Raw genomic sequence first — 56,062 nt, 5'->3', positions numbered from 1 at the left:
TGCAGCCCTTTCACGCCCCTTGGCAGCCTTCTTCGGCTGCGCGGTAACGCCTGGGGCAGGGCCGGGCATTACTTTCTCCTCCGCAGATGCCTTGCGTCCCTTTTTGACTGTGAATGAGGGCATGTGGCGCGTTTTCGAACCCGAGCTGCGTCGTCGCCTCAGTGAACTGGACGCCACGGCAACCACCGGAGAGCGCGTTTGTGCGGTGCTGCTGGAGTTGATTCCCAGCAATACCGCCGGCATCGACGCGGTGGCGGCAAGATTGGGCATGAGCCGCCGGACGCTGCAGCGGCGTCTGGAAGATGAGGGCGAGAGTTTTCGTTCGCTGAGCAACGGCACCCGGGAAAAATTGGCGCGCCACTATCTTAAGCATTCGACCCTTACCAGCGGAGAGATTGCCTTTTTGCTCGGTTTTGAAGAGCCGAACTCTTTCTTCCGCGCCTTTCACGAATGGACAGGGCAAACGCCGGAAGCGGCTCGCCAGGCGATGCGGCTGAATTAGCCGAGAGGCGCTGTTCACGTTGGCGCATTCTGCGAGTTGATTGGCGCGGTTCGACATGGTTGCGGCAGGGCCCGTCGCTTAAAGTGGACAACATACAGACTGCGCAGGCAGTCGCCAACGCAATCATCCTAATAAGGAGCAGTCAGTATGAAGTCCAAAGTGATCCTGGTGACCGGCGCCTCGTCCGGTATTGGCGAAGCCACCGCCGTCACGTTAAAGCAGCGCGGGCATACCGTTTATGCGGCCGCCCGCCGGGTTGAACGCATGCAGGCTCTGGCTGCCGCCGGCATTCACGTTTTGCCGTTGGACGTCACCGACGATGCTTCCATGGCGCAGGCGGTAAAGACCATCATCGCCGAAACGGGGCGTATCGATGTGTTGGTCAATAACGCCGGTTACGGCTCCTATGGCGCTATTGAAGACGTTTCTGCGGATGAGGCTCGCGCTCAATTTGATGTGAATGTGTTCGGTGCGGTTCGGCTGACGCAGCTGATTTTGCCGCACATGCGAGCGCAGCGCTCCGGCACCGTCATCAATATTACGTCGATGGGCGGGAAAATACATACGCCGCTGGGCGGATGGTATCACGGCACCAAATTCGCCTTGGAGGCCATCAGCGACTGTTTGCGCATGGAGGTGCAACCTTTCGGCATCGACGTCGTGGTGATCGAACCCGGCGGCATCCAGAGTGAATGGGCGGATATCGCCGCGGAAAAACTGATCGGCGTTTCCGGCCAGAGCGAGTACGCCGCTCAGGCTCACGCTGTCGCCCACGCCATGGTCAGCGACGCCAGCAAGAAACGGCAATCGCCGCCGAGCGTGATTGCCGATACGATCGCCAAAGCCGTCGTCGCCCATCGTCCGAAAACGCGCTATGCCGTGGGGTTTGGCGCGAAACCGCTGATTTTTCTGCGGCGCTTGTTGTCCGATCGCGCCTTCGATGGGCTGATGCGCCGGGCATTGGGGGTACCGCGCCAGGGGCAATAAGTCGTCGGGCAGCGGGGCTTTATGTCGGTGGCGGTGAAATGGTGCGTCTGAACGCTGTTCAGACGCATAATCATTAAAGACAATCGCTAATCTGGACGGTGGGAAGGTACGTAACTTAATGTCCGAATTCCGCACGTCAGCGCGCTAGCCGAGTCCCATAATGCAGAAAAAACCGAACCCGAGCGTTGCCATGAATACTCAACAGCAAGCGTTGTACGACGCGCTGCGCGCGCGTGACCGCAAATTCGACGGCCGTTTTTTCGTCGGCGTCTCTTCCACCGGCATCTATTGTCGCCCGGTGTGCAGCGCCCGCACGCCAAAGCTGGAAAACTGCACCTTTTATCCGAGCGCGGCGGCGGCTGAACTGGCGGGGTTTCGCCCCTGCCTCAAATGCCGACCGGAACTGGCGCCCGGCCTGGCGCTGATCGATCTGGGCAACCGCTATGCCCAGGTAGCGGTGCAGCTCATCGAGCAGGGGTATCTGTCCGAACACAGTTGCGAAGCGCTGGCGGCGCGGCTGGGCATTTCCGATCGCCATCTGCGGCGCATCTTCGCCGAACAGTTTGGCGCCTCGCCGATCGATTACGCGCAGTCGCACCGGTTGCTACAGGCCAAGCGCCTGCTGGCGGACACCGATCTGCCGCTCAGCGAGGTGGCGTTCGCCGCCGGTTTCGGCAGCCTGCGGCGTTTCAACGAGCTGTTCAAGGCGCGTTACCGCCTGATCCCGTCGGCGCTGCGCAGCGGCGGCGCGCGCGGTGAACGGGCCGCCGCCAGCGGGTTGGTGTTTCACCTGGGCTATCGGCCGCCCTATGACTGGGAGCGCATGCTGAATTTCTTGCAGGCGCGCGCCGTGCAGGGCGTGGAGCGGGTCGAGGGGCGCCGCTACCTGCGCTCGATCGCCGTCAGTCAGGGCGGCACGGAACACCGCGGCTGGCTCAGCGTGCAGCCGGAAGAGGCGCGCAATCGGGTTCGGGTCGAGATTGCGCCGACGCTCAGTCTGGTGACGACGGAGGTGTTGCGCCGGGTGCGCCTGCTGTTTGATCTGGACGCCGCGCCGGATCGCATCAATGCGGCGCTGGGCTCGCTGGCGGCCGATGCGCCGGGGCTGCGCCTGCCGGGCTGCGTGAACAGTTTCGAGCAGGCGGCGCGTGCGGTGCTGGGGCAGTTGGTCAGCGTGAAAATGGCGGCGACCTTCGCCGGGCGGATGGCCGAACGCTGGGGCGAAGCGCTGGCGACGCCGCATGAGGGCATCACCCACGTTTTCCCCACAGCAGAACGGGTGGCGCAGCTGCAGCCTGAAGAACTGCGCCCGCTCGGGGTGCAAGTGAAGCGCGCGGCGGCGCTGATCGAGATCGCCCGCGCGCTGGGGGAAGGACGGCTGCAGCTCGACAACGTGCTGGATATCGAACAGGGCATCAAGGCGCTGACCGCGCTGCCGGGTATCGGCAGCTGGACCGCCAGCTATATCGCGATGCGCGCCTGGTCGTGGCCGGACGTGTTCCTGGCCGGCGACTACCTGATCAAACAGCGTTTCCCCGGCATGACGCCGCGCCAGATTGAACGCTACGCCGAGCGCTGGCGCCCGTGGCGCTCTTACGCCACGCTGCATCTGTGGCACAACGGCGGCTGGGCGCCGGAAGCGGAGAGTTGAACGCGGCTAGCGGGGAGACTCGATCAGCTGCAGCAGGCGGCTCATGCCTTCACGCATCAGGAACGCCAGCAGCTTTTCCCGTTCGGCCGGCGTGAGGTGATAGTAATACTCGATCCAGACCCGTACCGGATCCTGACGTTTGACGTCGTAATCCGGATGGTCGGTTTCGCGCAACGCTGACAGGCTGCGCGCGCCGAACGGCAGACTGTCGATATGGTATTCCAGCGCTTTGCCCTGTACGCCGCTGCGGCGGCGACTGACCCAGCCTTCGCGCCGGGCCATCAAATTGACCCCTTGCGGGGTTGAGGGCAACCCCGCCTTACCCATCAGTTCCCTGGCGGAAAACCATTTCTTTTCCATAGTCCCTTGTCTCTGAGCCATCACCTGTCGAGGAAAATCAACGGATACGTCGATGTTCGCATGGGGATTTCATCTTACTTAATCGTTTAAGCTTCAGGTGTTATTTATATCACTAATCTTGTCTTGGTTAATATCATGTAACGAACGAGATGCGAGGCGCCGCCCGGGAGACGGCGCCTGAGTGGGGGGAGAGGGTTAACGGATGCCGAAATAGCCGTCGCTGAGCAACACCGCCAGCGGCTGCTCCAGCGCCACCTGGTCGCCGTCCGCCAGATCGACGCCAATGTCGCGCAGCGCCTGCAGCGTCACCGGCTGGTGAGCCGGTCCGGCGAAGGTCTGCGCTTTAATGCGATGCGCCGCGCCGTTGAGCATCGAGACCATCAGCTCGTCCATCTGGTTGCAGTGCACGTTGGTGATAAAGCGCTCATCGATGCGAATGATGTCGATCCTCTGATCGCTGAGCTCATCGAACGCATTGATGTTATGCCCGAAGCCGTTGACGATCAGCCGGCAGCCCTGCTGCTGCAGTTCGCGGAGAAATGCCCGACACTGCGCGGCGTGCTCCAGTATCGCGGCCTCATCGACGCTGAACAGCAGCGCCTGCGGCGGCAGCGAGGAAGCGCGCACCGTTTCAGTCAGGTAGCGCTGGAAGTCGGCGCTCAGCAGGCTGTCGATGGCCAGCGGCAGCGCGAGCGACAGCCCTTTGCGTTTGATGTCGTCGGCATATTTCACCAGCAGTTGCGCCGCCGTCCAGCGGTCGATGTCCGGCATCAGGCCGTACAGCTGCGCGGCGGCGATGAACGCCTCGTGCGACAGCGGGCGGTCGTCCGGCGCCATCACCTGCAGCTTCACCTGGTGAAACGCGGCCGACAGCGGCGTCGCCGGCGGCGCGACCGCGTGAGTCAGCAGCCGCAGTTGCCCCTCGCTGATGATCGTCTGCACTTCCTGCAGGCTCAGCACCTCGTGCTGCCGCTCCAGCAGCTGTTTCTGCCGCGTTTCGTACAGATAAACCTGGCCGCGCCCCTGGTGCTTGGCGGTGTAGCAGGCGATATCGGCCTGCGCCAGCAGTTCGCTGCTTTTGGCGTCGGCGCTGATGCGCGTGATGCCGGCGCTGGCGCCGACGCGGTAAATCTTCCCTTCCCAGTAGAACGGGTGCTGGCTGATTTGATTAACCACTTGCTGCACCAGCGATTTGGCCTGTTCCAGCCGGCAGTCGTACAGGATCAGACCGAACTCGTCGCCGCCCAGCCGGGCCAGGCAATCGCTATGGCGCAGCTGATGCCGCATCAGCTGGGCGATGTCCCGCAGCAGGGCATCGCCCGCCGCATGGCCGGCGGTGTCGTTCACCGCCTTGAACCGATCCAGATCGAGGAACACCAGTGAATGCGGCGATGACGGTTCCCCGCCGGCGACGATCGCCGCTTTCAGCTGTTTCTCGAAGCGGGTGCGGTTCGGCAATCCGGTCAGCGCATCGTGCGAGGCGCTGTAGCTGAGTTTTTTCATCAGTTCGCGCGAGGCGGTGACGTCCTGCAGCACCATCACCGCACCCATGGTTTCCCCGTCGAGGGTTTTCAGCGGTGAGACCGACTGCTGTACGTCGAAATAACGCCCGTCGCGGCTGTGCAGCACCAGCGCATAATCCGCCGGCCATTGCCGTGGGTATTGCGTGAGGTTTTCGATTTCCGGGCCGTCTTTGCCGTTGGTCAGGCGCACCACGCCGGCGACGGGCATACCGATCGCCAATTCGAGCGGCCAGCCGCACATCTGTTCCGCCACCGGATTCATAAAGGTGATGCGCAGGTGGCTGTCGGTGGAGATCACCCCTTCGCCGATGGCGTCGAGGGTGATGTGCAGGCGCTCTTTCTCTTCGTGCAGCGCCTCGGCGAGGCTCTTGAGCTCGGTCATGTCGATATTGGTGCCGATCAGGCGCAGCGGCCGGCCCCGATCGTCGAGGATCACGTTGCCCTGGCCGCGGATATGGCGCACTTTGCCGCTGCGCGTAGTGATGCGAAACTCCATGATGAATGGCCGCGGCTGCGCCAGGATCTCGGCCAGCTCGCGATCGGTGCGCTCGCGATCTTCCGGCACCAGCAGGGTGCGCCACAACGCCAGCGTCGGCGTTTGGTCGGGGGTGAGATCGTAGAGTTCGAACATGCGCTGATCCCAGGTGAAGTTTTCCTGGCTCATCACCCATTCCCAGATGCCGACGCCGCCCACCTGGTTGGCCAGCGTGATGCGCTCCACCAACCGGTTGTTCTCCGCCTCGCTGCGCTTAAGGTCGCTGATGTCCTCCACCTGAGAGATGAAGTACAACGGCCGGCCTTCGCCGTCGCGCACCAGCGAGACCGCCAGCAGCGCCCAAACCGTCTGGCCGTCGCTGCGGATATAGCGCTTCTCCATGGTGTAGCTGCTGATATGGCCGTCGAGCAGTTCGTGCAGTTGGGTCAGGTCGGCGTTCAGATCGTCCGGGTGGGTGATCTCTTGAAAGGTCAGGCGATAAAGTCTTTCGGGCGGATAGCCGAGCAGCTTGCACAGCGCCTGGTTAACCTGCAGCCATTTGCCCTCCGGCGACACCAGCGCCATGCCGATGGCGGAATACTCCAGCGCGCTGCGAAAGCGGCTTTCGCTCTCGACGATATGTTGCTTTTCCACCCGGAAGGTGTGCATCACCATCGCCATGGCGTGCGCCGGGATCAGGATCAGCAACATCGGCAGATAGAGGCCGAGTTCGCCCAGGAAAGTGTGCTGGGAAGACTGAAGGCGCAGCAGGCCCAGCGACAGCAGGACGGTGATCAGCAAGAGAGTGCAGAAACAGACGGTGAAGGTTTCGAAGCGCGACAGCGCGATAGCCGCCCACAGCAGCGGCAGGATGACGAAGGTAAAGGGGAAGGGCAGATGTGTCAGCGCCAGATAGCTGAAGGCCAGCGAGCCCATCAGGGTCAATAGCAGCGGATACGGATTCAGCCCGGCCAACAGGCGGCGGTGATAGGTGAGCCCGAGCGGCGCCAGCGACAGCACCCCTATCGCCTCAGAGATGAACCAGGTGCCGAACGATTGCCAAAACGTTTGGTCCGGCGTGGGCGTCAGTCCGGCGGCCAGCAGCGCGCTGAACAATGGGGTAAATATCACCGCGCAGACCACGAAGCGCAGCCAACAGCCCAGATCGCTCAGCGGATCGATCGCCGGCAGCGTGCGGCGCAGCAGCAGAGCGCAGACTGCCGCTTCCAGCAGGTTGATGGCGGCCAGCTTGACGGGAATGGCGCTGAGGCCGAACAGCAGAAAGCTGGCGAGCACGATGCCTGTGCCGCTGGCCAGCAGCGGTAAACCCCAATGACGCGGGGGATGGCGATACAGCACGGCGATCGCGGCGGCAGTCGGGAACCACAGCGGCGTGAAGTGATGAGCCTCACTGGATAACGACAGGCTCAGCAAGGCGAGCAAAAATGTCGCCAGCGCCACGAACAGAGAATGTGTCAGCATAACGCCTTTGTGTGTGCCGAACGCGTTCGGCGCGCTGATATCCATAGACATCCTTACCGATGACCTCTGCCTGTGATTGGATTCATGACGTGGATGAATCAAGATGATTTATTGAAAAAGGGTAGTACAGCGCGGGAGGAAAACCTACCGGGAGGGCCGACTTTACTGCGTTAGCGCAAACCCGGCGACAGAATGACGAAAAAGCCGGCGCGGGGCCGGCTTTGAGCGTCTTACAGCAGGAACAGGGTGGCGAGGCCGAGGAAGATGAAGAAGCCGCCGGTATCGGTCAGCGCGGTGATGAGCACGCTCGAGCCGACCGCCGGGTCGCGGCCCAGTTTGAGCATGGTCATCGGGATCACCACGCCCATCAGCGCCGCCAGCAGCAGGTTGAGCAGCATCGCCAACGTCATCACGCCGCCCATCGCCGCGTCGCCGTACAGCAGCCAGGTGATCACGCCCATGATGCCGCCCCACACCACGCCGTTGATGATGGCGACGCCCAGCTCTCTGAGCATCAGGCGCGAGATGTTGCCGACTTCAATCTGGTGCAGCGCCAGCGCGCGCACGATCATGGTGATGGTCTGGTTGCCGGTGTTGCCGCCGATGCCGGCGACGATCGGCATCAGCGCCGCCAGCGCTACCAGCTGGGAAATGGTGTGCTCGAACAGGCCGATCACTCGCGAGGCGACGAATGCGGTGCAGAGGTTGATCGCCAGCCAGGCCCAGCGGGTTTTGACCGCTTTGCTGACCGGGGCGAACACGTCTTCTTCCGGGCTTAAACCGCCCATGCGGCGCAGGTTGGTGTCGCTCTCTTCGTTGACGGCGTCGACGATCTCTTCGATGGTCAGGCGGCCCATCAGTTTGCCTTTGGCGTCAACCACCGGGGCGCTGATCAGGTCATAACGTTCGAACGCGCCGGCCGCTTCATCGGCCTTGTCCTCAGGCTGAAAGGTGGCGGGGTCGCTGTCCATCACTTCGCGTACCGGGATTTCCGGGTCGTTCAGCAGCACCGCGGTGAGCGGCAGTTCGCCCAGCAGGGTGTTTTTGCGATCGGTGACGAACAGTTTATCGGTGGCGTCGGGAATGGTTTTGCGCATGCGCAAAAAACGGTGCACCGCGCCGAGCGTGACGTCCGGCCGCACCGTCACCAGTTCGAAATCCATCATCCAGCCGACGCTGTCTTTGGCGTACTGGCTCATCTCGCGCACCTGAGCGCGCTGCTCCGGCTCCAGCGAGGTCAGCAACCGGCCCATCAGGTTACGCGGCAGGTATTGCGCCAGATAGGCCTGTTCGTCCACGTCCAGCGTTTTGATCGCTTTGAGCAGGTCTTTATCGCTCATTTCTTCGATCAGGCTGTCCCAGACCGGTTCGGCGACTTCCACCAGCGTCTGGCCGCGCTTGCTGTTGCCCACCAGCCGCCACAGCGCCATGCGCTCGTCCTGCGGCAGCGCTTCCAGCAGGTCCGCCAGGTCGGCGGCGTGCATGTCGTCAAGCAGGCCGGTAATTTCCGCCGTTTGGTTCAGCAGTTCGCTTTGGCTGAGGGCGTGTTCATCCCCTGGCCGGCCGAGAATGCCGTCGACCAATTCCTTATTGTTCAACAACAGAGTGAGAATGCGCTGGCGGTGTTCAGCGACTTTTTTGACGTTATGGGTTGCGGCTGACATGGTGTTCCTTAACGGGCGCTCGGCGTTCCTGACGCAGGCTCATTAAAAGATAGAGCATAGCGAGTGCCGGAGTCATTTTTATGAAACGGACGGGGCGCGGCGGTTATTCAGAGGAGGCGTCCTGTTGCGGCGCGCTGACTTCGGCGGCGTTTTGCGCAGCGGCCTGCTTTTTTTCCTGATGATGAGGCACCGCCACCACGGCGGCGTACAGCAGTCGGCCGACTAAAATGATAAAGCTGATAAACAACACTATCTTCGTCATCTGTCCGGTGGTTTTCTTGCGCATATATCACCCGGTATGCCGGTGTCCTGTGTTATTCGCTCGAGAATTTGTAACCGGATTTTAGGCGCTGATGACAAAAGTTGTCCATTTTTTTCCGGCGAGCGGCGCGCCGTATTAGGGTTTCGTTTAGGTTGGCGGAGCGGGGGCGGAAAGAAAAACCCCCTGGCTGGCAGGGGGCGGAGGATCAGGCGGAGCGCTGTTCGTCTTGCGAACCTTCTTCGTCGATCAGCAGCTTCCAGCCGACGACGTCGTTCCAGTAGGCCTGCTCGCGCTCGAAGTCCAACTGCACCAGGTTGTTTTGCGCCAGGTAGCCGGCCGGGAAGCGCAGCGTCCAGTGGTTGTCGTCGGTGGTCAGGCGCAGCGTTTCCGGTGTGGTGGTCGACTGGCGCTGGTTGTTGAGCAGTGTGCTCAGACGCAGCAGTTGGATCAGCGGCAGGTAGTGTTTCTTTTTGAACAGGTTGAGGCGCGGCAGCTCTTCCAGCTTGATCGCCTTGCGGTGGAAACGCACCAACGCCGCCAACAGCAGCTGCTGTTCCTGGTTAAAGCCAGGTAGATTGGAGTTTTGCAGAATGTAGGCCGAATGGCGATGCATGCCGCTGTGGTTGATGCTCAGGCCCACTTCGTGCAGCATGGCGGCCCATTTCAGCAGGGCTTCCAATTGCGGATGCACCAGCTTGGTGTTTTGTGCCATCCACTGCGAATAGAGCAGTTCGGTGGTTTCCAGCACTCGCTTGGCCTGTTCGCGGTCGATGTTGTAGTGATCGGCCAGGCTTTTGGCGGTGCGGCTGCGGATGTCCTGGTGGCGGAAGCGGCCTTCCATTTCATACAGCACGCCTTCGCGCAGCGCACCGTCAGACAGGCGCAGATCGCGGATCGCCAGCGCATCGAACACGCCGCACAGAATAGCCAGCCCCGGCACGAACACCGATTGGCGATCTTCCGACAGCCCCGGCAGGCTCAGTGAGCTGAAGCTTTTGAACTGCAGCACCTGTTCGGCGAGCATTTCCAGGCGTTCGAGGGTGATCAGACCGTCTTTTTCGCCCATCGCCACCAGCACTTCGTGGGCGGCCTTGATGGTGCCCGAGGCGCCCAGCGCGTACTGCCAGCCCTGAATGCGGTACTGCCAGGCCAGCGTTTCCAGCTTCTGCGCCGCCGCCAGCCGCGCGCGGCGGAAGTTGTTTTTGCTGATCTCGCCGCCGGGGAAGAACAGCTGGGCGAAGCTGACGCAGCCCATGCGGCGGCTTTCCGCCAGCAGCGGCTCGAAGTCTTCGCCGATCACCAGCTCGGTCGAGCCGCCGCCGATGTCGATCACCAGCTTGCGGCCTTTCTCCGGTTGAGTGTGCTCCACGCCCATGAAGATCAGGCGCGCTTCTTCCTGGCCGGCGATGATTTCGATCGGGTAGGGGATCACTTTGGCGGCGCGCTTGAGGAACACTTCGGCGTTCACCGCCTGGCGCAGGGTGTGGGTCCCGACGATGGTGACGTTATCCGCCGGGAAGCCCTGCAGCCGTTCGGCAAACAGCGCCAGGCAGGCCAGGCCGCGTTCTATCGCCTCTTCACTGAGTACGTTGTTGCTGTCCAATCCGTCGGCGAGGTGCACCCGCTGTTTTAAACGGCCCAATACCTGTAAGGCGCCGTTGACGACGCGGGCGATCACCATGTGGAAACTGTTCGACCCGAGGTCGATGGCGGCGATTTCCTGCGGTTTGTTCGTTGCAGTGTTTTTTAGCGGCATAGTTGCTGGCCTACTGTCCTGGTTGTTCCAGAGCTTTTAAATACTCGTAAATAGCCACCTGGGCGCGCACTTTGCGGCGGTTGCCGCGCGGCACGTACTGGTTGCTCAGTTCTTTATCCACATAACGGGCCTTGACCGTATCGCTGAACAGGATCTCCAGAATGTCCAGAACGCGCTGTTTCAGCGCCGGATCCAGCAGCGATACCGCCACTTCGATACGGTAATCTATGTTGCGGGTCATCCAGTCGGCGGAGGACAGATACACCCGTTTGTCACCTTTGTTGTCGAAAACGTAAACCCGATCGTGTTCCAAAAAGCGATCGACGATGCTGATCACCTGAATATTGTCGCTGATCCCCGGCAGGTTGGGAATCAGGGAACACATGCCCCGCACCAGCAGGCGGATCTTCACGCCGGCGCCGGACGCGGTATATAACCGATCTACCAGCCCTTTATCCACCAGATTATTTATTTTCAACATAATGCCGGCCTGTTCCCCGGCCTGGGCGTTGGCGATTTCGTTGTCGATCAGCTCATACAGCTTCAGGCGCGAGTTCTGCGGCGACACCATCAGGTTGTCGAAGGTGACCGGCCGGTAGGGGTTCTCGATAAAGTTGAACACCCGGCGCACTTCGTTGGTGATGCGCGAGTCGGCGGTCAGCAGCGAATAGTCGGTATAGATGCGCGCGGTTTTTTCGTTAAAGTTGCCGGTGCCGATATGAGCATAGCGCACAATTTCATCGCCTTCACGGCGCGAAATCAGGAACAGTTTGGCGTGGATTTTCAGCCCCGGCGCCGAGAAGATTACGTGTACGCCGGCTTCGGTCAGGCGCTTCGCCCAGTGAATGTTGGCCTCTTCGTCGAAGCGCGCCTGCAGCTCGACCACTACCGTGACCTTTTTGCCGTTGTGCGCGGCGTGGATCATCGATTCGATGATGCGCGAGTCTTTCGCCACGCGGTAGATGTTGATTTTGATCGCCAGCACGCTCGGATCGAACGACGCCTGGCGCAGCAGCTCCAGCACGTGCTCAAAGGTGTGGTACGGGTAGTAGAGCAGCACGTCTTTTTCGCGAATGGCGTCGAAGCCGTTGCGGAAACCGTCGAACCAGATGTGGCGCAGGCGCGGCAGCGGCTTGTTGACCAGATTGGCCTTGCCGACGTTCGGGAAGCTGATGAAGTCTTTAAAGTTGTGATAGCGGCCGCCGGCGATCACCGAATCGTAGTTGGAGATGCCCAGCTTGCCGCGCAGCAGTTCCACCATTTCGTTCGGCATGTCGCGCTGATAAACGAAGCGCACCGGTTCGGCGGTGAGGCGCTGTTTCAGGCTGGAGGACATCAGTTCCAGCAGGCTGGATTCCATTTCGGTCACCAGATCGTACTCGGCGTCGCGGGTCATCTTCATCGAATAGGCGTTGAGCGCGTCGTAGTCGAAGAAGCCTTTGAAAATCTCATCCAGGCAGTAACGCAGAATGTTGTCCAGCAGGATCATCGGCTTGCGGCGGCGCGGCGCTTCCGGCGGCAGATTGACGAAGCGCGGCACCTTGTCCGACGGGATTTCCAGCAACGCATAGTCGGTGCGCGCGCCGCGGATAATTTCCACCGCCAGATAGGTGTAATCGTCTTTCAGGAACTGCACCAGATTGGTGTCGTGGTTGATCAGGATCGGCGTGATGTGCTGGCGCAGATGCTGTTTGAAATACTGGCGCAGCCAGATTTGCTGGTTTTCGGACACCTGGCGTTCGTTGATCAGGAAGATCTGGTTGCGCGCCATTTCCAGCAGCAGATCGTTGTACAGGCCGTCGAATTCCTGATCGGTTTTCAGCACCTTGGCCTGGATCTTTTTCAGCAGGTGGCGCGAGGCGCCGGCGGAGCCCTGCTCTTCGCTGATCAGGATGCGGCGTTTGAGATCGGCGAAGCGGACTTTATAGAACTCGTCGAGGTTGTTGGAGTAAATGCCCAGAAAACGCATTCGTTCAATCAGGGGATTGCTCTTATCTGCGGCTTCCTGCAACACGCGCTCATTAAAGGATAACCAGCTTAGTTCTTTTTCGATGTAGAGCTTTTCCTGACCCATTGCCACTCCAGTTCAATTTTAGAATAGGATCCGGGACGCAGCGCCCGGATGCCGCTCTAGTGTCCTTCATCATTATTGCGAGAGATTGACAGGAAAGTCCAACATATCCATTGCGTTGGCGCGCGGCGTTTTTCGCCGACAATAAATTTTCCCCGCGGCGGGATGCCCGGCAGTGAAACGATCAGCATGAAATGACGGTTAGCAGGCTTATTCTTGGCGTTATAAAGCGTGTTTATGGTCATTTTTCAGCAATATATCAAATTCATATTGTCTTTTGGCAGTGTAAAAAACCTGGGTTGATTCGGGTAACTTTGTCATGCAAACGTCATAAAACTGACATAAGATGCCCGGTTATCTTACGGCGTAAGCCCGATTACATCAGCGACAGCGAGACACATGACACAGACGACGGCAAATCAACATCCCCGAGATCGCCTGCGCGGGCGCATCGACCGCGGCGTGCAGGCGGCAGTGACCGCCTGCGGGCTGATGGTGCTGATGACGTTGATGCTGATCTTCGTTTATCTGCTGTTTGCGGTGCTGCCGCTGTTCAAACCGGCCTCGCTTGGGCAGGCTCAGCCGCTGCCGATTGCGGCGTCTTCCCCGGCGCTGGCGCTGGGCATGGACGTGCAGCAGCGCGTCGGTTATCGCATCGATGCGCAGGGCTCGGGGCAATTTTATCGTCTGTCGCCGGCGCCGAGCGGCCAGGCCCAGACACCGCTGGCGCAGCAAACGCTGCTGGCCAAACCGGCGCTGCTCGCGCAGGCCGCCGGAGAGCGCGATCTGTTTGCACTGGCGCAGGCCGACGGCCGGTTGGTGGTGGCGCGCGCGGATTTCGCCACGGCGGAAAACGGCCGGCCACAGTGGCTGTTCCCGCTCGGGCAACCGCCGCTGGCGCTGGATCCGCAGCGCAAGCCGCTGAAGCTGTTGTCGCTGGCGGACGCGCATCGCGGGCAGTATCTGCTGGCCGGGGTGACCGACGATCGGCGGCTGGTGTTCGGCCGTTTCAGCCCGGATCGGCCGCCGCAGTTCAGCGAACGTCCGCTGGAACACGACGCAGAGCAGTTGGTGCTGACGCCGGATGGCCGCCAGCTTTACCTGCTGGCGGGCAACCGGCTGGCGCGTTACCAGATAGACGGCGCGCAGCTGCAGCTGCGTGAAACGCGCACCTTGGGCGAACACGCCCCGTACCAGATGACGGCGCTGCCCGGCGGCAGCGCGCTGCTGATCAAGGGCGCCGACGGCAACCTGCGCGAGTGGTTCGAGGTGGAAAAAGAGCAGCGCTGGCGACTGACGCCGGTGCAGCATTTCGACCACGGCGCCGACCGGCAGGAGCTGACGGTGGCTGAACCTTATCGCCGGGTGTTCGCCACCCTGCGGCCCGATGGCGGCTTCTCGTTATTCTCCACGATCCAATCCCAGCCGCTGCTGAATACCCGTTTGGGCGCCGAGGTGCGGCAAATGGCGTTCGCGCCGCGCGGCGATGGCCTGCTGCTGGAGAGCGCGCAGGGCTGGCAGCGCTATGCGCTCGACAACCCGTATCCGGACGTCACCTGGCGTTCGCTGTGGGGCAAGGTGTGGTACGAGAACTACCCGCAGCCGGCCTATGTCTGGCAGTCCACCTCTGGCGAAGACAGCTACCAACCTAAATTCAGCCTGATGCCGGTGATCTTCGGCACCTTCAAGGCGGCGGCTTACGCGATGCTGTTCGCCATCCCACTGGCGTTGGCCGGCGCCATCTATACCGCTTACTTTATGACGCCGGGGCTGCGGCGAGTGATCAAACCGGCTATCGAAGTGATGGGCGCGCTGCCGACGGTGGTGATCGGGCTAGTGGCCGGCATCTGGCTGGCGCCGATCATCGAGCAGTATCTGTTGGCGGTACTGGCGTTGCCGCTGCTGCTGGCGGCGGCGGTGCTGCTGTGCGGCGCGTTGACCCATCGCTTTATGCCGCGCTGCCGGCCGGGCGTCGATCTGCTGTTGCTGTTGCCGCTGCTGGCGTTGACGGTGTGGCTGGCGTTCAGCCTGGGGCCGTGGCTGGAGGTGGCGCTGTTCGGTGAGCCGCTGCATTTCTGGCTGGGGGATAATTATGACCAGCGCAATGCGCTGGTGGTGGGCGTGGCGATGGGGTTCGCGCTGGTGCCGATCATCTTCTCGCTGGCGGAGGACGCGCTGTTCAGCGTGCCGGCCACCCTGAGCCAGGGCTCTTTGGCGCTGGGCGCCACCCAATGGCAGACGGTGATCAAGGTGGTGCTGCCATCCGCCAGCGCCGGCATTTTCTCCGCGCTGATGATCGGCTTTGGCCGCGCGGTGGGAGAAACCATGATCGTGCTGATGGCCACCGGCAACACGCCGATTATCGACGGCAGCCTGTTCCAGGGGCTGCGAGCGCTGGCGGCCAATATCGCCATCGAAATGCCGGAGGCGGTTTCCGGCAGCAGCCATTACCGCGTGCTGTTCCTGACTGCGCTGGTGCTGTTTGTCTTCACCTTCGTGTTCAACACGCTGGCGGAGGCGGTGCGCCTGCGGCTGCGCAAGCGCTACACGCCGAATCAGGAGGCGCCATGAAAAACTGGGTGAAGAGCGGGTCACCGTGGGTGTGGCTGACCGCCGGTTCGGTCGCCGTCAGCCTGCTGGCGCTGATCGGCATTTTGTTGCTGCTGGCCGGGCAGGGGATGCGCTATTTCTGGCCGAGCCCGGTTTATCAGTTCGAACTGAATCAGAACGGCGCCGGGCCGGTGACGGTGATCGGCGAGTTGTACCAGCAACAAAGCATTTCCCGGCGCCAGCTGGCTGAGGCGGGCGTCACGCCGCCGGGCGAGGCGCAGAACGTCGAACGTTATCTGATTAAGGTCGGCAACCGCGAGCGCGAGGGGCAGGATTTCCGCACCTTGCTGGCCAGCGATATCCGCAGCCAAAGCACGCCGCGCAGCCTGCTGGTGCTGGAACGCGACAGCCACGGCACCGCTTACGGCTATCTGGCGGGGCTGCTGGAAGACGGGCAACCGCTGACCGGCCGCAATCTGGGGCAGGCGTTGCAGCAGCGCCTGCCGCAAATCGCCGCGCTCTCACGCCAGGCGCACGACATTCAATTCCGCGACATGGCGCGCATCAATCAGCAGTTTGACGCGCTGCGGCTGCGGGAAAAGCGCCTGCAGCGCGACGATAAGCTGGACGCCCGCGCGCAAGACGCCATCAAGGCCGAACGGCTGGAGCTGCAGCGGCAGTATCAGCTGTTGTCCGAACGTCTGGCGGGGCTGAACCGCGATCGCCAGCGCGACGCGTTGCTGCTGCGCGACATGCACGGGCAGACGTTGACCATTCCGCTCAGCCAGGTGCGCGATGCCTGGTACCCGAACGCCATGAGCACCTCCGAGAAGCTGGCGCACTGGGGCGAGCAGGTGAAGAAGTTTCTCATCGACAGCCCGCGTGAGGCGAATACCGAGGGCGGGGTGTTCCCAGCCATTTTCGGCACGGTGTTGATGGTGATCCTGATGTCGATCGTGGTGATGCCGTTTGGCGTGATCGCGGCGGTGTATCTGCACGAATATGCCGGCAACAATCTGCTGACGCGGGTGATCCGCATCGCGGTGGTCAATCTGGCCGGCGTGCCCTCGATCGTCTACGGCGTCTTCGGCCTTGGCTTTTTCGTTTATATGATAGGCGGCACGCTCGATCAGCTGTTCTACCCTGAATCTTTGCCCAACCCGACCTTCGGCACGCCCGGCGTGCTGTGGGCGGCGCTGACGCTGGCGCTGCTGACGCTGCCGGTGGTGATCGTCGCCACCGAGGAAGGGCTGTCGCGCATACCCACTTCGCTGCGGCAGGGCTCGATGGCGCTGGGCGCCAGCCGGGCCGAGACGCTGTGGCGCATCGTGCTGCCGATGGCTGCGCCGGCGATGATGACCGGCTTGATTCTGGCGGTGGCGCGCGCCGCCGGGGAGACCGCGCCGCTGATGCTGGTGGGGGTAGTGAAATCGGTGCCGGTGCTGCCGGTGGACGAGATTTTCCCGTATCTGCACCTGGAGCGGAAGTTTATGCATTTAAGCTTCCAGATCTACGATATGGCATTCCAGAGCCCGAGCGTAGAGGCGGCCCGGCCGCTAGTGTTCGCCACCGCCTTCCTGCTGGTGACGATCGTGGTGAGTTTGAATCTGGCGGCGATGGGCATCCGCCATTCGCTGAGGGAGCGGTACCGAGCATGGTCGCAGTAACAATGACGCTATTTTTGGGGAGTGCGTAATGGGTTTGATGACGCCAGGCAGTTTGCCCCGGCTGGATGTCCAGCATCTCGACGATGAACAGACCGCGCTGGCGGTCAACGGCCTGAACCTGTTTTATGGTGACAAACAGGTGCTGCACGATATCTCGCTGCGTATCCCGAAACACCGGGTGACGGCCCTGATAGGCCCTTCGGGCTGCGGCAAATCGACGCTGCTGCGCTGTTTCAACCGCATGAACGATCTGGTGGACAACTGCCGCATCGAGGGCGAACTGCAGCTGAACGGCGCGGCGATCTCCGGCGCGCAGATCGACGTGGCGGCGCTGCGGCGGCGGGTGGGCATGGTGTTCCAGCGGCCGAACCCGTTCCCGAAATCGATCTATGAAAACGTGGTGTACGGCCTGCGCCTGCAGGGCGTGCGCGACCGGCGCTTGCTGGATGAAGCGGTGGAGCGTTCGCTGCGCGCCGCCGCGCTGTGGCATGAGGTGAAGGACCGGCTGCGCGAAAACGCCTTCCGCTTGTCCAGCGGCCAACAGCAGCGCCTGGTGATCGCGCGTGCCATCGCCATCGAGCCGGAAGTGCTGTTGCTCGACGAGCCGACCTCGGCGTTGGATCCGATCTCCACGCTGACCATCGAAGAGTTGATTTCCGCGCTGAAGCAGCGCTATAGCGTGGTGCTGGTGACGCACAACATGCAGCAAGCGGCGCGCGTCTCCGACTACACCGCCTTTATTCATCAGGGGCGGCTGGTGGAATACAACGACACCGACGCCATTTTCACGTCGCCGCGCCAGCGCCGCACCGAGGATTATATTACCGGGCGGTATGGGTGAGGGGAGAGCGACGGAGGTTTTCGCTCCGTCGCTGGCGATGGCCGTTACAGTCGGCCTGCGTCTGCTGTTTTATTTTACCCGCGCATTAAGCCGGCATGAATTAAGGCATGGCATAAGTCTGATTGCCGGCGAGTTTGTTTTATTCATTTTTCATCATGTGGAATTCAATCCATTCTCTGCAATTTATTATCAACCACAATTATGTTGTCGGTGATGATCAATATCATTGCTCATGTCGATAATGGCTGTGGCGGGCTCGGCGGTGCTGAAATGGTAATCCTTAATGCGCGCGGCCTTTAGCCGTAACCCGCAATACCAACCCCACCAGCAACAACGCAGCGCCCGAGGCATAGAGCGGGAACCAGCGCGTCCACCAGAGCGGGGAAAACAGCGGGGTGCTGTTGGGATCTGCAGGCGCGTAGCCGCTATAGGTATTTAGACCGGCGGCGATGGCGAGCATCGCCAGGCCGATAAAAAGCAGCAGGTTTGAGACGGTCGTCATGGCATTTTTCCTTTGTAGAGGCAGAGGGTAACTCTTACTATCACTATTAATTATTTTTCGATTAATTATATTGGAGAATATTATTTATTTTCGTATTCATCAGGTTGTTTCCTGACGATAAAATAGCATGCCTTAATACTAGCCACTTATTTCCCAATAAAAAACCCGCCTGGGCGGGTTTTCTCTTTTTCTCGCTAGCAGTCACTTCACCAGCGGCTTATCGCCCGGCGTTTTGAACTTCGCCAGATATTGCGGCTGGAAGATGCACATGCGCAGCACGGTGCGGTATTCGCCGTTGACGAAGAACTCGTCGATCAGCTCGCCTTCCACGTTAAAGCCCAGCTTGCTGTAGATGTGGATCGCCTTCGGGTTCTCCTTGTCGACGATCAGGTACAGCTTGTACAGGTTCAGCACCGAGAAGCCGTAGTCCATCGCCAGGCGGGCGGCGGTGCTGGCGTAGCCTTTGCCCTGGTGGGCGGGATCGATGATGATCTGGAATTCTGCGCGGCGGTGGATGTGATCGATCTCCACCAGTTCCACCAGGCCGACCTTGGCGCCTTCGTGCTCGATGATAAAGCGGCGCTCGCTCTGATCGTGGATGTGTTTGTCGTAGAGATCGGAAAGCTCGACAAAGGCTTCGTAGGGTTCTTCAAACCAATAGCGCATAACGCTGGCGTTGTTGTCCATCTGGTGGACGAACGACAGATCGTCCCGTTCCAATGGGCGTAACCTGACGCTGGCAGTGCTGGACATGTGGGCTCCTCTGTGCCGTGAAATTGTGCAAAGTATAACTTCACAGAATGGATGAAGGCGAAAAAAAACGGCGCCGCGTGGGCGCCGTTTAGGCAAGGTTCAGGCTGCGCGCATCAGTCGGCGGCGTGGCCCTGCGCCGGCAGGCGTTCGCCGTCCAGCCAGGCGGCGCCGTCGCGCATCGCCAGGCGGCCGTCGACGAACCAGCTCACCACCAGTGGATAGATCGTGTGTTCCTGGGTTTGCACCCGTTCAACCACGTCATCCTCCTCGTCGTCAGCGAAAATCGGCACCTTGGCTTGTAAAATCACCGGGCCGCCGTCGAGCTGTTCGGTCACGAAGTGCACCGAGGTGCCGTGTTCGCTGTCGCCGTTGTCGATGGCCTGACGATGTGTATGCAGCCCCGGGTATTTCGGCAGCAGGGAAGGGTGGATGTTCAGCATGCGGCCGGCATAGCGCTGCACGAACTGCGGGCTGAGGATACGCATGTAGCCGGCCAGCACCACCAGATCGGGCTGGTACTGGTCGATGGCGTCCGCCAACGCGGCGTCGAACGCCGTGCGATCGGCGTAGGCCTTGGCATCCAGCGCCTGGGCGGCGATGCCCGCCGCTTCGGCGCGTTGCAGGCCATATGCCTGCGCCTTGTTGCTGAACACCGCCACGATTTCGGCGGCGATGCGGCCCTGCTGGCAGGCGTCAATCAGCGCCTGGAGATTGCTCCCCTGGCCGGAGACCAACACCACGATCTTTTTCATCAGTTGATGACCACTTGTTGTTCGTCGGAAGAGGCGGTCAGTTTACCGATTTTCCACGCTTTTTCACCTGCCGCGGTCAGCAGCGCGATGGCCGCTTCCACTTCGGCTTCCGGCAGGGCGATGACCATGCCTACGCCGCAGTTGAAGGTGCGATACATTTCATGACGGCTGACGTTACCGGCCTGCTGCAGCCAGGTGAACACCGCCGGCCACTGCCAGCTGGCTTCGTCGATCACCGCTTGCATGCCTTCCGGCAGCACGCGTGGAATGTTTTCCCAGAAGCCGCCGCCGGTGAGGTGAGCGATGGCGTGTACGTCAGCCTTCTCGATCAGCTCCAGCACGGACTTCACGTAAATCTTGGTCGGCGCCAGCAGGTGGTCGGCCAGCGGTTTGCCTTCCAGCTGAGTGGCGGTCGGATCGGTGTTGCTCACTTCCAGGATTTTGCGCACCAGCGAGTAGCCGTTGGAGTGCGGGCCGGAAGCGCCCAGGGCGATCAGCGCATCGCCGGACTGCACTTTGCTGCCGTCAATGATCTCGGATTTTTCGACCACGCCGACGCAGAAACCGGCCACGTCGTAGTCTTCGCCGTGGTACATGCCCGGCATTTCAGCGGTTTCGCCGCCCACCAGCGCACAGCCGGACTGTTTGCAGCCCTCGGCGATGCCGGTGATCACGCTGGCCGCGGTGTCCACATCCAGCTTGCCGGTCGCGTAGTAGTCGAGGAAGAACAGCGGCTCGGCGCCCTGAACCACCAGATCGTTGACGCACATCGCCACCAGATCGATGCCGATGGTGTCGTGGCGTTTCAGATCCATCGCCAGACGCAGCTTGGTGCCCACGCCGTCGGTACCGGAAACCAGCACCGGCTCGCGGTATTTCTGCGGCAACGCACACAGGGCGCCAAACCCGCCCAGACCGCCCATCACTTCCGGGCGACGGGTCTGTTTAACTACACCTTTGATGCGATCTACCAATGCGTTGCCTGCATCGATATCGACACCTGCGTCTTTATAGCTGAGAGAGGTTTTGTCGGTCACTGCGCGATTCCCCACGACGATTTGCGGTTTGAAAACTGTGCTTCCGATGTTGATTCCGGAATAAGGCGCGGCAATTCTAACAGCGCAGGCAAACGTTTGCGAGCGGCTTGTGAACCGGCTCCGCTTTTTCGTCATCTATACTGATATTCAAACTTTTGTTGATCCCGATCGGGCTATTGTGGGTGGCGCGGCGAAAAAAAGGAGGTATAATCCCGCGATTTTTTTGGCCGCAACCACCTTAATAGGAGAAAAATGATGAAGATCGTTGAGGTGAAACACCCGCTGGTAAAACACAAGCTTGGCCTGATGCGCGAAAATGACATCAGCACCAAACGCTTCCGTGAGCTGGCCTCAGAAGTGGGTAGTTTACTGACCTATGAAGCGACCGCCGATCTGGAGACGGAAAAAGTCACCATCGAAGGCTGGTGCGGGCCAGTTGAAGTGGATCAGATCAAAGGGAAAAAGATTACCGTAGTGCCAATCCTGCGCGCAGGCCTGGGCATGATGGAAGGGGTGCTGGAGCACGTGCCGAGCGCGCGCATCAGCGTGGTGGGCGTATACCGCGACGAAGAAACCCTGGAGCCGGTGCCGTACTTCCAGAAGCTGGTTTCCAACATCGAAGAGCGCATGGCGCTGGTCGTCGACCCGATGCTGGCCACCGGCGGTTCGATGATCGCCACTATCGATCTGCTGAAGAAAGCTGGCTGCCACAGTATCAAGGTGCTGGTTCTGGTCGCGGCGCCGGAAGGCATCGCCGCGCTGGAGAAAGCGCATCCGGACGTTGAGCTGTACACCGCCTCCATCGATCAGTGTCTGAACGACAAGGGCTATATCGTGCCTGGCCTGGGCGATGCGGGCGACAAGATATTTGGTACTAAGTAAACATTTGAGCCGACTTAACGAGTCGGCTTTTTTTTGACTAAAACCTATAAAACCAATAAACCGAGGAAAAGCACACATGACCCGTCGCGCCATCGGCGTCAGCGAGCGCCCGCCGCTGCTCCAGACCATTCCGCTCAGCTTCCAGCACCTGTTCGCCATGTTTGGCGCCACCGTGCTGGTGCCTATCCTGTTCAAGATCAACCCGGCGACCGTGCTGTTGTTCAACGGCATCGGCACGCTGCTGTATCTGTTCATCTGTAAAGGCAAGATCCCGGCCTACCTCGGTTCCAGCTTCGCGTTTATCTCGCCGGTGTTGCTGCTGTTGCCGCTCGGTTACGAAGTGGCGTTGGGCGGTTTCATCATGTGCGGCGTGCTGTTCTGCCTGGTGGCGCTGATCGTGAAAAAGGCCGGCACCGGCTGGCTGGACGTGATGTTCCCGCCGGCGGCGATGGGGGCGATCGTCGCCGTCATCGGCCTGGAGTTGGCGGGCGTGGCGGCCAATATGGCGGGGCTGCTGCCGGCGGAAGGCGCCAGCGCCGACTCGACCACCATCACCATTTCGCTGGTGACGCTGGCGGTCACGGTGCTCGGTTCAGTACTGTTCCGCGGCTTCCTGGCGATTATCCCGATCCTGATCGGCGTGCTGGTGGGCTATGCGCTGTCGTTCTTCATGGGCGTGGTGGATTTGACGCCGATCCGCGAGGCGCACTGGTTCGCGCTGCCGACCTTCTACACCCCGCGCTTTGAGTGGTTCGCCATCTTCACCATTCTGCCGGCGGCGCTGGTGGTGATCGCCGAGCACGTCGGCCACCTGGTGGTGACCGCCAACATCGTAAAAAAAGACCTGATCCGCGATCCGGGCCTGCACCGCTCGATGTTCGCCAACGGCATCTCGACGGTATTCTCCGGCTTCTTCGGCTCCACGCCGAACACCACCTACGGCGAGAACATCGGCGTGATGGCCATCACCAAGGTCTACAGCACCTGGGTGATCGGCGGCGCGGCGGTGCTGGCGATCCTGTTGTCCTGCATCGGTAAGCTGGCGGCGGCGATCCAGGCGGTGCCGGTGCCGGTGATGGGCGGCGTTTCGCTGCTGCTGTACGGTGTGATCGGCGCTTCGGGCATTCGCGTGCTGATCGAATCCAAAGTGGATTACAACAAAGCGCAGAACCTGATTTTGACCTCGGTGATCCTGATCATCGGCGTGAGCGGCGCCAAGGTGCACATCGGCGCGGCGGAGCTGAAAGGCATGGCGCTGGCGACCATCGTCGGCATTGGCCTGAGCCTGCTGTTCAAGGTCATCAGCCTGTTCCGCAAGGAAGAAGAGGTGCTTGACGCGCCGGACGAATCGGCGGAGCAGAAGTAACGAAAAGGGCAGCCCAGGGGCTGCCCTTTTGACTTATGGCATTCGCCTTAGCTGCGAATTTTGCGGTACACGAACAGCACCACGATGGCGCCGATAACCGCCACCACGAAGCTGCCGAAGTTGAAGCCGTCAACCTTGCCGTAGCCGAAGAAGGTGCTGATATAGCCGCCGACCACGGCGCCGATGATCCCCAGCACGACGGTCAGAATAAAGCCGCCGCCGTCTTTGCCGGGCATGATCCACTTAGCCAAAATACCGGCGATCAGGCCGAAGATAATCCAGGAAATAATCCCCATTTACTGCTCCTTTCTTTGGTGGCTGAGAATAGCTTACTGCTGGGTGGCCGGCTGAGTATTGCCGTTCACCGCCGCATCGGTCTCTTGTTTCAACTCTTGCGCTTTGTTTTCGGCGCTGTTCTTGATGGCTTCGGTCTTCGCCTTGGCCTGCTCGGTCAGATCGTTGGCGCCGTTGATGGCGTCGTTTTTGATGGCCTTGGCCTGATCCACCAACTGCTGGCTCTGTTTGCCTGCGTCGTCTTTGATCGCGGCGGCTTTGGCCTTGGCGTCGTTGGTGATGGCGTCCGCCTGCTTGGCGGCGTCTTCTTTAATCGCCGAAGCTTTGTCTTTCAGCTGATCCGCCTGAGTGGCGGCCTCTTTTTTGATTTCATCCGCCGTCGCTTTCGCTTTGTCCGTCAGATCGTCCGCTTTTTTCTGGGCGGCGTCTTTCATCTGCTCGGCGCTGTCTTTGGCTTTATCCAGGTTGGCGTCAACCTTGGAGGAGTCATCACAGCCGGCAACCAACAACCCGATAAAGGAGGCCAACAGCACTTTATTCCATACTTTCATCGTCTATATCCTTGCAGAAACCTTGTTGATGGTGATTGCATTTAGCCTACCTATACTAGGTCAGATTTTACTTAAATTACAAATTTAACCTGCGCAGGCATGGAGTTAGGGAATGATATCGGATAATTCTTGCCTCGGCGGGCGCCGCCGCCGATCAAGCGATGCTTAGGCATTGTTCACTATTGCGGCATAAGATCCTGCCGGTTCAACAGCGCCCGTTTTCTGTGTTAAACTGCCCACGTTTTTCTGCCAGTTTTGGTTGAGGTGCTTCTCTGAATACGCCGGCACAGCTTTCACTGCCACTTTATCTTCCCGATGATGAAACTTTCGCCAGTTTTTATCCGGGCGAGAACCCATCCCTATTAGCCGCGATCCAATCCGCCGTCCGTCAGGAACATGGCAGCTATATCTATTTCTGGTCGCGTGAAGGCGGCGGGCGCAGCCATCTGCTGCATGCGGCCTGCGCCGAGCTTTCGCAGAAAGGCGAAGCGGTGGGCTATGTGCCGCTCGACAAGCGCGCCTACTTCGTGCCTGAAGTGTTGGACGGCATGGAGCAGCTGGCGCTGGTCTGCATCGACAATATCGAATGCATCGCCGGCGACGAAGAGTGGGAGATGGCGATCTTCAACCTCTACAACCGCATCCTGGAAACCGGCCGCACCCGTTTGTTTATCACCGGGGATCGTCCGCCGCGTCAGCTGAACCTGCGTTTACCGGATCTGGCTTCGCGCCTGGACTGGGGGCAGATCTACAAGCTGCAGCCGCTGTCAGACGAAGAGAAACTGCTGGCGCTGCAGCTGCGCGGCAAACTGCGCGGCTTCGAGCTGCCGGAAGACGTGGGCCGCTTCCTGTTGAAACGGCTGGATCGCGAGATGCGCACGCTGTTTATGACCCTCGATCAACTCGATCGCGCCTCGATCACCGCCCAACGCAAGCTCACCATCCCGTTCGTTAAAGAGATCCTGGGGCTGTAACGGGCTAATCTGCCTATTTTTCCGCGTGTTCCAGCAGGGAGCAGTAGTGCTCAACCTGCTGGCGTTGCCGATCGTTTCGCAGTTGCAAAGCGAGATTGATATGTTCCAGACACTGCGCATTGTCTGCAAGCCGTGGGTCGATTTTCCCCTGCTGTGCCAACCAGGCCGCCACGTCAGCCCAGCGCCACAGCGGTGAGGCGCCGCCGAGCCGTTGAATGGGGGAAGGGAAGCCGCCGGGGCCGCGAGTCCCGTCTTTTAGCATGGCGATCGCCTGACGCGACAGTTCGGTGAGCTCGGCAATATCGCTTAATCCCACCAGACTGGAGTCCACCGATATCACCTTGGCGCCGATATTTGCGGATTCAATATCGCTGATGGCGCTGCAAATCGCGTGCGCAAAGTTATCGCTTTCTCGATCGAACTCCAGGTAAACGGCTTTACCGTAGAAACAGATCAGCGCGTCATCGCATCCCGCCGCATACAGCGCATCTTCCAGCCCGGCGGTATCGGCGGTGACCCCATCCAGCGTCAATGAGAAATGATAGAGCGTCATGGTGATTCTCCGGTTATTTTTTCTGCGACAGCGCCAGGCAGTGATCGACTTTGCGCCGAATCTGTTTGGCATGTACCTCTGGGTTTTTTGGCGTGCTCCAGATGCTCATCATATGTTCTTGATGCCCGGCAAAGGCGCAATGTAGTCGGCCAAATGCGTGCCCCTTGCTGGGCCGAAAATGCCAACCCTGAGAAAGGGCGTAAGCTAATGCCGCCTGAATGTGCTTGTCTGGGTGTTTTTTCATCGCTCGTCCAGTGATGCGATCAGGGTAGGCGGGGTGTTGACGATTGTCAACGGCTGTTTCACCGAGAGATTTGGCGTTTGCGCAGCATAGCAGCGAAAGAAGACTGTGATGATAAAAAGTATTTATATAACAATTAATTAAAAATAGCCCTGTTCAGGGCTATTGGTATTTTGCGGTTCAATAAGAGATTTGCCGGACGATTACAAAATCTCCAGCACCTGCTCCGGCGGCCGGCCGATGCGCGCCTTGCTGCCTTTCACCACGATCGGGCGTTCGATCAGTTTCGGGTTCGCCGTCATCGCCGCCAGCAGTTGCTCTTCGCTCAGGCTGTCGTCCGCCAGCTTCAATTCCTTGTACAGATCTTCTTTTTTGCGCATCAGCTCGCGCGCCGATGTGAAGCCCAGTTCCTTCAACAGCTTTTTCAGCTCATCGACCGTAGGGGGCGTTTCGAGGTACAGCACCACCTTGGGATCGACGCCGTGCTGTTCCAGCAGCGCCAGGGTTTCACGGCTCTTGGAGCAGCGCGGGTTGTGGTAAATCGTGACGTTTTTCATGGCGTTCATTCCTTGTTGAATCAGCTGCGCTGGTATTGGCGGAAGCGCTGTTGCAGTTGGCGCAGCTGGTCGATGCGCGCATCGTAGCGCGCCTGTTTCAGGCTGCCGAGTTTTTGCAGCGAGCTGGCATTGCTGAGCAGGCCGATAGCCTGATCGAGCCGGCCGTTCAGCGCCAGGCTTTCGGCGCGGGCCGACAGCTCTTCATCGCGCAGCCGCTGAGCGGCGCTGGCCTGCGCCAGCAGATCCCAGCCGTTCGGATCGTCCGGATGGGCAAAGGTATAGCGGTTCAGGATCTTCGACGCCTGCGCCGGCTGGTTGCCTTCGACATAGGCGTTGGCCAGGTTGAGTTGCAGCACCGGGTTGTTGTTCTGGGCGGCGTTGGCCGCCTGCAGGCGGGCGATGGCCTGCGGCGCGCGTTTCTGGCCGAGATCGATATCGGTCATCAGGTCAATCAGCCAGACGTTTTTCGCATCCTGCGCCAGCATCGGTTGAATGATGTTGCGCGCGTCGTCGTATTTTTTCGCTTCATAGAACAGGATGGCGCGGCCGTATTTGGCGGCCGCCTGTTCGCGCACGTTCCCCTTGCTGAGCGAGCCGAGCAGCTCTTCGTTCAGGCCATAGCCTTCCGAGCTGTACATGCCCAGTGCGCGCACCTTGGCCATCAGGTAATCCTGCGAAGACTGCACGATGTGTTTCTGCATCTGGTTGGCGCGGTTGCGCGCGTCGGAGAGACGGCTGTCCGGCAGCGGGTGCGTCAGCAGCATTTCCGGCGGCTTGGAGGCGTAACGCGACTGATCCGAGAGTTTCTGCAGGAAGTCGGGCATCGCTTCCGGATCGAAACCGGCGCGCTGCAGCACCTGAATGCCGATGCGATCGGCTTCCTGTTCGTTCGATTGGGTAAAGCTGATCATGCCCTGCTGGGTGCCGGCCATGGTGCCGCTCAGCGCCGCCATGCCCATGGTCGGGTTGGCCATCGCCAGCAGGATGGAACCAAGCGCGCCCACCCAGGTCAACGGGGCGTTGCGTTGCTGATCTTCCATTGCGCGCGCCAGGTGGCGCTGGGTGACGTGCGAGATTTCGTGCGCCAGCACCGAGGCCAGCTGGCTTTCGTTGTCGCTGACGCGGAACAGGGCGGAATGCAGCACCACGTTGCCGCCGAAGAAGGCGAAGGCGTTGATTTCGTCGTTGCGCACCAGATAGAAATGGAACGGCGTGCGCACCGAATAGGCGCTGGCCACCAGCCGGTTGCCCAGTTGGTTGATGTATTGACTCAGCAGCGGATCGTTGATCAGCGGGGCGCTGGCGCGCAGTTGACGCACGTAGAAGTCGCCCATCGCCAGCTCTTGTCCGATGCTCAGGGTGCCGCCGGCGGAGGTGCCCATATCCGGCAACTGGTCCTGGCTTTCCGCCTGTGCTGGCGCCAGGGCGGTGGCGTTCAACGTGCCGAGCAACAGCACCGCTAACGCGGTTTTGGTCAACCGGTTGGTCATAGTCAGGCGTTTCCCTTAAATAATCATTTCTAAGACGTCAGCAGCAGACAAGAGTTCTTTATTCCCACGGCGCGATCCGCGTGAAAGTGCGGCGGATCACAAACCGCCGCGACGGCAATCATCACATCATAGTCAGCGGCAGGCGACAAGGAAACGTTAGCCGGGGGCGAATCGGGCAAAAAAGTTTTATTTTTCATTTCGAAGGGCATTTTCTCCGTCGGGAGCGAGACGGAACTTCAATAAAACACGGATAAAGTTAGTCTGTGTTTTATTGACAAGATAAACGCAGACTCATATAGTCTGCGTTATTGAAGGTTTACTGACGGTCAAAAACGGACATATGGCGTACATCACAACCAGCGTTGAATATGGCATCCACTGCCTGCTGTGGCTGGTCGGCGATAACCAGCGCGCGCTCAGCAGCCGCGAACTCGCCGAACTGCAAGGGATCTCCCCCAGCTTTCTGGCCAAGATTTTCCCCAAGCTGGAAAAGGCGGGCATCGTCGCCGCCAGTGAAGGGGTGCGCGGCGGTTACCGGCTGGCCCGTCCGGCGAAAGAGATCAGCTTTCTGGAGATTATCGACGCCATCGAAGGGCACAAGCCGCTGTTCGATTGCCAGGAGGTGCGCGGGCGCTGTGCGGTGTTCGATGATTCCCCGCCGGAATGGGCGGTCTCCGGCAAATGCGCTATCCATGCGGTGATGCTGCAGGCGGAGAAGGCGATGCGCGATGCGCTGGCGGCGCAGACCCTCGGCGACGTCGCCGCCCGTTTTGGCCGCAAGGCGCCACAGGGCTTCTTCGGCGAGGTCAACATCTGGCTCGACGAGCGCATGACGGAACGCACCGCGCGCAGCGGCAAAACGGCTCGCGCCAAGACCTAAACTCCGCCTTTCCTTAAAACAAAACACATTTTTTCCCGCCTCTTCGGAAGAGGCGGGCGGTCCTTCTGCACCCTGCGACGGGAGCGGAACGGCGCCGTTCATCCGAAAAAACTGCGGGCAGCCTCGTCGCCCGGTCAACCCTGTATGAAGGAGTCATCCCATGACGCAGAAAATAGTGATTGCCGGTTCCGGTTTTGCCGGTTTTTGGGCCGCCGTGTCCGCCATGCGCGCCATTACCCTTGCCGGTAAGCATGACGACATCGAGGTGCTGATGGTTTCGCCGACGCCAACGGTCACCATCCGGCCACGCCTGTATGAAGCGGTGCTGGAAAACATGAACCCCGACATTTCCGCGCAGCTCACCGCCGTCGGTGCGCGGCACCTGGCCGGAACGGTGGAACGTATCGACGCCGCCGCCAAAACGCTCAGGGTGGCGCCGGCGGTGGGGGAACCCCTTGAGTTGGCCTACGATCGTTTGGTGTGGGCCACCGGCAGTCGGCTTTCCGTGCCTGCGGTGCCGGGCTTTGCCGAATACGGTTTCAACGTCGATACGCTGGAAAGCGCACAGCGCTTGGGCGCTCATATCAAAGCGCTGGCGGCCAAACCGTCAACGCCGGCGCGCAACACCGCCGTGGTGGTGGGAGCGGGGCTGACCGGGCTGGAGAGCGCCGCGGAGATGCCGCAGCGGCTGCGCGATGCGCTGGGGCAAAACGAGAATGTGCGCGTGGTGATCGTCGATAGCGCCCCGGAAGTGGGCGCAGGAATGGGCGCGGAGCCGGGGGCGGTGATTCGCCAGGCGCTGGCGGAGTGCGGCGTGGAAGCGCGAGCCGGCCTGCGCGTTTCGGCTATCGATGCCGAGGGGGTGATGTTGTCGAACGGTGAGCGCATCGCCGCCAACACGGTGATCCTGGCGGCAGGCGTGCGTGCGCATCCGCTGACCGAGCAAATCCCCGGCGAACGTGACGCTAATGGCCGAGTGATCGGCGACGCCTTCCTGCGCGCGCCGGCGGCGGCGGGCATTTTCGTGACCGGCGATACGGTGAAAGCGGCGACCGACGATCTCGGTAACCACAATCTGATGACCTGCCAGCATGCGATGAGCCTCGGCCGCGTTGCCGGTCACAATGCGGCGGCGGAGTTAGTCGGGTTGCCGACGCACCCGTATAGCCAGCCGAAGTATGTGACCTGTCTGGATCTGGGCCCCTGGGGCGCGCTGTATACCGAAGGCTGGCAGCGCCAGGTGCGCTTTACCCGTCAGGAAGGCAAAAAGATTAAACAGGAGATTAACACGCAGTGGATTTACCCACCGGCGGCGGACCGCGAGGCGTTGTTCGCTGTCGCCAATCCGGATTTCGTGATTGTGCCTTAAAAAGATAAAAACGGGAGCGGCAACGCTCCCGTCGTCATTTCCCCAGCGGCAGGAAAGAGCGTTCCGGCACCACGGTTTTCATCACCAGCGTGGAGCTCAGGCGCTGCACGCCCGGCAGGGCGGAGAGCTTCTCGTCGTAAAGCTGCTGGAAGGCGGGCAGATCGCGGGCGATAACGTGCAGCAGATAATCGGGATCGCCAAACAAACGCTGCGCTTGCACCACCTGCGGAATGTCCACCATGGCATTTTCGAAGGTTTCGACGGCGCGGCGATCGCCTTCGCGCATGGTGACGAACACCAGAGCGGAGAAGTTGTAGCCCAGGCTGCCGGGATCGAGCTGGGCGCGGTAGCCCCTGATCACCCCGGATTCTTCTAATGCGCGTACCCGGCGGTGGCAGGGGGATACGCTCAATCCGATCCGCTCGGCCAGCTCGGTCACCGACAAACGCCCGTCGGTTTGCAGTTCCGCAAGAATTTTGCGATCAATCTTGTCCATTTGGAAAAATTTCCCCGCTTATGCCGATTTCAGGCAAGTAATTGAAAGCACATTTTAACGCCTTGAGGATATTCTTGCCATCTGTTGAACGGTTTTGACGGCCGCCGTCAGGCGGGGGCCGTGCTTATTCTACGAGGAAAACGCGATGGTTCTCTGTTCGGTGCGGCGCTGTGCGTTTGAGAGGGCGCCGGCATGACGCTCGCTCTGTTCGCCGCTTTTTGGGCGGTGTCGATTCTGTTGGTGATCACGCCGGGTATGGATTGGGCTTATGTGATCTCGGCGGGCATTCGCGGCCGGGTGGTGGTGCCCGCCGTCGCCGGTTTGTTGTTCGGCCACCTGCTGATGATTGCGATCGTGGTGGCGGGCGTCGGCGCGTTGCTGGTCGGCAATCCGCTGGCGCTGACGGCGCTCACCTTGCTGGGGGCGGCTTACCTGCTGTGGATCGGTTTCAATATGCTGCTGCATCCGCCGGTGCCCGGCGCCGGTGAAGATCAGCGTTCCGATTCCTGGCTGCGCTGGGCCGGCAAGGGCGTGTGCGTCAGCGGCCTGAACCCCAAGGTGTTTTTGCTGTTTCTGGCGCTGTTGCCGCAGTTTACCGACGTCCGGGCCGAGTGGTCGGTGCCGATGCAGATGCTGGCGTTGGGCGCCGTGCATTTGATCAGCTGCGGCCTGGTGTATCTGCTGGTGGGATTCGGTTCACAGTCCGTGCTGCGCACGCGCCCGCAGGCAGCGAAGGGAGTGGGGCGCCTCTCCGGTGCGGCGATGATCGTCATCGCGCTCGGGCTGCTGGCCGAGCAGGCGCTGAAATAGCATTACCGTCGGTAGATGTCCGGCCGGGCGATCTGCCAGACAAAGTCGGGGTGGTTGATGGCCGAATAGCCCACTTTCTCATAGAGCCAGGGGGCGGTGCTGGTGACCAGCATGACTCGCCTCAGCTTCGCCATCAGCGGATGGGCCTGGCAGCATTCCGCCAGCCACAGACCCAGCCCGCTTTTTTGATGCGTCTCCAGCACGTACACGTCGCACAGATAGCCGAAAGTGGCGTAATCGGTGACCAGCCGGGCGAAACCGATCTGCCTGGCCTCGTGATATAAACCGAAGCACAGGCTGTGGGTGAGGGACTGGCGGACGGTTTCTTTATCGATTCCCTCCGCCCATGAGGAGCGGGTCAGAAAAGCGTGAATGGCATCGAGATCCAGCAGGGCGGGATCGGTGCTGACGAGATAGTCAGCACGCCGCCACTCCCGTGGGGCAGGGATTGTCATGAGGGTTCTTCTCCTGTGCAAGCGTTAAGATCTGGGCCACCGTTCAGGCGTGCAGTTCGGCGACCGTCATGGTGAAAATAAGCGTGTCTTCGCCCTCGTTGGCGTACCGATGTGGGCCGTCCGTTTTGGCGACCGCCGAACAGCCTGGCGTAATCCTGAGCTCGGTTTGTTCGACGGTAAGGCTCAAGACGCCTTGCTCAACGTGCAGCAGCTCGAAGGTGCCCGTCGGATGGCCGCCCGATGCATAGGCTTCCCCCGGCGCCATTTCCCACCGCCACAGTTCTATCATGTTCGGGCCTTGGGTGCCCGCGAGCAAACGGGCCGAGCCGCCGCGATCGCCATGCCACAGCGTGGGAATATCTTGGCTTTCAACCAGGTAGGCGGCGGGGGCGCGGGTCACGTTCACGATGTCCGCTACCGACAGGCCCAGCGCCGCCGCGAGTTTGCACAGGATGGCGATGCTGGGATTGGCGCTGCCTTTCTCGATCTCCACCAGCATGCCCTTGCTGACGCCCGCCCGGCGCGACAGCTCGTCCAGAGACAGCTTTTGGTTTTTTCGCTGCTGTTTGATGCGGTGCGACACCGCTTCGCTGACGGTTTGCACGTCGGCGCCGAACTCGGTCGGTCTGTTGACTTTTTTGCTCATCGGTCAATATCATGGAATAAAATGGTCAATATAGGATTATTCAATGATTTTAGTCGATCCGTCAATCGATCCGGCCGTCGCTGCGCTGGCGCCCGGTTTCCGGGCGTTAAGCATTACCGTGGCCGCGGCTCCCATAACCAACCCGGACGTGGGGGCGCTGGCGTTGGCGCAGGCCTGTCGTGCCCTCGGCGAGGAAGACGCGCCCTGGGCTGAGGCGCATCTCTCGGCCTGGCGCGATGTCTTCATGAAGTTTGGCGCCAAACCCAAGCGTACGCCCTGTTCCGCCGACGCCTTGCGCAAGCGCGCGTTGCGCGACGGCACGATGCCCAGCATCGATCCGGTGGTCGATCTCTACAACGCCGTCAGCATTCGTTATGCGGTGCCGGTGGGGGGCGAGAATATCGCGGCTTATGTCGGCGAGCCGCGGCTGATCGTCGCGGATGGCAGCGAACTGTTCGATACCGTCAAAGAGGGGGCGGTGATCCATGAATCGCCGGAGGCGGGTGAGGTGGTCTGGCGCGACGATCGCGGTGTGACCTGCCGCCGCTGGAATTGGCGCCAGGGGGTCAGAACCCGGTTGAGCGCCGAGGCCGAACGGATGTGGTTCATCCTGGAGAGCCTGCCGGCGATGCCGTTGGCGGCGCTGCGTGCGGCGGGTGACGATTTGATTGCCGGTTTACGGCAAATGATGCCCGGCGTCACGGTAGAGCAACGGCTCATCGGCTGCGCCTCGTAACAGGCGTCAGCACTGGCGGCGGACCAATCCGCTGATCAAATCCAGCGCGTCGTCCGCCGCCGCCACTTCACTTTCGCTGAGCGCCTGCCGCTCGATGAAGCTCTCGATAGCTTCCAGCAGAGAGAAGACGCTGATTTCATCCCCTATTTTCACGACTTCGCACACGCCGCGCCCAATTGCCTGGCAGATTGCCTCATCAAATTCAAATGGCTTGTTGTTCATCTCTCCCCCGACGGCATTTGGGATTATGACGACCATGTTACCGGTTTTTACACGGCGGCGGTCTGACGAAAATCCCATTTCTTTTCGTTGCTGCAGAATGGCTCACGATCGCGTGCGTTGGCGAAATTCTGATTTCCTTACGGCGGTCAGATTTCCCTTGAGACCGCCTGAGCGGCGCGGTATTGTCGCCAAATGACGACAATACCGCCTCATTGTCCGCATAAAAAATTTATGACGTTATCATCCCTTCATCCCGCTGCCGTGCGGGATTTTTTTATGAGGTTTTTCTCAAAGTGCGGAGAACCTCGACGCGATCGCTTGCCATGCTCTGGGAATAATCCTAGCTTGAAATAGTCATTTAGGGTTAGCAATCCCTCATGACCTCCTTGTAATACTTGATGCACCAGAACGTTTTCTCCCCCCGCTCAGGCGGGGGTTTTTAATGGTGTGCATCGGCAGAGGCCTTCAACGTAAAGAACCGACAGAGTTCGTGGCGATAATCGGTTTACGCATCAAGGGACAGGACAATGAAAAATGATCTGGCGGCGGCGATCGCCATCGGCTGTGTGTTGTTGTTCGCATTGGCGGTCGGTTCGCCGCTCTCCATCAGTGCCTCGCTGTAATCTTCTGCGGCCCCGCCCGGGGCCGTTCACCGACTCTGACGCGGCGTCTGCGGATTTTTGCGCCGATCGCCCACCGGCGCGATAAATTCAGCCAAATCGCTGTTGATGTATGGCGAACTTTGAGTACTCTGAGTGCTTTGCACACCCCCACGTGCGCCGTTCTATCTATGCTTTAATCAGGCCCATCACAGGAATCGCCATGCCCGCCCGTCAAATCTCGAGGAGCCCGCTCTGATGCTGGAGATGCTATTACAGTGGTACCGCCGCCGTTTCACCGATCCACAGGCTATCGCGTTGCTGGTGATCCTGGTCGCCGGCTTCCTCATTCTCTATTTTCTGCACGGCATTCTGACCCCGTTGCTGGTCGCCATCGTGCTGGCGTATCTGCTGGAGTGGCCGACCGCGCGCCTGCAGCGCATCGGCTGTTCGCGCACCTGGGCGGCGAGCATCATGCTGCTGGTGTTCGCGGGCGTCGCCATGCTGCTGGTGTTCGTCGTCGCGCCGACCGCCTGGCAGCAGGGCATCAATCTGATGAGCGATCTGCCGGGCATGCTCAACCAGTTCTATAACTTTGCCGCGACGCTGCCGAAGCGTTATCCGGCGCTGGTGGATGCCGGCATCATCGACATGATGGCGGAAAATCTGCGCAGCCGGCTGTCCGGCATGGGCGAGTCGGTGGTGAAATTCTCGCTGGCGTCGCTGGTCGGCCTGTTGACGCTGGCTATCTACCTGATCCTGGTGCCGATGATGATGTTCTTCCTGTTGAAAGACAAAGAGCAGCTGCTGAACGCGGTGCGCCGCGTGTTGCCGCGCAATCGCGGTCTGGCGGGGCAGGTCTGGAACGAGATGAATCAGCAGATCACCAACTATATTCGCGGCAAGGTGCTGGAGATGGTGATTGTCGGCGTGGCGACCTACCTGGTGTTCGCCGTGCTGGACATGCGCTACTCGCTGCTGCTGGCGGTGCTGGTGGGTTTTTCGGTGCTGATCCCCTATATCGGCGCGGTGCTGGTCACCATACCGGTGGTGGTGGTAGCGCTGTTCCAGTGGGGCGTCGGCGCCGATTTCTGGACGCTGATCGTCGCCTATCTGGTGGTGCAGGGGCTGGACGGCAACCTGCTGGTGCCGATCCTGTTCTCCGAGGCGGTCAACCTGCATCCGCTGGTAATTATCCTGTCGGTGATCGTGTTCGGCGGAATGTGGGGCTTCTGGGGCGTGTTTTTCGCCATACCGCTGGCGACGCTGGTGAAGGCGGTGATTCACGCCTGGCCGGATGAACTGCGGGTCGAGGTGGAAGACAAGGCCGGCTGACGGAGGGAGACGAAGCGCAGCTGGCCGCTGCGCTTCGTGAGAATTACTGCTGCAGGTAGTTCAGAACGATGTCGTGGTGATTGGTGGTTTTGAAATCATCAAACACTTTTTCAATCTTGCCTTTGGCGTCGATCAGGAAGCTGATGCGATGAATGCCGTCATAGGTCTTGCCCATGAAGGTTTTCTCGCCCCACACGCCAAACTGTTGCGATACCTGATGGTCTTCATCAGACAACAGCGTGAAGTTGAGCAGCTCCTTTTCGGCGAAGCGCGACAGTTTTTCCGGTTTGTCGGTGCTGATGCCCAGCACTTCGACGCCGGCCTTTTTCAATTCGTCCATGTTGTCCCGCAGGCCGCAGGCTTGCACGGTGCAGCCCGGCGTCATCGCCTTCGGATAGAAATAAACCAATACTCGCTGTCCCTGGAAGTCGGCCAAATTAATTTCCTCACCGTCCTGGTCAGGCAAACTAAATTTCGGCGCTGTGTCACCGGCTTTCAATGGGCTCATCACTACTCTCCATCTTTCTCATCATGCTGTGGATAGTTCACCACGCTAATACTGCCTTGCGCGTTCAATTCTGTACATAGGCGATGGAAGGCTTGCTCAATATTTGAGGCGTCCCGATCGCCGGAACTGTGGGCGGTGATTTGAATATACAGCTGCGGCGGCAGGTCGCCGTCCGCCGGCTGCGTGCGTGAGACCAGCTCGGCGATATTCATCTGGCTGGAGTCGAACAGATCGGTAAAACGTTCGATGATGTGCGGCGAGTCCTTCACCTCGACCTGAACCCACACGGTGGCCGGCATCGGCGGCCTTTCATGCGAGTTTGTGCGCTTCATCACGATCAGCAGCTCCAGCTCCGCGCCTTTTTGCGGCAGGGTGGATTCGATCAGGGTGATGGCGTTCCAGCTGCCGGACAGCAGCATGATGAACGTGAACTCCTCTCCCAGCATGGCCAGACGGCTATCTTCGATATTGCATCCGCAACTGCTGACGTGGCGGGTGATGGTATTGACGATTCCGGGGCGGTCGGCGCCGAGCGCGGTAATCACGAGATAGTGTTCGTCTGACTGAGGCAAAATGGCGCTTCCTGTCGTGCTTAATGGGGTTACCATGGTAAACATAAAAAAAACCGCCTGCCAAGCGCTTACAACGCGGTTGTGCGCTTGCTTTTGGATAGGCAGCAAAAGTACCATGAGTGACTTGTTTGTGGAGGGGACGGCCAATGTTTACGGGAAGTATTGTTGCACTGGTTACGCCGATGGACGACAAAGGTGCTGTCGATCGCGCGAGCCTGAAAAAATTGATCGATTATCATGTAGCCAGTGGCACCGCGGCGATCGTTTCCGTAGGGACCACCGGCGAGTCCGCAACGCTTGCCCATGACGAGCACGTTGACGTGGTGCTGCAGACGTTGGAGCTGGCCGACGGCCGCATTCCGGTGATCGCCGGCACCGGCGCCAACGCTACCGCCGAAGCCATCGCGCTCACCACCCGCTTCGCCAACACTGGCGTGGTAGGTTGTTTGACGGTGACGCCGTACTACAATAAGCCGACGCAGGAAGGGCTGTATCAGCACTTCAAGGCGATCGCCGAGAGCACCGAGCTGCCGCAGATCCTGTATAACGTGCCTTCGCGCACCGGCTGCGACATGCTGCCGCCGACCATCGCTCGGCTGGCGAAAATCAAGAATATTGTTGCTGTAAAAGAAGCGACGGGGAACTTAAGTCGCGTTAGTCAGATCCAAGTGCTGGTTGACGATGAAGACTTCATTTTGCTGAGCGGCGACGACGCCAGCGGCCTGGACTTCATGCAACTGGGCGGCAAAGGGGTGATTTCCGTGACGGCCAACGTGGCTGCACGCGAGATGGCGGAACTTTGTGCGCTGGCGGCGCAGGGCAAATTCGCCGAAGCGCGCCGCTTAAATCAGCGCTTGATGCCGTTGCATCAGGATCTATTTGTAGAAGCAAACCCAATTCCGGTGAAGTGGGCCTGTAAGGCGTTGGGATTGATGGCAACCGATACGCTGCGTCTGCCGATGACGCCGTTGAGCGAAACCGCCCGCCCGGTGGTGGAGCGCGCGCTGAAAAGCGTCGGTTTGCTGTAACTCTAAGGGAAATTTGATGGCTTATTCATTGCAAAAGTCGACGGTAGCAAAAGTAGTGGGCATCTCTTTGGTGATGATGCTGGCGGCCTGCAGCAGCGATCAGCGCTACAAGCGCCAGGTCAGCGGCGACGAGGCTTACCTCGACGCGGCTCCGCTCAAGGCGCTGAACGCGCCGTCCGGCATGATCCTGCCGGTGCAGAGCGGCAACTATGACGTGCCCGCCACGACGCTGCAAGGCAACGTCGGCAAGCAACTGGACATTCGTCCGCCGGTGCAGCCGTTGGCGCTGCTGAGCGGTTCTCGCGCGCAATACGCCGGCGACAGCGGCACGCTGCTGCTGGAAAACAGCCCGCAGAACCAAAACCTGTGGTCGCGCGTCGTCAGCCTGCTGCAGGCGAAGAACATCGCGATCGCTTCCCGCCAGGACGCCGGTCAGACCCTGACCACCGACTGGGTGAAGTGGAACCGTCTGGACGAAGACAACCAGTACGAAGGCCGTTATCAGATCAGCGTGCAGCAACAAGGCTACCAGCAGGCGCTGGTGGTGAAAAGCGTTGGCCTGCAGCAGCAGGGCAAGACCGAACAGGTCACCGATCAGTCTGAGATCCAGCGTTACAACGGCATGATGATCAACACCCTGATCGAAGGTCTGGACAAGCAGGACAACCTGGCGAGCAGCCAGACCGCCAGCCGCTTCGGCGCGTTGGACGTGCAGAGCGGCGCCGATGATACCGGCCTGCCGATGTTGGTCGTGCGCGGCCCGTACACCGTGGTGTGGGATCGCCTGCCGCCGGCGCTCGAAAAACTGGGGATGAAAGTGGGTGACCGCAGCCGTCCGCAGGGCACCGTCGCCGTGACCTACAAGTCCCTGAGCAGCAGCGATTGGGATGCGTTGGGCGTCAAGGATCCTGAGCTGGCGGAAGGGGATTACAAGCTGCAGGTCGGCGATCTCAACAACCGCACCAGCCTGCAATTCATCGATCCGAAAGGCAAACCGCTCACCCAGTCGAAAAACGACGCACTGGTGGCGGCATTCCAGTCTGCCTTCAGTAAAACCAGCGTTAAATAACCAAAAAGGGGCTTCGGCCCCTTTTTGTTTTGTCTATACGGTATCGTTTGCGTCGCAGGTTTGGCACAATAGTGCCCGGCACGCCAAAGAATTCATTAGGTCAATTCTATACCCCCTAATTTCGGGCCGCGCTCGGGAGACAACGGGGATACATCACTGGAGTAAGTAAGATGCAAAAGCTAGCTGAGCTGTATCGCGGAAAGGCAAAAACCGTTTACACCACCGAGAATCCCGATCTGTTGGTGTTGGAGTTCCGCAACGATACGTCAGCACTGGATGGTCAGCGCATTGAGCAGTTCGATCGCAAAGGCATGGTGAACAACAAGTTCAACCATTTCATCATGAGCAAACTGGAAGAAGCCGGCATCCCGACCCAGATGGAGCGTCTGCTGTCCGACAACGAAGTGCTGGTGAAGAAGCTGGACATGGTGCCGGTGGAATGCGTGATCCGCAACCGCGCCGCCGGTTCGCTGGTGAAGCGTCTGGGCATCGAAGAAGGTCTGGTGTTGAACCCGCCGCTGTTCGATCTGTTCCTGAAAAACGACGCCATGCACGATCCGATGGTCAACGAATCCTACTGCGAAACCTTCGGCTGGGTGAGCAAAGAGCATCTGGCGCGCATGCGTGAGCTGAGCTACCGCGCCAACGAAGTATTGACCAAGCTGTTCGACGACGCCGGCCTGATCCTGGTCGATTTCAAGCTGGAATTCGGCCTGTTCAACGGCGAAGTGGTGCTGGGCGATGAATTCTCGCCGGACGGCAGCCGTCTGTGGGACAAAAACACCCTGGACAAGATGGACAAAGACCGCTTCCGTCAAAGCCTGGGCGGCCTGATCGAAGCCTACGAAGAAGTGGCGCGCCGCATCGGCGTGAAGCTCGACTAAGCGTTGGCACCGCCATTCGGGGCGATCCGGCCGGATCGTCCCGCTGTTCTGCATTTTTCCAGAAAATTTCTACATTTCCTCCGCGGCAGACCATTTATAATGATGGATGCGAGATGACTAAAACCTATCCCACTCAGGCTTGAAGCTGCCTTTGCGCTTACCAACGCGCGGCATCTTCAACGAGCAGGGGAAATATCTGGAGTGTATTTATGCGTTGGCAAGGGCGTCGGGAAAGTGACAATGTTGAGGATCGTCGCGGGCAGTCTTCAGGTTTGGGCGGCGGTGGCGGCGGTTTCCGCGTGCCGGTGCGCGGCAAGGGCGGCATCGTCATTCTGGTGGTGGTGCTGGTGGCCGGCTATTACGGCATCGATCTGTCGCCGCTGTTGAACGGCGGTAATGTCGCTCCTCAGGGTCAACAACAGAGCGCCAGCATCAGTCCGAAAGACGATGAGCTGGCCAAATTCACTTCGGTGGTGCTGGCCTCGACCGAAGATAACTGGAAAGAGATTTTCCAGCGCATGGGCAAAACCTACCAACCGCCGAAGCTGGTGATGTATCGCGGCGTGACGCGCACCAGCTGCGGCACCGGTCAGGCGGCGATGGGGCCGTTCTACTGCCCGGGCGACAGAACGGTGTATATCGATCTGTCTTTCTATCAGGACATGAAGACCAAGCTGGGCGCCGGCGGTGATTTCGCTCAGGCCTATGTGGTGGCGCACGAAGTCGGCCACCATGTGCAGAACCTGCTGGGCATCGAGCCGAAGGTCCGCCAGATGCAGCAGGGCGCCAGCCAGGCGGAAGTGAACCGCCTGTCGGTGAAAATGGAGCTGCAGGCGGACTGCTTTGCCGGCGTATGGGGCAAATACGCCGAGAAGCAGCAGATGCTGGAAGAGGGCGACCTGCAGGCGGCGCTGAATGCCGCACAGGCGATTGGCGACGATCGGTTGCAGCAACAGAGCCAGGGCCGCGTCGTGCCGGACAGCTTTACCCACGGCACTTCGCAGCAGCGCTACACCTGGTTTAAACAGGGCTTCGACAGCGGCGATCCCAATACCTGCAACACCTTCGCATCCCGTTAACACCTCACGTGCCGGAGCCTGACTCCGGCATTTTTTTCGAATTGAGATACAGCCTTATGCTACAGGCAGCGCAACAACTCATGCGGCGGCAGGGCATCCGGCGCCTGCTGGTGCTCAGCGGCGAACCCGAGTGGTGCCGCGAACAGGCGCAGCGGCTGGCGGCGACGTTGCCCGGCGACTGGCCTTGGGTCGGGGAGAATCCGCCGCCCGGCCAGGCGGCGTTGGCGAGCGGCGCTGTGCGTCAATTGCTGGGGCAGGAGCGGCTGCACGCAGTGTTCGATGCCGGTCATTCGCTGGACGTAGAGGCGCTGGCGGCGCTGTGCGGCGCCCTGCGCGCCGGCAGCTGGCTGCTGCTGTTGACGCCGCCCTGGCGGCAATGGGCTCAGTTGCCGGACGGCGACAGCCTGCGCTGGAGCGATTGCCCGCAGCCGATCACCACCCCGCATTTCATCCGCCATCTGCAGCAGCATCTGACCGACGACAGCGAAGTGACGATCTGGCGGCAGGATGAGCCCCTGACGCTGGCCGCGCTGCCGGCGCGTGAAGGGTGGCAGCCGCCGGATGGCCGGCCGACCGAGGAACAACAGGCGATCTTGACGGCGCTGCTGCAGGCCGAGTCCGGCGTGTGGGTGCTGACCGCCGCTCGCGGCCGCGGCAAATCGACGCTGGCGGGCATGCTGGTGGCGCAGTCGCCGCTGATCTGCTGGATCACCGGGCCGAGCCGCGCCGCCACGGCGGTGGCCGGAGAATGGGCGCAGGGGCGCGCGCAGTTTTGGGCGCCCGATGTCTTGTTGGCGCAGTGTCGGGAAGGCGACGTCAGCGCCGTGGGGTGGCTGCTGGTGGATGAGGCTGCGGCGATCCCCGCGCCGCTGTTGCAGCAGTTGATCGGCTATTTCCCACGCGTGTTGCTGACCACCACGGTGCAGGGCTATGAAGGCACCGGCCGCGGTTTTCTGCTGAAGTTTTGCGCCGGGCTGCCGGCCTATCAGGCGCTGAGCCTGCAGCAGCCGATGCGTTGGGCGCAGGGGGATGCGCTGGAACGGATAACGGACAATGCGCTGTTGTTCAACGAGCTGCCCGCCTGGCCGGCGGATGGCCAGGCGATCGATTACAGCCAGGCGGAACAAGGCGAGCTGTGCGCCGATCCGCAGCGGCTGGCGCGTTTCTACGCCCTGCTGAGCAGCGCGCATTACCGCACCTCACCGCTGGATTTACGCCGGCTGATGGATGCGCCCGGCATGCATTTCGGGCTGGCGCAGGCCGGTTTGGAGGTGGTCGGCGCCGTGTGGCTGGTGGAAGAGGGCGGATTGAGCGCCGAGTTGGCGCACGACGTGTGGGCCGGCGCCGTCGGCCGCGCGGCAATCTGGTGGCGCAGTCGTTGGCGGCGCATGGCGGCCAATGGTGGGCGCCGACGCTGCGTTCACGGCGCATTACCCGCATCGCGACGCTGCCGGCATTGCGGCGGCGGGGTATCGCGCGCCAGTTGATCGAGCGGCAACGCCGCCAGGCGCAGGGGCTGGACTTCCTGTCGGTCAGCTTCGGCTATACCGAGCCGCTGTGGCGCTTTTGGCAATCCTGCGGTTTTGAGCTGGTGCGCATCGGCAGCAAGCCGGAGGCCAGCAGCGGCTGCTATACCGCGATGGCGATCTTGCCCCTGAGCGAGCAAGGAGAGGCGCTGCGGCACGCGGCGCACAAGCATCTGGCGCGCGATTGGCCCTGGCTGCGGCAGCGTATCGAGCTTACGCTGGCGATCCCGGGCGACGACGGCGATACGTCGCTCGGCGAAGAGGACTGGCGCGAGCTGGCCGGGTTCGCTTTTGCCCATCGGCCGCTGGAGGCCAGCCTGGGGGCGTTGCAGCGGTTACTGTTGGCCAGCAGTCTGCCGCTGCCCGCACTGCGCGGCCATCTGCAGCGGCGGCACTCTCCCGCGGAGTGCGCAGAGCGGGCGGGCGTCAGCGGCCAGAAAGCCTTGCTGCGCCATTGGCGGCATGAAACGGCGCAGGCGCTGGAACAGCTGAATGCGCAGCACTGCCGCTACTGGCGCGACTGGGCGCAGTCATTGCAATAAATTGAAGAACTTGCTCAATAAAACCCGATTTTCCCGATTTCTCAGCGGCGTATAGTGGCTGTCAGCGGTGCGGCGACGACAGTCGCTGCGTCAGGTTTGGTTACTATTAAGGAGTCATCGATGAAACATGAGCATTTCGTTGTCCAAAGCCCGGCGACCCCGGCGGCGCAGCTGATCTTGCTGTTTCACGGTGTCGGCGACAACCCGGTGGCGATGGGGGAGATCGGCAGTTACTTCGCCAAAGAGTTTCCCCAGGCGCAGGTGGTAAGCATCGGTGGCCCCGCAGCGTTTGGCAACGGCGCCGGCCGCCAGTGGTTTTCGGTGCAGGACGTGACCGAAGAGAACCGCGTGGCCCGCATCGCAGACGTAATGCCGCAGTTTGTGGCCGTGGTGCGCCATTGGCAGCAGCTGAGCGGCGTTGGCTATGCCGGCACTGCCCTGGTGGGGTTCTCGCAGGGAGCGATCATGGCGCTGGAGGCGTTGAAGGCGGAAACCCGCCTCGCCGGGCGAGTGGTCGCGTTCAGCGGGCGTTTCGCCCAGTTGCCTGAGCAGGCGTTCGGCGACAGCGTGGTGCATTTGATCCACGGTGAAGAGGACGCGGTGATCGCGGTGCAGCACGCTCATGCGGCGGCGGAAGCGTTACGGGCCGGCGGCGCCGATTTCACGCTGGACGTGGAACAGGACGTTGGGCATGCGATCAACCAGGGCATGATGAACGCCGCGCTGGAAAGGTTGCATTACTATGTGCCGCAGCGCTACTGGGACGAAGCCTTGTCCGGCAAGCGCGGCGAGCTGATCGCCTTCCGCTAAAAATTCAGGGCGCCGATGAGCGCCCTGATATCACTTCTTCTTCGGCCAGTCGTCTTCGTCATCCCACTGGGCGTTGTTGTCGCGGTGCGGCGGAATCTCCGGCTTGTTGGCCAGATAGCTTTTGACGTCAACGCGGCGCAGTTCCTTGATGCCGCTGACGACCATCCCCACCAGAACCAGCAGGATAATCCACCAGTAATCAGCTAACCATTGCATAGCTACTCCTTTCCTTTACTGCGTATAAAACGCGAAAAAATCGATGGCAGATGGCGTTCGAGCCATTCGGCACCGGCGACCTCCTTGTCTTGCCAGGCCGCCAGCAATAGCGCCGGCGTCAGCAAGTGTTCGGCTTCTTGCGCCAGCGGCCGGTAGCTCAGATGCCACGGCTCCACCGCCACGCCGCCGCAGTCTTCGGTGAAGGGGCGGTAGAAACCGAATTCGGCCATATGCGCCGTCAGCCACTGGTTAAGGGGCGCAAAGTAGCCGCCTTCCTCATATTCCCACGGTTCCAGCTGCAGCTTTTGCCCTTCCGGCAACAGCGACGGATCGTACACGTCCAGATCGCTGCCCCAGTGGTGGCGGCTGGCGCCCGGCAGAGCCGACCAGCGCAGGATCGCCTCACAGCGCTCGGCGGCGGACAGCGGCGCGACGTCGATCGGTTGACTGTCCTTATCTAATACTGGCCGCTGGCCGCAGAATTTGCCATTCCAGATGGCCAACTGCCGGTCAAAATCGCGGAAGGTGCTGGCGGGCTGGAGATCCAATCCCGCCGCACGCGCCGCCTGCTGCATCGCCAGGAACGCGTTGACGGCTTCCGGCTGCAGCCGATGGTTGCCGCTCAGCGGCGCCAGGTGCTCGGTCGAGCGGCCGGTGAGCATTTCTGCGTTGATCATGCGATCAATTGCTCCATGATGCGTTGATACATGCGGCTCAGCAGCTGCAGATCCGCGGCGTTGACGCATTCGTTGACCTTGTGGATGGTGGCGTTGACCGGCCCCAGCTCCACCACCTGCGCACCCATCTGCGCGATGAAGCGGCCGTCGGAGGTGCCGCCGGTGGTCAACAGCTGCGGCGTCAATTCAGAATAGTGCTCGACGGCGTTGACCACCGCATCCACCAACGCGCCGCGCGAGGTGAGGAACGGCTGGCCGGACAGACGCCACTCGATGCTGTAATTCAACTGATGGCGTTCCAGCAGCTCTTCCACGCGCTGCTTGATCATCGCGTCGGTCAGTTCGGTGCTGAAACGGAAGTTGAACTGTACGTAGAAATCGCCTGGGATCACGTTATTGCTGCCGGTGCCGGCCTGCACGTTGGCGATCTGCATGCTGGTCGGCGGGAAGAACTCGTTGCCGCGATCCCATTCGATCGCCACCAGTTCATTCAGCGCCGGCATGGCGCGGTGCACCGGATTGTCCGCCAGATGCGGATAGGCGACGTGCCCTTGTACGCCGTGGATATGCAGGTTGGCGGTGATCGAGCCGCGACGGCCATTTTTCACCACGTCGCCGACGCGCTCGGTGCTGGACGGCTCGCCGACCAGGCAGTAATCCAGCCGTTCGTTGCGCGCCATCAGCGCTTCAACCACTTTAACCGTGCCGTGAGTGGCGCTGGCCTCTTCATCCGAAGTGATCAGAAAAGCGAGGCGGCCCCGGTGATTCGGGTTGGCGGCGACAAAGCGTTCCGCCGCCACCACCATCGCGGCCAATGACCCTTTCATGTCCGCCGCGCCGCGGCCGTACAGCATGCCGTCGCGGATCGCCGGTTCAAACGGCGGGTTGTCCCAGCGCTTTTCATCGCCGGTCGGCACCACGTCGGTGTGCCCGGCAAACGCCAGGGTTTGCCCTTCGCCGCGCCAGGCCCAGAAGTTTTGGGTGTCTTCGAAGTCCATTGCTTCGACGGTGAAACCGATCGCCTGCAGGCGATCGATCATCAGCTGCTGGCAGCCTTCATCATTTGGGCTGAGGGAAGGGCGTTTGATCAGTTGCTGAGCCAGTTCGATAACCGGGCAAGTCATACGGCGACCTCGGCGATAAATTGCTGGTAAGCGTCGGCGTTGAAACCGAGCAGGGCGCGCCCGTTGCCGGCGTCCAGCAACGGGCGTTTGATGATCGCCGGCTGCGCCAGCATCAGCGCGATGGCGGCGTCGGCGTTATCGCAGGCGTTGCGCTGCGCTTCATCCAGCTTGCGCCAGGTGGTGCCGCGGGTATTGAGCAGCGGCTCCCACCCCAGTTGCGCGACGAAACCGCGCAGCCGTTGTTCGTCCAGGCCGTCGGCGCGATAGTCGTGAAAATGATAGGCCACGCCCTGATCTTCCAGCCAGCGGCGGGCTTTTTTGATGGTGTCGCAGTTTTTGATGCCGTACATCGTCAGCGTTGTCTGTTGCGGTTTGTTTGCCATGGCGTAAAGCTACCTGTCTCGTCGAGTCGATACTGAGCGGCGTGGGCGATCTTTGGCCCGCTAGCCGCCCGGCGATAGCAGAGATAATGCCAGTAAAGCAGCGGCGAGATCCAGACAACGATGCGTGCGAGGTGCGATTGCGCGCCAGGGATAAGAGGTCGGCAACGTGGTTGAACGGCTGCCTTCGCCGACCGTGCTGGTGAAAAGGCGCCGGCGAAAGCGTTTTGCCGCCAATGCAGAGCTGGCGGAGAGAGAGCTACTCTTTATTGATCCTTATGTTTAAACGATCGGTCAAACACCGTACGCGGGTAATATGCAAGAGCGGTTTTATCCGGCTGGCGCCGAGTTTTTTCATTATTCGCGACTTGTAATGATTGGCGGTTTTATTTCTGATATTCATGGCATTGCTGATGTCGGCCAGCGATTTTCCCGTCGACCATTCCGAGAGAAAATGCGACTCGCGCTGAGAGAGTTGCGGCGGCTCGGTATAGTGGCTGTAGCGCTTATATAAGTCGCCGATCAGGTGGCTGAAGCGGCTCAATGATATAAGGTTTGATAATATAATGGTCTTATTGTCGACAATCACCATGTCATGCAGGCAGTCGGTGATAATGACTATTTTGTAGGTATTGGGGTTGGCATATTCATCGCGGTAGCGCGCTTCAAAATTGGCGATGGTGACATCGATAAAGCAGACCCTTTTGCGGCTAAAGCCGGCCGGCGCGCGTTTCTCCGCCCAAGTTTGATTGATGAGCTGCCGGATGCCGATAGCGGTATAGGCACACGCGCTGAAAATATCAATTTTCATTTTATTATAATCCCTTAATTTCTATTTCCCGGTGAGGATTGATATCTTAAAACATAAAAAAAGAAACAATCTAAATAATTTCACATTGAACTTATTGGGCGCCGCAGGGAAAGAACGCTATCCTGCGGTGGACAATCAGGAAAGCCCCATATACTAGCATGATTTATAAAGAGTAAATTTGGTTTTTAATCGAGTTGCCCAGTGAAGAAAGAGGGATAGAATAGAAATCCTCTATTAATACTCCGGTTATTAAAAGGAATTAACATAGAAAGTGGCTATCAAAATAAAATATTCGATCGTTAATATCGATCGTTTTTGTGAGGGAGGGGATGCTAATGAATTAATAATTAAGATATTTCTTGCTTTTTAGCGAGGGGTGTCGCTTATTTTTAACTCAGTTCAAAGAGTGTGCTGGGACAATCTCATGGCCCGCGCCAAATTAATGGCAAAGATAAATCTTAATCAAAAAAATGCGATGTTTTAAGCTGCGAGCGTTGTGCAAGTGGGGAGGATTTATACGGGGGAACGGCATGAAAGAATGCCGGATCGAAATTTCCGATAAGATCACGTCGGAAATAGCGTCTTGTCTTGTGGACGGATTGGATCGCGTTAACGATGAATATATCGGCTACGACAATCGTCGGCCGCGGTGAAAGATCCTGACAGCGGCAGCAATTCTGCGGGGCATTTGCCCCCGTATTTTTATCAGCCGAATGTTGTAATGCGCGATTAACGCACGTAGCCCCCCTGTTGCAAACGCCGCAGAGCATCCCCTTCTGCGAACACCATGCCGGTGGTCAAATCGTGAAAACCGTACTTTTTATAGAAAGCCAGTTTTTCCGGCACCGAATAGATGAAAATCTTGCCGAGCGGCGCCAGATCTTGCATTACCCGGTCCATCAACCGGCGCCCCAATCCCTGCCCCTGAAAGCGCGGATCGATCGCCACGTCGGCCAGGTAAGCGACCGAAGTCAAATCGCTGATGGCATGCGCGGTGGCGATCAGCTCATCGCCGATAAACCCCCAATAGCAAAACTGGCTGTGTTGATAAACGCGTTGCAGCGTATGCGGATCGCGTTCGCCCAGCCCGGCGGCCTGCAGCAATTCACACAGCCGCCGCCAGTCGATGGCGCGGCGGTTCATATCGGTGATGATTTCCATCGTTGTCCTCTAATCAATATGATTGAGATCGGCGGCATAGTGCCGAATGGCGCGCTGATAGCCGCGGATGTCGGGGGCTGACGAGGTTTCCGCCAGCAACAACAACAGATCGGCCACGGCCCGTTTACCTTCATCCAGATTGTACAGCGTCATGGCGCGAAACAGCCTCAGCTCGTTGGCCTGCGGGAATTCAGCCAGGCCATCGTCGAAAGCGCGCAGCGAAGCCGGGTATTTCCCCAGGGCGCGGTAAGTGCTGCCGAGGCCCAGCCAGGCTTCACGGCGCTGGGCGGGCGGCAAATCGCGACCCAACGCCGCGAGGTAGCAGGGAATCGCCTGTCGCTCCAAACCCTGAACGTCGTACAGGCAGGCCAGCTGAAAATGCAGCATCGCCGCTTCCGGCTCTGCCGCCAGTTGCCGCAACGCCAGCGCAGTGGCTTCCTGATAATGACCTTGCGCTTTCAACTGTGAGACAGACAAAGAGGTGGACATGATCGGCGCTCCATTGGCGTATTGTTATACCTTTTACACGCTATCGTGGAGAAATTGATATCACAAGGGAATAGCCGCACTGAACATTGATCAGATAAATACGAAAATGTGCGCTAACCCCGGTTTCCGGGCCCGGCATCGTTCCCGTTTCCCTTCACATGGTCAAAAAACAGGCGTAGAATCCGCTTCGTCAAATAATTGAGGTTGTAAAGTATTATGGTTGATCGTGAATTAGGAAACTGGAAAGACTTCATTGATGAGATGTTGGGCAACTGACACAGCGATGAAGCCGATGGCAAGGTTGAGTCATTGGAAAATTACTGAAACACCGTGGGAACGAGATATTCGTTCGAAAAAGCAGCATCGGTCATCCGACGCTGCTTTTTTTATGCGCCGCCGATCACTCTTCGGCGGGCGGTGTGGCGGCAGGATGCGCTTTACCGGGGAAGCGGCGGCGAACCAGCACGAAGAACAGCGGCACGAAGAAAATTGCCAGCAGGGTGGCGGAGATCATGCCGCCCATCACCCCGGTGCCGACCGCATGCTGGCTGCCGGAACCGGCGCCGCTGCTGGTGGCCATCGGCAGCACGCCGAAGATGAACGCCAGCGAGGTCATCAGGATCGGCCGCAGGCGCATGCGCGACGCGTCGAGCGTCGCCGACATCAGATCCTGCCCTTTCTGGTTCAGCTCATTGGCGAACTCGACGATCAGAATGGCGTTTTTCGCCGACAGCCCAATGATGGTCAGCAGGCCGACCTGGAAATAAACGTCGTTCTCCAGGCCGCGCAGCCAGGTGGCGGCGACCGCGCCGATCACCCCCAGCGGCACCACCAACATCACCGAGAACGGAATTGACCAGCTCTCGTACAACGCCGCCAGACACAGGAACACCACCAGCAGCGAGATGGCGTACAGCGCCGGCGCCTGCGAGCCGGACAGCCGTTCCTGATAGGACATCGCCGTCCATTCCAGACCGAAGCCGGCCGGCAGCTGGCTGACCAGTTTCTCCATTTCCGCCATGGCGGTGCCGGTGCTGACGCCGTTGGCCGCTTCGCCGACGATCTCCAGCGCCGAGCTGCCGTTATAGCGTTCCAGCCGTGGCGAACCATACTCCCAGTGCGAGCTGGCGAAGGCCGAGAACGGCACCATGCCGCCCGTGCTGTTGCGCACATACCATTTGTTGATGTCATCCGGCAGCATGCGGAACGGCGCCGCAGCCTGCACGTAGACTTTTTTCACCCGGCCGCGATCGACGAAGTCATTGACGTAGGTCGAGCCCCAGGCGGTAGAGAGCGTGCTGTTGATGTCGTCGATCGACACGCCCAGCGCCTGAGCCTTGCGTTGATCGATATCGATTTGCAACTGCGGGCTGTCGTCCAGGCCGTTGTGGCGCACGCGCGACAGCAGCGGATTTTGCCCGGCGAGCTGCAGCAATTGATCGCGCGCCGCCATCAGCTTGGCGTGGCCGAGGCCAGCGTGGTCTTCCAACTCCATATCGAAGCCGGAGGAGTTGCCGAGGCCGGTGATCGCCGGCGGACTGCTGGCGATCACCCGGGCTTCGTTAATCTTGCTGAATGCCTGAGTCGCGCGATCGATGATGTCGAATGAGCTGTTGGCGCCCGAGGCGCGCAGGTCCCAGTCTTTCAGCCGGACAAACAGGCGCGCCACGTTTTGGCCGTTGCCCCCCGGCCCGGAGCCGATGATGGCGAACACCGACAACACGTCCTGTTTCTCTTCGGTGAGGAAGTACTGCTCGACCTTCTCCACCACTTTGGACGTTTGCTGCAGGGTCGATCCCGCCGGCAGCTGCACCTGTACGGTGAAGATGCCGCGGTCTTCCTGCGGCAGGAACGAGGTCGGCAGCTTGATGAACAGCAGCGCCATGCCGCCGAGCAGCAGCAGATAAATCACCATATAGCGGCCGCTGGCGTGCAGGATGCGCCCCACGCCGCGCTCATAGCGATCGGCATTGCGGTTGAACATGCGGTTGAACCAGCCGAAGAAGCCGCGCTTGCCGTGATGATGCCCCTTGGCGATCGGTTTAAGCAGCGTCGCGCACAGGGCCGGGGTCAGGATCATCGCCACCAGCACCGACAGCACCATGGCGGAGACGATGGTGATGGAGAACTGGCGATAGATGGCGCCGGTGGTGCCGCCGAAGAACGCCATCGGCACGAACACCGCCGACAGCACAAGAGCGATGCCTACCAGCGCGCTCTGGATCTGCCCCATGGATTTGCGCGTGGCCTCTCGCGGCGGCAAGCCTTCCTCGCTCATCACGCGCTCGACGTTCTCCACCACCACGATAGCGTCGTCCACCAGCAGGCCGATCGCCAGCACCATGGCGAACATGGTGAGGGTGTTGATGCTGAAGCCGCAGGCGGAGAGGATGGCGAAAGTGCCCATCAGCACCACCGGCACGGCGATGGTGGGGATCAGGGTAGCGCGGAAGTTCTGCAGGAACAGGTACATGACCAGGAACACCAGCAGGATGGCCTCCAGCAGCGTTTTCACCACGTCCTTGATCGAGGCTTTGACGAACGGGGTGGTTTCATAGGCCACTTTGGCTTCCAGTCCGTGCGGGAAGTATTGCGACAGCTCGGCGATTTTGTCCTTCACCAACTGGTCGGTCTGCAGTTCGTTGGCGCCGGAAGCCAGCTTGATGTTCATGCCGGCGGCCTGCATGCCGTTGTAGCGGCTGAGGTAGTTGTAGTTCTCGCCGCCCAACTCAACGGTGGCGACGTTGCCCAGCGTCACCAGCGAACCGTCCTGATTGACCCGCAGGGTGATCTGGCGGAACTGCTCCGGCGTCTGGAGCTGCGACTGGGCGTTGATGGTGGCGTTCAGCGCCTGTTTATCGACCGACGGCGTGCCGCCCAACTGGCCGACCGCCACCTGGGCGTTCTGCGACTGAATGGCTTTGACCACGTCCTGGGTCGTGAGCTGATAGCTGTTGAGCTTGTTGGGATCGAGCCAAATGCGCATGGCGTACTGCGAGCCGTAGACGTCCATGCTGCCGACGCCGTTGATGCGGCTGAGCGGATCCTGCAGGTTGGAGACGATGTAATCGGCGATGTCCTGCTTGTCCATGCTGTTGTCGGTGGAGACGAACGCCACCATCATCAGCGTGGTATCGCCGGATTTCGAGACCGTGACCCCCTGATTCTGCACCGCCTGCGGCAGACGTTTGATCGCCGCCTGCAGCTGGTTTTGCACCTGCTGCATCGCTTCGTTGGGGTCGGTGCCGGCTTCGAACGTCAGCGTGACGGTCGCCTGGCCGGTATTGGTGCTCTGCGACGACATATACATCATGTTGTCGAGGCCGGTCATATTCTGTTCAATGATCTGCGTGACGGTGTTTTCCAGCGTTTGCGCCGAAGCGCCTGGATAAGTTGCGCTGATGCGCACGTTCGGCGGCGCCAAATTCGGGTATTGTTCTACCGGTAAAGAAAAAATCGCCAACGCGCCGGTCAGGCAAAGAATTATTGCCAGCACCCAGGCGAAAATCGGGCGATCAATAAAAAAATTGGCCATGCAGCGCGAACCTCGTTATGACTTGTTCTATCTTTAAAACGCATCAGAATTATGCATTTCAGCGGCAGGGAGGGATCCCGGCGCTATTGCACTGTACTCGGGAAAGCCGAGGAAAGCGTGGAGAAAAAAAGGAGATAGTGTAAATAACGGTAGCGTAAAACGGCGTTGGCGCTTGTTTGCCGACAACGAGACGCGATTAAGACATTTTTATGACTGTCGAAGGCCGTGCGCGCCTTCTTCGCGCGCACGGAACCGGAAATAAACAGGACTCACCTTACAGCAGGAGCTTGGCATGGGAATTAACCCGGTATTTGCCCGTCGGCTTTATTTGTGCTGGCTGATCAGCCACAGTGAGCGGCCCAATGTGCCGCGGTTGATGGCACTGACCGGTTGGCCGCGCCGCACGTTGCAGGATGTGCTGAAGGCGCTGCCCGGCATGGGCGTCGAGCTGCAGTTCGTACAGCAGGGCGTGCGCAACAACGACGGTTTCTATCAGCTGGAAAGCTGGGGGCCGTTCAACAAGAGCTGGGTGCACCAGCACCATCAGGCGCTGCTCAGCGCCATCGAGTAAGCTGCCCCGGCGCAGCGGCCGGGGCTGACGTTCATTGGCTTTTATGCTCCAGGTACATCACCGTCGCCGCCACGCGAGAGCGCACGTCCAATTTGCGCAGTATGTTGCGGATGTGCACCTTCACGGTTTCTTCAGAGATATGCAGCTGCGCCGCTACCTGTTTGTTGGACAGGCCGCGCGCCACCTCTTGCAAGACATCCAGCTCACGTTCGGTCAAGGCGGCAAAGGGATCGCGCTGCTCACTGCGCGCCAGCAAATAGTCGGCCATGGCGTCGCTGATCACGTTCTGCCCCTCGGCGGCGGCGCCGATGTGCTCCAGCAGCAGTTCCGGCTCGCTGTCTTTCAGCAGGTAGCCGTCGGCGCCGGCGTCGATCAGCGCATACAGATCGCTGCGCGCGTCGGAGACCGTCAGCACGATGATGCGCGCGTCCACGCCTTCGTCGCGCAGGGCCCGCAGCGTGTCCAGCCCGGACATGCCCTTCATGTTCAGATCCAACAAGATCACGTCCGGGGCGTGCTGCAGCGCCAGCGCAACCGCCTCGCTGCCGTTGCCGGCCTCCGCTACCACGCTAAATCGCGCATCCAGTCCCAGCAGTTGTTTGATGCCGCGCCGCATCAACGGATGATCGTCAACGATCATGACTCGGTATTGCTTCATCACCATGAAATATGCTCCCTGTAGCAAGTAAAGCCACTCAAACGCGCCCTGCGGCGTGCTTCACAGTGGGACTGTCTCTTCAAAAATAGCGGCAATCAGCGCCGTAAACCTCCCCGGACGGCCTTCCGCCCGGCGGCAACCGTAACGCAGAATGAACAGCCGTAAGGTCAGGGCGAGAATGTCAGGCAAACCGCCGTGCCGCCGCCGCTTCTGCGCTGAATGTGCAGCGCTCCTCCCAATCGCGCCGCGCGTTCGCTCATGATGGTCAAACCATAATGCCCTTCCGGTTCCTCCAGACTGGCGATGCCGCAACCGTCGTCGGTAATGCTGAAAACGTTGTCGCCTGCGGCGTTGACCTCGCAACACACCGTAATCTCGTCTGCCCCGGCGTGCTTGACGGCATTGAGCACCGCCTCGCGCACGATCTGCAGCGCGTGCACCTGCTGCTGGGCGTTGAGCGCCTGCGAAGACAGCCGACAGTGTAACTGAATCCGCGCGGGGGTTAGCGCTTTTAATGGCTGCAACAGCTGCTCCAGCGCGGCGTTCAGATCCGCCTCCTGAATGTTGAGACGGAAGGTGGCCAGTAGCTCTCTCAACTGGCGATAGGCATCGGCCAGCGTGCGATCGAAATCGTCGATAATGGTCTGCGCCGCCGGATCGGCGGCGCTGCGCCGCAGCAGCGTCAGCTGGATGCGCAGGAACGACAGCGTCTGCGCCAGCGAATCGTGCAGCTCGCGGGCGATGGTCGCACGCTCTTCCATCAACAGCAGATATTGGTGCTGCTTTTGTGCCCGGTTGAAGTAAACGCCGCGGCCCAACATATTGGCCAGGCTCTGCATCAGGTGAGGATGCGGCGGGTGCGCCTCGGGCTGCCAGCGCAACTCGCCCAGCGGCTTGTCGCCCTGGGTGATCGGCAGCGCGTTCCAGGCCTGCGTCGGCGCCGCTTCCCCTTCGCTCAGCCGCCACTGGCCCTGGCCGTCCGCTACGTTCAGCTGGATGCAGCGCAGCCGTTCGCTTTGGCGCACGATGCGCAGCACATTTTCGAACGCCTGCTGATCGAGCTGGCGCACGCTCAGCGCCTGCGAGCAGCGATACAGCACCTCAAGCGTTTCATTGGCCTGCTGCAGACGTTGGGTTTTTTCCTGTACCTTCAGCTCCAGCGACTGATAGAGCCGGGCCAGTTCGTCCGACATGGCGCTGAAGGTTTGCGACAGCACGCCGAGCTCGTTCGGCAACGTCACGTCCAACTGCGGGTGGCGAAAATCCCCTTGTTGCACGCGCTGGCTGGCGTCGACCAGATGCTGCAGCGGGGTGACCACCTGGCGGCGCATGAAACGAATGCAAAACAGCACCAGACCGATGATGGCGGCGTAACCCAGCACGCTGACGGCGGCCACCAGGGTCAGTTTCAGTTCGGAATAGCGCTGCAGGGCAGACACGAAATGGTCAACGCGATTGACATGGCCGGCGACCTCCGCCCGATAGGCGATCGCCTGCCCGTTGCGGATCTGCCGCTCCATCGTTTGCCACGCCTGTTGCAGCGCCTGGTAATGGTTGCGCACCTCGGCCGGTACGTAGAAGCGCGCCAGTTTTTGCAGCGCCGGCGCCTGCAATGACTGCCGGTATTGCTGCAGGTGCAGCTCCAGTTCTGGGCTCTGTTGGTCGAGATCGAAGGCCAACCGGTAGCTTTGCATGCGCAGCGAACCGGCGATATTGATCGCTTCGGCATCACTCTGGCTGCCGGCGACGGTGGTCAACGCCAACCCGGTGGCGAGCACCGACAGTATCACGATGCCGAACAGTGCTTTGGCCAGGCTGCCGGTCACGGAACGTTTAACAAGCAATCAAGGATCCTTCTCTCAGGTAGGGCGCGTCGCCAGTTTCATTCGAAAGCAAAACTATAACTTTTGCAACTAAAATGCACCGCGATTTGTATCAAGTTGTCAACAAAACGGGAACAATTGTGGTTGTGTAATCAAATGAATAGCGAAACGCCCATCGATTTTCAGCGGCGGGCCGGTTTCCTCTGACGATTTGTCTTTGGGGGGCGAATCGCACTGGGTTTTATGCAATCTCATGCGCCTGAGCGCGACTTATTTTTCATTATTTTAAGCAATGTTAAGTCCCGGCTTGTCCGGCGGGGCGCGGTGTGATTTTTGTTGCAAATCGTCTGCCGCGGCGCGGCCTAATCGCGGTATGATCTTCACGTTGTCACGCAAGGGAAAAGGGTTATGTCGTCGAAAATTGAGAATGTGAAGAAAGAGCTGCTGTCGGACAACTGGTATGTGCTGCACAAGTACACGTTCGATCTGAAACGCAAAAACGGCGGTTCGGTGCAACAGGTGCGCGAGGTCTACGATCGCGGCAACGGCGCCACCATTTTGCTGTATAACCGCGCCAAGGGCACGGTGGTGCTGACCAACCAGTTCCGCATGCCGACCTATGTCAACGGCAACGAGAGCGGCATGCTGCTCGAGGCCTGCGCCGGCTTGCTGGACGCCGACTCTCCGGAGCAGTGCGCGCGCCGCGAAGCGGTGGAGGAGACCGGTTTTCAGGTCAGCGAGGTGAAGAAAATCTTCGAAGCCTACATGTCGCCGGGCGGCGTGACCGAGATCGTGCACTTCTTTATCGCCGAATACCATGACGATGAGCGGCGCGCGGCCGGCGGCGGCATTGAAGATGAAGATATTGAGGTGATCGAACTGCCGTTTCGCGACGCGGTGGCGATGATCGCCGATGGCCGGATCAAAGACGGCAAGACCATCATGCTGCTGCAGTATTTGCAGATTCATCGGGTGATGGAATAAAAAAAGCTGGTCATGATGACCAAGGCGGTTCAGTTAAGCCTGAGTGGCATTTTTTATCCAGCCTCTGGGCGTTCTGTGCAGGGGAATTGCCGTAAATGTCCCGCATTTCTCTGTGGCCAATATGAACGGCAATTGGAGGGGCCGATGGCGCGGCCCCTCCACCCGCGCCTTTGCTTAACACCGTCTGTCCGCTATGCGGATACCCTCGCCGCGTCTGCGTTGTCTGGCGGGTCGGCTGCGACAAACGTCCCTGTTAGTCTCGCCTCAACGGCCTTCCCTGGCCGGTTGCCCCTGACAACGCCGTCTTGCTCGGCAGCCGGTGAT

At 60.2% G+C, this 56,062-nt stretch carries 54 protein-coding genes and 1 pseudogene (1 of these 55 cut by a window edge); 23 read left to right on the top strand and 32 right to left on the bottom strand.

Annotated features, from left to right (window positions below):
* From ITX55_RS23385 to alkA, 3 genes are all read left to right on the top strand, one after another.
* Positions 1-502, top strand: partial view of an AraC family transcriptional regulator gene (locus tag ITX55_RS23385; RefSeq protein WP_223085415.1) — the 3' portion only. Its footprint begins 509 nt before the window's first position; 502 of the gene's 1,011 nt are visible here — the last part of the coding sequence; its start codon lies beyond the left edge, outside the window; it ends in the stop codon at positions 500-502.
* A gap of 147 nt (positions 503-649) precedes the next feature.
* A complete protein-coding gene (locus ITX55_RS23380) occupies positions 650-1,489 on the top strand; it encodes an oxidoreductase (protein ID WP_223085413.1) in 840 nt (279 codons plus the stop codon).
* A 160-nt stretch (positions 1,490-1,649) separates the two neighbouring features.
* Complete coding sequence (alkA, locus tag ITX55_RS23375) at positions 1,650-3,140, top strand: DNA-3-methyladenine glycosylase 2 (RefSeq protein WP_223085412.1); 1,491 nt, start codon at positions 1,650-1,652, stop codon at positions 3,138-3,140.
* A 6-nt stretch (positions 3,141-3,146) separates the two neighbouring features.
* Here the strand turns inward: alkA and ITX55_RS23370 are convergent, their stop codons facing one another.
* The 6 genes from ITX55_RS23370 to ppk1 form a co-directional block, all read right to left on the bottom strand.
* Positions 3,147-3,500 (bottom strand): DNA-binding protein, encoded by a 354-nt coding sequence (locus tag ITX55_RS23370; RefSeq protein ID WP_033644048.1) that lies wholly within the window; start codon positions 3,498-3,500, stop codon positions 3,147-3,149.
* Between the two features lie 195 nt (positions 3,501-3,695).
* Positions 3,696-7,025 carry a diguanylate cyclase gene (locus tag ITX55_RS23365; protein WP_197666694.1) on the bottom strand — a complete coding sequence of 1,110 codons (3,330 nt, stop codon included), beginning with the start codon at positions 7,023-7,025 and terminating at the stop codon, positions 3,696-3,698.
* A 185-nt stretch (positions 7,026-7,210) separates the two neighbouring features.
* Positions 7,211-8,644 (bottom strand): magnesium transporter, encoded by a 1,434-nt coding sequence (mgtE, locus tag ITX55_RS23360; protein WP_015378729.1) that lies wholly within the window; start codon positions 8,642-8,644, stop codon positions 7,211-7,213.
* A 103-nt stretch (positions 8,645-8,747) separates the two neighbouring features.
* Complete coding sequence (locus tag ITX55_RS23355) at positions 8,748-8,930, bottom strand: YfgG family protein (protein ID WP_004941600.1); 183 nt, start codon at positions 8,928-8,930, stop codon at positions 8,748-8,750.
* 181 nt (positions 8,931-9,111) lie between these two features.
* A complete protein-coding gene (gene ppx, locus ITX55_RS23350) occupies positions 9,112-10,662 on the bottom strand; it encodes an exopolyphosphatase (protein ID WP_033632396.1) in 1,551 nt (516 codons plus the stop codon).
* A 10-nt stretch (positions 10,663-10,672) separates the two neighbouring features.
* Positions 10,673-12,736: a polyphosphate kinase 1 gene (gene ppk1, locus ITX55_RS23345; RefSeq protein ID WP_033644044.1), complete on the bottom strand. Its 2,064-nt coding sequence runs from the start codon at positions 12,734-12,736 to the stop codon at positions 10,673-10,675.
* Between the two features lie 396 nt (positions 12,737-13,132).
* Between ppk1 and ITX55_RS23340 the strand changes: the two genes are divergently transcribed.
* The 3 genes from ITX55_RS23340 to pstB are packed head-to-tail and all read left to right on the top strand — an operon-like array spanning position 13,133 to position 17,791.
* Positions 13,133-15,304 (top strand): ABC transporter permease subunit, encoded by a 2,172-nt coding sequence (locus ITX55_RS23340; protein ID WP_223085410.1) that lies wholly within the window; start codon positions 13,133-13,135, stop codon positions 15,302-15,304.
* Positions 15,301-16,950, top strand: a complete 1,650-nt coding sequence (pstA, locus tag ITX55_RS23335) for a phosphate ABC transporter permease PstA (protein WP_033644042.1) — start codon at positions 15,301-15,303, stop codon at positions 16,948-16,950. The genes ITX55_RS23340 and pstA overlap by 4 nt, the downstream gene beginning before the upstream one ends.
* Positions 16,951-16,978: 28 nt before the next feature.
* Positions 16,979-17,791 carry a phosphate ABC transporter ATP-binding protein PstB gene (gene pstB, locus ITX55_RS23330; RefSeq protein WP_004941613.1) on the top strand — a complete coding sequence of 271 codons (813 nt, stop codon included), beginning with the start codon at positions 16,979-16,981 and terminating at the stop codon, positions 17,789-17,791.
* A gap of 280 nt (positions 17,792-18,071) precedes the next feature.
* Here pstB and ITX55_RS23325 read toward each other — a convergent pair whose 3' ends face one another.
* The 4 genes from ITX55_RS23325 to purM form a co-directional block, all read right to left on the bottom strand.
* Positions 18,072-18,293, bottom strand: a complete 222-nt coding sequence (locus tag ITX55_RS23325) for a hypothetical protein (protein WP_033651536.1) — start codon at positions 18,291-18,293, stop codon at positions 18,072-18,074.
* A gap of 201 nt (positions 18,294-18,494) precedes the next feature.
* A complete protein-coding gene (gene speG, locus ITX55_RS23320) occupies positions 18,495-19,046 on the bottom strand; it encodes a spermidine N1-acetyltransferase (RefSeq protein ID WP_033644040.1) in 552 nt (183 codons plus the stop codon).
* Positions 19,047-19,159: 113 nt separating this feature from the next.
* A complete protein-coding gene (gene purN, locus ITX55_RS23315; RefSeq protein WP_033644022.1) occupies positions 19,160-19,798 on the bottom strand; it encodes a phosphoribosylglycinamide formyltransferase in 639 nt (212 codons plus the stop codon).
* Positions 19,798-20,835 carry a phosphoribosylformylglycinamidine cyclo-ligase gene (gene purM / locus ITX55_RS23310; RefSeq protein ID WP_025303843.1) on the bottom strand — a complete coding sequence of 346 codons (1,038 nt, stop codon included), beginning with the start codon at positions 20,833-20,835 and terminating at the stop codon, positions 19,798-19,800. Before purM ends, purN begins: the two co-directional genes overlap by 1 nt.
* 255 nt (positions 20,836-21,090) lie before the next feature.
* On the opposite strand from purM, the gene upp reads away from it, so the two are divergent.
* Both upp and uraA read left to right on the top strand, forming a co-directional pair.
* On the top strand, positions 21,091-21,717 hold the full coding sequence (upp, locus tag ITX55_RS23305) for a uracil phosphoribosyltransferase (protein WP_004941642.1): 627 nt from the start codon (positions 21,091-21,093) through the stop codon (positions 21,715-21,717).
* Between the two features lie 76 nt (positions 21,718-21,793).
* Positions 21,794-23,083 carry a uracil permease gene (gene uraA, locus ITX55_RS23300; protein ID WP_033651534.1) on the top strand — a complete coding sequence of 430 codons (1,290 nt, stop codon included), beginning with the start codon at positions 21,794-21,796 and terminating at the stop codon, positions 23,081-23,083.
* Positions 23,084-23,130: 47 nt separating this feature from the next.
* Here the strand turns inward: uraA and ITX55_RS23295 are convergent, their stop codons facing one another.
* Together ITX55_RS23295 and ITX55_RS23290 are read right to left on the bottom strand one after the other, a co-directional pair.
* Positions 23,131-23,379, bottom strand: coding sequence for a GlsB/YeaQ/YmgE family stress response membrane protein (locus ITX55_RS23295; RefSeq protein WP_016926728.1), 249 nt, complete (start codon positions 23,377-23,379; stop codon positions 23,131-23,133).
* Positions 23,380-23,412: 33 nt separating this feature from the next.
* Positions 23,413-23,928: a hypothetical protein gene (locus ITX55_RS23290; RefSeq protein WP_016926729.1), complete on the bottom strand. Its 516-nt coding sequence runs from the start codon at positions 23,926-23,928 to the stop codon at positions 23,413-23,415.
* Positions 23,929-24,200: 272 nt separating this feature from the next.
* Here ITX55_RS23290 and hda point away from each other — a divergent pair, with 272 nt between their 5' ends.
* Positions 24,201-24,902 carry a DnaA inactivator Hda gene (hda, locus tag ITX55_RS23285; RefSeq protein WP_025159568.1) on the top strand — a complete coding sequence of 234 codons (702 nt, stop codon included), beginning with the start codon at positions 24,201-24,203 and terminating at the stop codon, positions 24,900-24,902.
* A gap of 13 nt (positions 24,903-24,915) precedes the next feature.
* On the opposite strand, the gene ITX55_RS23280 is transcribed toward hda, so the two are convergent.
* The 4 genes from ITX55_RS23280 to ITX55_RS23265 all read right to left on the bottom strand — a co-directional run bounded on the left by ITX55_RS23280 (position 24,916) and on the right by ITX55_RS23265 (position 27,743).
* Entirely contained in the window at positions 24,916-25,455 is a 540-nt protein-coding gene (locus ITX55_RS23280) for an AlpA family transcriptional regulator (protein ID WP_033644020.1), read from the bottom strand.
* A gap of 13 nt (positions 25,456-25,468) precedes the next feature.
* Complete coding sequence (locus ITX55_RS23275; RefSeq protein ID WP_033644019.1) at positions 25,469-25,699, bottom strand: hypothetical protein; 231 nt, start codon at positions 25,697-25,699, stop codon at positions 25,469-25,471.
* A gap of 200 nt (positions 25,700-25,899) precedes the next feature.
* Complete coding sequence (gene arsC / locus ITX55_RS23270; protein WP_004941660.1) at positions 25,900-26,253, bottom strand: arsenate reductase (glutaredoxin); 354 nt, start codon at positions 26,251-26,253, stop codon at positions 25,900-25,902.
* 20 nt (positions 26,254-26,273) lie between these two features.
* Positions 26,274-27,743: a M48 family metallopeptidase gene (locus ITX55_RS23265; RefSeq protein WP_223085408.1), complete on the bottom strand. Its 1,470-nt coding sequence runs from the start codon at positions 27,741-27,743 to the stop codon at positions 26,274-26,276.
* A 340-nt stretch (positions 27,744-28,083) separates the two neighbouring features.
* Here ITX55_RS23265 and ITX55_RS23260 point away from each other — a divergent pair, with 340 nt between their 5' ends.
* Both ITX55_RS23260 and ITX55_RS23255 read left to right on the top strand, forming a co-directional pair.
* Positions 28,084-28,623, top strand: a complete 540-nt coding sequence (locus ITX55_RS23260; protein ID WP_033644016.1) for an Rrf2 family transcriptional regulator — start codon at positions 28,084-28,086, stop codon at positions 28,621-28,623.
* Between the two features lie 160 nt (positions 28,624-28,783).
* Entirely contained in the window at positions 28,784-29,992 is a 1,209-nt protein-coding gene (locus ITX55_RS23255; protein ID WP_042785178.1) for an NAD(P)/FAD-dependent oxidoreductase, read from the top strand.
* Between the two features lie 34 nt (positions 29,993-30,026).
* Here the strand turns inward: ITX55_RS23255 and ITX55_RS23250 are convergent, their stop codons facing one another.
* Entirely contained in the window at positions 30,027-30,488 is a 462-nt protein-coding gene (locus ITX55_RS23250) for an Lrp/AsnC family transcriptional regulator (RefSeq protein WP_021504394.1), read from the bottom strand.
* A 192-nt stretch (positions 30,489-30,680) separates the two neighbouring features.
* Between ITX55_RS23250 and ITX55_RS23245 the strand changes: the two genes are divergently transcribed.
* Positions 30,681-31,298, top strand: coding sequence for a LysE family translocator (locus ITX55_RS23245; protein WP_089192119.1), 618 nt, complete (start codon positions 30,681-30,683; stop codon positions 31,296-31,298).
* A 2-nt stretch (positions 31,299-31,300) separates the two neighbouring features.
* On the opposite strand, the gene ITX55_RS23240 is transcribed toward ITX55_RS23245, so the two are convergent.
* Positions 31,301-31,753, bottom strand: coding sequence for a GNAT family N-acetyltransferase (locus ITX55_RS23240; protein WP_089192118.1), 453 nt, complete (start codon positions 31,751-31,753; stop codon positions 31,301-31,303).
* Between the two features lie 43 nt (positions 31,754-31,796).
* A complete protein-coding gene (locus ITX55_RS23235; protein WP_042785176.1) occupies positions 31,797-32,399 on the bottom strand; it encodes an XRE family transcriptional regulator in 603 nt (200 codons plus the stop codon).
* A gap of 43 nt (positions 32,400-32,442) precedes the next feature.
* Between ITX55_RS23235 and ITX55_RS23230 the strand changes: the two genes are divergently transcribed.
* A complete protein-coding gene (locus ITX55_RS23230) occupies positions 32,443-33,135 on the top strand; it encodes a B3/4 domain-containing protein (RefSeq protein ID WP_072627161.1) in 693 nt (230 codons plus the stop codon).
* A 6-nt stretch (positions 33,136-33,141) separates the two neighbouring features.
* Here ITX55_RS23230 and ITX55_RS23225 read toward each other — a convergent pair whose 3' ends face one another.
* Entirely contained in the window at positions 33,142-33,435 is a 294-nt protein-coding gene (locus ITX55_RS23225) for a hypothetical protein (RefSeq protein ID WP_255612430.1), read from the bottom strand.
* Between the two features lie 779 nt (positions 33,436-34,214).
* On the opposite strand from ITX55_RS23225, the gene ITX55_RS23220 reads away from it, so the two are divergent.
* Entirely contained in the window at positions 34,215-35,291 is a 1,077-nt protein-coding gene (locus tag ITX55_RS23220) for an AI-2E family transporter (RefSeq protein WP_033644006.1), read from the top strand.
* A 43-nt stretch (positions 35,292-35,334) separates the two neighbouring features.
* On the opposite strand, the gene bcp is transcribed toward ITX55_RS23220, so the two are convergent.
* The gene (gene bcp, locus ITX55_RS23215; RefSeq protein WP_033635500.1) at positions 35,335-35,799 is read right to left on the bottom strand and encodes a thioredoxin-dependent thiol peroxidase; all 465 of its coding nucleotides are present in this window, start codon (positions 35,797-35,799) and stop codon (positions 35,335-35,337) included.
* Positions 35,800-35,801: 2 nt separating this feature from the next.
* Positions 35,802-36,407 carry a glycine cleavage system transcriptional repressor gene (locus ITX55_RS23210; RefSeq protein WP_369795937.1) on the bottom strand — a complete coding sequence of 202 codons (606 nt, stop codon included), beginning with the start codon at positions 36,405-36,407 and terminating at the stop codon, positions 35,802-35,804.
* A gap of 110 nt (positions 36,408-36,517) precedes the next feature.
* On the opposite strand from ITX55_RS23210, the gene dapA reads away from it, so the two are divergent.
* From dapA to ypfH, 6 genes and pseudogenes are all read left to right on the top strand, one after another.
* Entirely contained in the window at positions 36,518-37,399 is an 882-nt protein-coding gene (gene dapA, locus ITX55_RS23205) for a 4-hydroxy-tetrahydrodipicolinate synthase (RefSeq protein WP_033644005.1), read from the top strand.
* Between the two features lie 16 nt (positions 37,400-37,415).
* A complete protein-coding gene (gene bamC, locus ITX55_RS23200; RefSeq protein ID WP_033644004.1) occupies positions 37,416-38,468 on the top strand; it encodes an outer membrane protein assembly factor BamC in 1,053 nt (350 codons plus the stop codon).
* 170 nt (positions 38,469-38,638) lie between these two features.
* A complete protein-coding gene (purC, locus tag ITX55_RS23195; protein ID WP_033644003.1) occupies positions 38,639-39,352 on the top strand; it encodes a phosphoribosylaminoimidazolesuccinocarboxamide synthase in 714 nt (237 codons plus the stop codon).
* A 209-nt stretch (positions 39,353-39,561) separates the two neighbouring features.
* Positions 39,562-40,431 carry a neutral zinc metallopeptidase gene (locus ITX55_RS23190; RefSeq protein WP_033644002.1) on the top strand — a complete coding sequence of 290 codons (870 nt, stop codon included), beginning with the start codon at positions 39,562-39,564 and terminating at the stop codon, positions 40,429-40,431.
* A 56-nt stretch (positions 40,432-40,487) separates the two neighbouring features.
* Positions 40,488-42,499, top strand: a pseudogene (locus ITX55_RS23185) (tRNA(Met) cytidine acetyltransferase TmcA).
* Between the two features lie 120 nt (positions 42,500-42,619).
* On the top strand, positions 42,620-43,309 hold the full coding sequence (ypfH, locus tag ITX55_RS23180; protein WP_072627164.1) for an esterase: 690 nt from the start codon (positions 42,620-42,622) through the stop codon (positions 43,307-43,309).
* A gap of 30 nt (positions 43,310-43,339) precedes the next feature.
* Here ypfH and ITX55_RS23175 read toward each other — a convergent pair whose 3' ends face one another.
* The 7 genes from ITX55_RS23175 to ITX55_RS23145 form a co-directional block, all read right to left on the bottom strand.
* Positions 43,340-43,525 (bottom strand): YpfN family protein, encoded by a 186-nt coding sequence (locus ITX55_RS23175; RefSeq protein WP_004941720.1) that lies wholly within the window; start codon positions 43,523-43,525, stop codon positions 43,340-43,342.
* Positions 43,526-43,527: 2 nt separating this feature from the next.
* On the bottom strand, positions 43,528-44,202 hold the full coding sequence (locus tag ITX55_RS23170; protein WP_223085406.1) for a M15 family metallopeptidase: 675 nt from the start codon (positions 44,200-44,202) through the stop codon (positions 43,528-43,530).
* Positions 44,199-45,326 (bottom strand): succinyl-diaminopimelate desuccinylase, encoded by a 1,128-nt coding sequence (gene dapE, locus ITX55_RS23165; RefSeq protein ID WP_033651525.1) that lies wholly within the window; start codon positions 45,324-45,326, stop codon positions 44,199-44,201. The genes ITX55_RS23170 and dapE overlap by 4 nt, the downstream gene beginning before the upstream one ends.
* Positions 45,323-45,709, bottom strand: coding sequence for an ArsC family reductase (locus tag ITX55_RS23160; protein ID WP_033651524.1), 387 nt, complete (start codon positions 45,707-45,709; stop codon positions 45,323-45,325). The genes dapE and ITX55_RS23160 overlap by 4 nt, the downstream gene beginning before the upstream one ends.
* 256 nt (positions 45,710-45,965) lie before the next feature.
* On the bottom strand, positions 45,966-46,517 hold the full coding sequence (locus tag ITX55_RS23155) for a LuxR C-terminal-related transcriptional regulator (RefSeq protein ID WP_123061883.1): 552 nt from the start codon (positions 46,515-46,517) through the stop codon (positions 45,966-45,968).
* A gap of 729 nt (positions 46,518-47,246) precedes the next feature.
* Entirely contained in the window at positions 47,247-47,678 is a 432-nt protein-coding gene (locus ITX55_RS23150; RefSeq protein ID WP_147839004.1) for a GNAT family N-acetyltransferase, read from the bottom strand.
* Between the two features lie 9 nt (positions 47,679-47,687).
* Positions 47,688-48,167, bottom strand: a complete 480-nt coding sequence (locus ITX55_RS23145) for a tetratricopeptide repeat protein (RefSeq protein WP_147839003.1) — start codon at positions 48,165-48,167, stop codon at positions 47,688-47,690.
* Positions 48,168-48,383: 216 nt separating this feature from the next.
* Here ITX55_RS23145 and ypfM point away from each other — a divergent pair, with 216 nt between their 5' ends.
* Positions 48,384-48,443 carry a protein YpfM gene (gene ypfM, locus ITX55_RS23140; RefSeq protein ID WP_100396732.1) on the top strand — a complete coding sequence of 20 codons (60 nt, stop codon included), beginning with the start codon at positions 48,384-48,386 and terminating at the stop codon, positions 48,441-48,443.
* 124 nt (positions 48,444-48,567) lie between these two features.
* Here the strand turns inward: ypfM and acrD are convergent, their stop codons facing one another.
* Positions 48,568-51,702, bottom strand: coding sequence for a multidrug efflux RND transporter permease AcrD (gene acrD, locus ITX55_RS23135; RefSeq protein ID WP_046687604.1), 3,135 nt, complete (start codon positions 51,700-51,702; stop codon positions 48,568-48,570).
* 292 nt (positions 51,703-51,994) lie between these two features.
* Between acrD and ITX55_RS23130 the strand changes: the two genes are divergently transcribed.
* The gene (locus ITX55_RS23130) at positions 51,995-52,273 is read left to right on the top strand and encodes a helix-turn-helix domain-containing protein (protein ID WP_004941750.1); all 279 of its coding nucleotides are present in this window, start codon (positions 51,995-51,997) and stop codon (positions 52,271-52,273) included.
* 31 nt (positions 52,274-52,304) lie between these two features.
* On the opposite strand, the gene ITX55_RS23125 is transcribed toward ITX55_RS23130, so the two are convergent.
* On the bottom strand, positions 52,305-52,937 hold the full coding sequence (locus ITX55_RS23125) for a response regulator (protein ID WP_033643992.1): 633 nt from the start codon (positions 52,935-52,937) through the stop codon (positions 52,305-52,307).
* A gap of 161 nt (positions 52,938-53,098) precedes the next feature.
* A complete protein-coding gene (gene narQ / locus ITX55_RS23120; RefSeq protein ID WP_223085403.1) occupies positions 53,099-54,775 on the bottom strand; it encodes a nitrate/nitrite two-component system sensor histidine kinase NarQ in 1,677 nt (558 codons plus the stop codon).
* Between the two features lie 387 nt (positions 54,776-55,162).
* Here narQ and nudK point away from each other — a divergent pair, with 387 nt between their 5' ends.
* Positions 55,163-55,738 (top strand): GDP-mannose pyrophosphatase NudK, encoded by a 576-nt coding sequence (gene nudK, locus ITX55_RS23115; protein WP_033643990.1) that lies wholly within the window; start codon positions 55,163-55,165, stop codon positions 55,736-55,738.
* The last annotated feature ends 324 nt before the right edge of the window (positions 55,739-56,062 follow it).

Source organism: Serratia sp. EWG9 (genome assembly GCF_019913725.1).
Lineage (GTDB): Bacteria > Pseudomonadota > Gammaproteobacteria > Enterobacterales > Enterobacteriaceae > Serratia > Serratia ureilytica.
Note: the sequence above shows the minus strand (reverse complement) of the source record. Positions and strands in the feature narration are given on the sequence as shown.

Bases quoted from the DNA above. Each gene is read 5' to 3' on its own strand.
- ITX55_RS23380 (WP_223085413.1), top strand. From the start codon at position 650: ATGAAGTCCAAAGTGATCCTGGTGACCGGCGCCTCGTCCGGTATTGGC.
- alkA (WP_223085412.1), top strand. From the start codon at position 1,650: ATGCAGAAAAAACCGAACCCGAGCGTTGCCATGAATACTCAACAGCAA.
- ITX55_RS23370 (WP_033644048.1), bottom strand. From the start codon at position 3,500: ATGGAAAAGAAATGGTTTTCCGCCAGGGAACTGATGGGTAAGGCGGGG.
- ITX55_RS23365 (WP_197666694.1), bottom strand. From the start codon at position 7,025: ATGGATATCAGCGCGCCGAACGCGTTCGGCACACACAAAGGCGTTATG.
- mgtE (WP_015378729.1), bottom strand. From the start codon at position 8,644: ATGTCAGCCGCAACCCATAACGTCAAAAAAGTCGCTGAACACCGCCAG.
- ITX55_RS23355 (WP_004941600.1), bottom strand. From the start codon at position 8,930: ATGCGCAAGAAAACCACCGGACAGATGACGAAGATAGTGTTGTTTATC.
- ppx (WP_033632396.1), bottom strand. From the start codon at position 10,662: ATGCCGCTAAAAAACACTGCAACGAACAAACCGCAGGAAATCGCCGCC.
- ppk1 (WP_033644044.1), bottom strand. From the start codon at position 12,736: ATGGGTCAGGAAAAGCTCTACATCGAAAAAGAACTAAGCTGGTTATCC.
- ITX55_RS23340 (WP_223085410.1), top strand. From the start codon at position 13,133: ATGACACAGACGACGGCAAATCAACATCCCCGAGATCGCCTGCGCGGG.
- pstA (WP_033644042.1), top strand. From the start codon at position 15,301: ATGAAAAACTGGGTGAAGAGCGGGTCACCGTGGGTGTGGCTGACCGCC.
- pstB (WP_004941613.1), top strand. From the start codon at position 16,979: ATGGGTTTGATGACGCCAGGCAGTTTGCCCCGGCTGGATGTCCAGCAT.
- ITX55_RS23325 (WP_033651536.1), bottom strand. From the start codon at position 18,293: ATGACGACCGTCTCAAACCTGCTGCTTTTTATCGGCCTGGCGATGCTC.
- speG (WP_033644040.1), bottom strand. From the start codon at position 19,046: ATGTCCAGCACTGCCAGCGTCAGGTTACGCCCATTGGAACGGGACGAT.
- purN (WP_033644022.1), bottom strand. From the start codon at position 19,798: ATGAAAAAGATCGTGGTGTTGGTCTCCGGCCAGGGGAGCAATCTCCAG.
- upp (WP_004941642.1), top strand. From the start codon at position 21,091: ATGAAGATCGTTGAGGTGAAACACCCGCTGGTAAAACACAAGCTTGGC.
- uraA (WP_033651534.1), top strand. From the start codon at position 21,794: ATGACCCGTCGCGCCATCGGCGTCAGCGAGCGCCCGCCGCTGCTCCAG.
- ITX55_RS23295 (WP_016926728.1), bottom strand. From the start codon at position 23,379: ATGGGGATTATTTCCTGGATTATCTTCGGCCTGATCGCCGGTATTTTG.
- ITX55_RS23290 (WP_016926729.1), bottom strand. From the start codon at position 23,928: ATGAAAGTATGGAATAAAGTGCTGTTGGCCTCCTTTATCGGGTTGTTG.
- ITX55_RS23280 (WP_033644020.1), bottom strand. From the start codon at position 25,455: ATGACGCTCTATCATTTCTCATTGACGCTGGATGGGGTCACCGCCGAT.
- ITX55_RS23275 (WP_033644019.1), bottom strand. From the start codon at position 25,699: ATGAAAAAACACCCAGACAAGCACATTCAGGCGGCATTAGCTTACGCC.
- arsC (WP_004941660.1), bottom strand. From the start codon at position 26,253: ATGAAAAACGTCACGATTTACCACAACCCGCGCTGCTCCAAGAGCCGT.
- ITX55_RS23265 (WP_223085408.1), bottom strand. From the start codon at position 27,743: ATGACCAACCGGTTGACCAAAACCGCGTTAGCGGTGCTGTTGCTCGGC.
- ITX55_RS23260 (WP_033644016.1), top strand. From the start codon at position 28,084: ATGGCGTACATCACAACCAGCGTTGAATATGGCATCCACTGCCTGCTG.
- ITX55_RS23255 (WP_042785178.1), top strand. From the start codon at position 28,784: ATGACGCAGAAAATAGTGATTGCCGGTTCCGGTTTTGCCGGTTTTTGG.
- ITX55_RS23250 (WP_021504394.1), bottom strand. From the start codon at position 30,488: ATGGACAAGATTGATCGCAAAATTCTTGCGGAACTGCAAACCGACGGG.
- ITX55_RS23245 (WP_089192119.1), top strand. From the start codon at position 30,681: ATGACGCTCGCTCTGTTCGCCGCTTTTTGGGCGGTGTCGATTCTGTTG.
- ITX55_RS23240 (WP_089192118.1), bottom strand. From the start codon at position 31,753: ATGACAATCCCTGCCCCACGGGAGTGGCGGCGTGCTGACTATCTCGTC.
- ITX55_RS23235 (WP_042785176.1), bottom strand. From the start codon at position 32,399: ATGAGCAAAAAAGTCAACAGACCGACCGAGTTCGGCGCCGACGTGCAA.
- ITX55_RS23230 (WP_072627161.1), top strand. From the start codon at position 32,443: ATGATTTTAGTCGATCCGTCAATCGATCCGGCCGTCGCTGCGCTGGCG.
- ITX55_RS23225 (WP_255612430.1), bottom strand. From the start codon at position 33,435: ATGGGATTTTCGTCAGACCGCCGCCGTGTAAAAACCGGTAACATGGTC.
- ITX55_RS23220 (WP_033644006.1), top strand. From the start codon at position 34,215: ATGCTGGAGATGCTATTACAGTGGTACCGCCGCCGTTTCACCGATCCA.
- bcp (WP_033635500.1), bottom strand. From the start codon at position 35,799: ATGAGCCCATTGAAAGCCGGTGACACAGCGCCGAAATTTAGTTTGCCT.
- ITX55_RS23210 (WP_369795937.1), bottom strand. From the start codon at position 36,407: ATGGTAACCCCATTAAGCACGACAGGAAGCGCCATTTTGCCTCAGTCA.
- dapA (WP_033644005.1), top strand. From the start codon at position 36,518: ATGTTTACGGGAAGTATTGTTGCACTGGTTACGCCGATGGACGACAAA.
- bamC (WP_033644004.1), top strand. From the start codon at position 37,416: ATGGCTTATTCATTGCAAAAGTCGACGGTAGCAAAAGTAGTGGGCATC.
- purC (WP_033644003.1), top strand. From the start codon at position 38,639: ATGCAAAAGCTAGCTGAGCTGTATCGCGGAAAGGCAAAAACCGTTTAC.
- ITX55_RS23190 (WP_033644002.1), top strand. From the start codon at position 39,562: ATGCGTTGGCAAGGGCGTCGGGAAAGTGACAATGTTGAGGATCGTCGC.
- ypfH (WP_072627164.1), top strand. From the start codon at position 42,620: ATGAAACATGAGCATTTCGTTGTCCAAAGCCCGGCGACCCCGGCGGCG.
- ITX55_RS23175 (WP_004941720.1), bottom strand. From the start codon at position 43,525: ATGCAATGGTTAGCTGATTACTGGTGGATTATCCTGCTGGTTCTGGTG.
- ITX55_RS23170 (WP_223085406.1), bottom strand. From the start codon at position 44,202: ATGATCAACGCAGAAATGCTCACCGGCCGCTCGACCGAGCACCTGGCG.
- dapE (WP_033651525.1), bottom strand. From the start codon at position 45,326: ATGACTTGCCCGGTTATCGAACTGGCTCAGCAACTGATCAAACGCCCT.
- ITX55_RS23160 (WP_033651524.1), bottom strand. From the start codon at position 45,709: ATGGCAAACAAACCGCAACAGACAACGCTGACGATGTACGGCATCAAA.
- ITX55_RS23155 (WP_123061883.1), bottom strand. From the start codon at position 46,517: ATGAAAATTGATATTTTCAGCGCGTGTGCCTATACCGCTATCGGCATC.
- ITX55_RS23150 (WP_147839004.1), bottom strand. From the start codon at position 47,678: ATGGAAATCATCACCGATATGAACCGCCGCGCCATCGACTGGCGGCGG.
- ITX55_RS23145 (WP_147839003.1), bottom strand. From the start codon at position 48,167: ATGTCCACCTCTTTGTCTGTCTCACAGTTGAAAGCGCAAGGTCATTAT.
- acrD (WP_046687604.1), bottom strand. From the start codon at position 51,702: ATGGCCAATTTTTTTATTGATCGCCCGATTTTCGCCTGGGTGCTGGCA.
- ITX55_RS23130 (WP_004941750.1), top strand. From the start codon at position 51,995: ATGGGAATTAACCCGGTATTTGCCCGTCGGCTTTATTTGTGCTGGCTG.
- ITX55_RS23125 (WP_033643992.1), bottom strand. From the start codon at position 52,937: ATGGTGATGAAGCAATACCGAGTCATGATCGTTGACGATCATCCGTTG.
- nudK (WP_033643990.1), top strand. From the start codon at position 55,163: ATGTCGTCGAAAATTGAGAATGTGAAGAAAGAGCTGCTGTCGGACAAC.